Genomic DNA, 57,671 nt, shown 5'->3' on the forward strand with positions numbered 1-57,671 from the left:
ACTGCGTCTCCGGTGAGGGGGCTTCTACGGTTAGTAACGAACCGCCGCAAGCACCTTTTTACAAAAACTTCGCATTTTTCCCGAAAAATTCGGAATCGATCAAAATATGGTATGTCCGCCCTATGATTGATCAAGACGACCGGTGTCACATGACGCCAAAGCACCAAAAGAGGTCCCCAATGTTGCGTATCATACTGCTGTTTTGCACGCTTTCTGCCCTGGTCAGCTGCACCGGCACCGGGGCGCCGCTGTCCCCGCCCCCGCCCGGCGCGCTGCGGATCGCGTCGCACAACGCCCATTACATTGTCTTGGGGCGCGAAAGCGGGAAGTGGTCCGTGGGTGACTGGGCCACGCGCAGAATCGCGCTCAATCAGTCGTTCAAAGCGTTGGACGCGGACATCATAGCCTATCAGGAAATGGAAAGCTTTGGCCGGGGCGATACCGATAACGTCAACTTGGCACGCGACTGGGTGCTGGCCAACAACCCGGACTACGCAGTGGGGGCCAACGGTGATTCTGCTGTCTTCCCGTCAACCCAACCGATCTTTTACCGGACCGACCGGCTGGAACTGCTGGATCAGGGCTGGTTCTTCTTTTCCGATACACCCGATGTCATCTATTCACGCACCTTCGACGGCAGCTTTCCGGCCTTTGCCAGTTGGGTCCAGTTACGCGACCTGCAGGATGGGCGCAGCTTCTACGTCTATAACGTGCATTTCGAATATCGCTCCGGGTCAAACCGACTCAAATCTGCGGCGCTGACCGTTGAACGCATGCAGCCCTTGCTGGCCCGCGCTGAACCCATCGTTCTGGTCGGTGACCTGAATGCGTTGAAGGGATCGCGGACCGCTCAGATCTTCAAGGACGCGGGATTCAGCTTTGCCGATGTGCGCGGATCGACTTACCATCTGGATCGGGGGCTGAACCTGTTCGGCGCCATCGACCAAATCGCAACCGCGGGGCCAATCCGTCAGGCCGGGACACCACAGGTCCTGCGGCGAAAGTTTGAAGACCGTTGGCCGTCTGACCATTACCCCGTTATCAGCGACGTCTTTCTGGAATAGGGGTCATGCAACGTCAGACGTGACATTGTGCCCGGCCGCGATACCTTTGCTTTAACGCATCGCAGGGGATTGACGGAATGACGACATTTACAGTGAACGGACAGGAACGCACGGTCGACGTGCCGGGTGACACCCCGTTGCTTTGGGTCCTGCGGGATGAACTGAAACTGACCGGCACAAAGTTTGGGTGCGGCGTCGCACAATGCGGCGCCTGCACTGTGATGCTGGATGGTACGACCCGGCGGTCGTGTGTGACACCCATATCCACACTTGAAGGTGCGAACATCACCACGATCGAAGGCTTGGACACCCCCGAAGCACATGCCGTTCAGGCCGCATGGAAGGCGCTTGACGTGCCACAATGCGGGTGGTGCCAATCCGGTCAGGTCGTCAGCGCCTCTGCCCTTCTGTACGAAATCCCGAACCCCACGGACGCAGATATCGACAGTGCCATGGTGGGCAACATTTGCCGCTGCGCAACCTACGTGCGGATTCGCCAAGGCATCAAGGACGCCGCCAAGGCGTTGGAGGCATGAGCATGACACAACAAACGCGCCGCCAGTTCCTCGGCTCTGCCGCGGGAATCGCAATCGCAGTCACGTTGCCGATGAAAGGCCGCGCGCAATCGGGGGCCGCACAGGCGTTTGACAGCGACGGCAGCGCGGGCAGCTTTGCCCCCAACGCATTTGTGCGGATCGCGCCCGACGACACGGTCACGGTCATGATCAAGCACATCGAGATGGGACAGGGACCCTACACCGGGTTGTCCACCCTTGTGGCAGAGGAACTGGATGCGGACTGGTCGCAGATGCGCGCGGAATCCGCGCCGTTGGATCAGGCGAAATACAAAAACCTGTTCTTTGGTCTGCAGGGCACCGGCGGATCAACCGCCATGGCCAACAGCTATACCCAAATGCGCAAGGCAGGCGCTGCGGCCCGCGCCCTGCTGGTGCAGGCCGCAGCCGAAGACTGGGGCGTCCCCGCGTCCGAAATCAGAATCGACAAGGGGATCGTGTCGCACGGTGACAAGACGTCTCCTTTTGGACCACTGGCCGCCAAGGCATCTGGGCTGACCCCGCCGGACGAGCCCGCACTGAAAGACCCTGCCGACTTTGTCTACATCGGCACCGACATGCCAAAGCTGGATAGCCCCGCCAAATCCAACGGGACCGCCGAATTCACGATGGACATCTATTTAGACGGCATGGAAACGGTCGTCGTGCGCCATTCCCCCATGCTGGGCGGCACGGTCGCAAGCTATGACGACAGCGCGGCGCTGGCCGTGCCGGGTGTGACTGCTGTGCGCCAGATTCCGCAGGGCGTCGCCGTCTATGCGACATCGACCGCCGCCGCGTTAAAAGGGCGCGCCGCATTGACCGTGGACTGGGACACCTCGCAGGCCGAAACACGCACCTCATTGCAGATGATGGACGATTTTGCAGCCCTAGCAGGCAACGACACAGCAAAGGCCGCAGAAACGGCAGGCGACGTGGAAACGGCTTTGGCGAATGCGGCCCAGACGATCGAGATGGAATTCCGATTCCCCTATCTGGCCCATGCGCCCATGGAACCGCTTGATGCCGTGGTCGAGGTCAAGGACGGCAGCGCCACCGCTTGGGGCGGCTGGCAATTCCCCGGCTTTGACAATCAGGCCATCGCGGGTGCGCTGGGTCTGGACCCGGCCAACGTCACCATGCAGACGATGCTGGCAGGCGGATCGTTCGGCCGACGCGCGCAACCCAGCGCCCACATCGGTGCGGAAATCGGTGCCATTGCCGCCGTCGCCGGGCGGGACGGGTCATGGAAACTGGTCTGGACCCGCGAAGACGATTTGCACGGCGGATATTATCGCCCGCTGACCATTCACCGGATGCGCGGCGGCATTGATGCCGATGGCAATATCGCAGGCTGGCACGACGTTGTCGTAAACCAATCGATCATGGCAGGCACCCCGATGGAAGCGATGATGCAGGATGGGCTTGATCCGACATCCTACGAAGGCGCGGTCAAGATGCCCTACGATCTGCCCGATCTTCGGGTCGATTGGGTCCGCGCCGACAGCCCCGTGCCAGTCCTGTGGTGGCGGTCTGTCGGCCATACCCACACCGCCTATGCAACCGAAGTATTTTTGGATCACCTGCTGGAACAGGCAGGCAAGGACCCTGTGCAAGGTCGTCTGGACCTGCTGCGCGACGACATGGGCCGTGACCGGGCCGTGCTGGAACGCGTGGCACAGATGGCAGGCTGGGACGGCCAGAAGGTGAAGAACGGCAAAGGCTACGGGGTCGCGTTGCACGAATCATTCAACACCTATGTCGCGCAGATCGTCGCGGTCGAAGACCGCAACGGACAGCCGCATGTCACCGACGTCTGGTGCGCGGTCGATCCCGGTGTCGCGGTCAACCCGAATGTGATCCGCGCCCAGATGGAAGGCGGGATCGGCTTTGGTCTAAGCGCTGCCTTGTTCGATGAAATCACGCTTGGCGAAGGTGGTATCGTGCAGCAAGACAACTTTGACACTTATCGGTTGCTTCGCATCAACGAAATGCCCGCCGTGCATGTCGAAATCATAGCCTCTGACGCCGATCCAACGGGTGTTGGGGAACCGGGTACACCGCCTGTCGGACCGGCGCTTGCAAACGCGTGGCGCGCATTGACCGGTGCAAACGTGACAACCCTGCCCTTTTCCACAACAGCCGGAGCGTAGCGATGATCAAGATTTTCTGCCGCCTTGGCCTGATGGTGGCGCTTGCGTGGGCAATCCCGGTCAGCGCCGAAACCGTCAACGGATTGCGGACCGTAGACGAATTTAACGACATTCCCAACGATACCAAACGATCCGTCGCCTTGTTCAATGAGCTGATGGTCGTGATCGAACATCCACGCTGCATGAATTGCCACCCTGTCGGTGATGTGCCGCTGCAGGGCATGGATATGCAACTGCACCAGCCCCCCGTCGTGCGCGGCGATGGCGGAATGGGCGCACCCGGCATGCGGTGTTCGACCTGCCATGGCGCGGAAAACGTCGCCTATGCCACAGGCGATGGATCAATCCCCGGCCATCAGCCTTGGCACCTTGCACCCATAGAAATGGGGTGGGTCGGCAAAACCGCAGCGGAAATCTGCGCGCAGCTGAAAGACCCGGATCGCAACGGCAACCGCACATTGGCCGAACTGCACGAACATAACGCCAAAGACGGGCTTGTCGGTTGGGGCTGGAATCCCGGCGCTGGCCGCGAACCCGCACCCGGATCGCAAGACGTGTTTGGCCAGTTGACCCAAGCCTGGATCGACACCGGTGCCATCTGCCCGGAAGCCTGACAAATCCCCGGCGCGCTCAGGGCGCGCCGGGGATTTAGACCGGGTGCGACAGCGCGAATACGCTATCCGACGCAAGCGACGGCTGCGCCGTCACCTGACCGGCATCCACCAGTTCAATCAGTTGGGCAAAAACGTTGCGCGCCGCGATTGGCCAGACGGACTGCGGCACATCGCTGTAAACCGTGGCCGTAATCGCGGCGATGTCACGCGGACCCGCGGTCAGGGCGGCCAGCACCTCTGCCCGGCGTTCCATGCGGTGTGCGATCAGCCAGTCGATGCGCGCGGCCGGATCGGTCACCGGCGCGCCATGCCCGGAATACAGGATCGACGCGCCCGCAGCGCGCAGCTTGCGACAGGACGCGATAAAATCACGCACATCCCCATCAGGCGGGGAAACAAGCGACGTCGCCCAGTCCATCACCAGATCACCCGAAAACGCAACGTCGCGCCATGTCAGACAGATGTGGTTGCCCATATGCCCCGGCGTATGCAGCACCCCCAAATCGCCGGCAGGCGTGGCGATCAGCGCGCCATCCGCCACGCAGCGATCCGGCACAAAGCCGCTGTCGACACCTTCGCCACCGCCCGCGTATCCATCCGCGATCAGCCGCCGCATCACGGCACTGCGCCCCGCCTGACTGTCGCCAAACGCCAGCACCGGCGCACCGGTAAGCCGCGATAGCGGTGCTGCGAGAGGCGAATGATCCAGATGAGAATGCGTGACCACGATATGGCTGACGCGCGCGCCACCAATCGCCTGCTGCAAGGCCGCCATATGCGCGGGCATATCCGGGCCGGGGTCAATCACCACCAGATCATCGCACCCCAGCAGATAGGTATTCGTACCGCGATCGGTCATCGGTGACGGATTCGGGGCCAAGACCCGGCGCAGCCCGTCAGCCATCTGTTCCGCCGCGCCCGGTACCGGATCGTACGCCATCACCGCTTTCCCCTGCCTTGCCACGTCGCTAGTCTTATCGACATGTTGTTTCGCTGGCTCAAACCCTATTTGCCGCGCGGGCTTTATACGCGGGCGTTCCTGATCCTGATCCTGCCGATTTTATCGTTGCAGCTTTTGGTATCGGTCGTCTTCATCAATCGTCATTTTCAGGGTGTGACAGAGCAGATGACAAATGCGGTCAGTATCGACCTGCAATTCCTGTTCGACACGGCCAACGACGCGTCCAATCGCGATGCAGCACAAGCCGCCGTTGCCCGAATAGCGGGCCCGTTGCAACTGGATGTGAACTGGCCCACCCAGATCCCCGACACGCCCCGCGAACAGACGTGGACCGATTTCACCGCAAACGAGGTGTCCGACTGGCTGCAGTTTCGCCTGCCGCAGATCGAAGAGATCTCGATGATCGACAAGGATTTCGTGCGTGTCTGGATGGCCACGGCACACGGCCCGATGCAGGTCGAATTTTCGCGCAAGCGGGTGTCAGCGTCCAATCCGCACCAGTTGCTTGTCATCATGGTGGTGCTGGGCGTCATTCTGACGGCCATTTCCTTTGTCTTTCTGCGCAACCAACTGCGCCCAATCCAGCGGATGGCCGTCGCCGCCACCGATTATGGCAAGGGGCGAATAACCTATTATCACCCCTCTGGCGCGACAGAGGTCCGCGCGGCAGGCATGGCGTTTCTGGACATGCGCAACCGGCTGGAACGGCAGATCCAGTCGCGCACCATGATGTTGTCTGGCGTCAGCCACGATCTGCGCACACCACTGACGCGACTGCGGCTGGGGTTATCTTTGTTGGATGACGACGATGCAGCACCATTACTGGGCGATGTCGACGAAATGCAGCGCCAGCTTGATGCGTTTCTGGATTTCGCCCGGTCTGATGCCGGCGATGCGCTTGTCACCGTGTCACCGTTCCAGATCGCGCGCGATTTGCAGGCCGATTACGCGCGTGCCGGGTCTGCGCTGTCACTGGAAACGCTGTCAGGCCCCAACGATTCCGTTCCCCTGCGACAGGTTGCCATCCGCCGTGCGCTGGACAATCTGTGCAACAATGCGCTGCGCTACGGGCAAAAGGCGCGATTGTCGGTCTATGTCACCGAACGCGCCGTTCGTTTCGTGGTAGAAGACGATGGCCCCGGCATCCAGCCTGCCGACAGGGAAGAGGCCATGCGCCCTTTCACCCGGCTTGACCCCGCACGCAACCAAGATGCGGGGTCCGGTGTCGGGCTGGGTCTGGCGATCGTCGCGGACATTGCGCGCAGTCATGGTGGCGTCCTGCGTCTGACCGATTCCGACACGCTGGGCGGATTGCGCGCCGAACTTGTTCTGGCACGATAAGGGGCCGCATATGTCGATCAACACCATATCGATTTCGACGGGACAGGCGCTGGATGCGCTGCGTGCCGGTCATGCGGCCCAGATGGCGGGCAGCCTGACAGCGTCCTGGATGCTGCACGGGCGTCCGGGTATCGGGAAAACCGACATCGTGACGCAGCTTGCGACCGAAACCGGCAGCCAGTTATTCGACCTGCGCCTGACCACCATAGAACCAGCCGACCTGCGTGGCCTTCCGTTCTATGACCACGATACACAGCGCACCGTCTGGTACCCGCCAGAGGATCTGCCCCACGATCCTGACCGTCCGGCAATCTTGTTTCTTGACGAGCTGACCGCCGCCGCCCCCGCCCTGCAACCCACCGTCTATGGTCTGCTGCAGGAACGCCGGGTCGGCCAGCATCGTCTGCCGGACAGCACATTCATCGTGGCAGCAGGCAACGCGGTCGAGGATGGGGCCATCGCATATGACATGGGCACCGCGCTTTCTGATCGTTTGATCCATCTGTCCTTACGGGCCGAAGCGAATGACTGGATCACGCACTACGCTATGCCCCACGGCCTGCATGAAAGCGTCATTGCGTTTATCCGCACACGCCCCGATCTGCTTGACACGACAGAGGATGTGCTGCGGCGCGGCGCGATGATCGCAGCCACCCCGCGCAGTTGGGCGCGTGTCAGCGCGATCCTGCGGTCCATCCCCGATGCAGCACTGCGTGACACGCTGATTGCAGGCACCGTCGGCGACGCGGTCGGCGCCGAATTCGCGCTGATCGCCCGCGATATCGCAAGCACCGTTCAGGCACGCACCATGATCGACGCGCCCGCCGCCGAACGTCCCGACCTTTACCCGCGCAGCCTGCACGGGCTGACCGCCCTGACCTATGCCCTGATCGCGCTGGCGGATCGGGACACGCTTCCGCGCGTGATCGACGTGATGGCGGGACTGACCGATCTGCGCGACCATGACCGCCGCTTTGCTGCACTGCCGACGCAGGAACTGGCGACCTACGGGTTCGAATTGCTGATCGACCGGGCATTGGCACAGGGTTGGCAAGAGGCGTTTCGCGAATCCGCGTCCTACAGCCGCTACCTGTCGCACAAGGATTCAGCGTGACAATCCATTCTGTCCGCGCAACGACTGCGTTGACCGCCCTTGCGGAAACCGATCCCGCGCTCGCGGCCTTGTCGCTGTGGTGCGACCACCGTGATGGCGACGCGACCCAAACCCGCGATACAACCATTACCTATGGACCGGAATTTGTGGACCTGACCCGTCCCGAACAGATCGGGCTGGCAGCGCATCACATCCTGCATGTGGCATTGCGCCATTCGGCGCGGATGGCCGGTCTGCAATACCGACTGGGCGCTGGATTCGATGCGGCGCTCTGGCAGCTTTGCGCGGATGCCATTGTCAATCAGGCGCTTCTGCTGGCCGATCATGCCCTGCCCCGTCCTGCGGTCACGCTTACAGGTCTGCTGGACAGTCTCGGCGACCCTGCTGGTTCCGCCGAAACGGCATTGGCCGACTGGGACAGTGACCGTCTTTATTTCCGGCTGACCGCCAGCGGAAACGGCAAGGCAGAGGCAGAGGCCGCCCGCGCCTATGCCCGCCAACAGGCGCTTGCCGACGACATCACACCATCTAACGGAACCAATGGGACAGAACCGGATCAGAACAGCGCCGTCGCGTGGTCGCAGCATCTGTCGCGCGCGATGCAAACGGGACGTCAAGCAGGGCGCGGGCTGGGTCTGATCGGGCATATCATTGCCGACATTCCCGCCCCCCGCACCCCGTGGGAACTGATCCTGCGCCGCCTGCTGGCCAGTGCCGTCATGATCGGCCCGCAAACAGCCCCGCATCGCCCATCCCGCCGTTGGATTGCAACGGCGGCACAGGCACAGCGTCAGGGTGCGCGGCTACCGGGTTTTCAACCGGGGCAGCGCCCCTTGACCGATGTACCCCGCATTGCCGTCGCCATCGACGCATCTGGCAGCATCGACGACGCCCGCCTGTCGTTGTTCTGGACAGAGGTTCTGGGCATTGCACGTCGCCTGCGCGCAGAACTGCACGTGCTGGTCTTTGACGACGATATCCGATCCGCGCAGCGGGTCGATCCATCGGCGATGACCGTGACCTTGCCCGATATGCCACGCGGCGGCGGCACCGATTTTCAGCCCGTCATACGCGCCGCACTGGCCCTGAACGCTGCAGCGCTGGTGGTGCTGACCGATTTGGATGGCCCCACAGGCCCACCGCCAAAGCGTCTGTCGGTGATCTGGGCGGTGCCGCAAGCGGCGGACCAGATGCCACCCTTTGGCCGATTGATCGACCTGTCAGCCTAACGCCGCCGCCAGCCGCGCATGGGCTGAAACACCGCGCGCGTCAAAGCTGATATCGCGCAGAAACACATTCTGGCTTTGGTTGATGCGCTGCAAGCGGCGTTCGCTGAGCCCGTCGCGGAACAGCCCATCCTGCAGGATCTGAATTTCAGTTGCATCAAGGTCCAGCACCTGCGGACCATCTTCGGACTGGACTGTGACGTAGGTCAGGGGCGGTGCGGTCCACAGGTCGGATTGTTCGACGACCAGATGCAGCGCCCCCTGCCGCATGCCGCGATGGGCTGCGATGCGGGTCAGCACCGCGCGGGATTGCGCGCGCAGCGCATCCAGCCCGCGATCCGCCGCCGCGGCGTCGATCAAACGCGGTTTGCGTGACGCCGCGACCCGCAGCACGCGGGTTTCCAGCCACCAGATCAATATCAACATCAGCACCGGGGCCTGCGACAACGGCAAGGCTGCACCGTTCCAGATCAGGGCGACGATGACCAATGGCGTCAATGTCAGAAAATACCGCAAGATCTGAAATTCCAAAAGGATGCGCGCGAACAGCCCGAACGTCAGCGCACGCGGCCAGACAGTTGCCCGCCCAAAGAATTTGCGCGGCAGTTGGCGGACCTTCAGAATGGCAGGATTGCGCACCGTCGCATGGGTCACGATCAGCACGGCACGTCCAGATATTTACGACTCTTCCACAACTTAAAGCACCCCTGTCACGACAGCCAGATTGGACGCAGCCCCCGTCGCTAGGCAACAGGCACAGTTGACACGGTGCCACGTAGCCCGCACCGATATGACATGAACAACATCATTCATCCAATGCCGCTGAACGCCGCAGATTTCGCGCCCTTTGGCGATGTACTGGACACGCACGGCGCACCGGACAAGATCATCAATGCCGGACTGTGCGGTCGTTATCACGACCGCGCCGCGCTGGATTTCAACGATGGCCGCGCCGGGATCAGCCTGTTCGATGCCCAGCCGCGCGCCCTGCCCTATGACTTCGATCTGGTCGAACGGCACCCGGACGGGTCGCAGGCATTCCTGCCAATGCACCAGAACCCGTGGCTGGTGATCGTCGCACGCGACCGCAACGGGGCGCCGGGCGATCCGCTGGCGTTTCTGGTGGCCCCCGGTCAGGGCGTCAATTTCCATCGCGGCACGTGGCACGGTGTTTTGACACCGCTGCACGCGCCGGGCCTGTTTGCGGTGATCGACCGGATTGGGGATGGCCCCAATTTGCAGGAATTCCGCTATCCGACCGCGTGGCAAGTCGCCCAGCCACAGGTCTGACAACGCAAAACGCCGCCGGGATGAACCGGCGGCGTTTGTTTTCAGCTTCGCCAGATCAGACGTCGAAACGGTCCAGATCCATGACCTTTGCGAATGCTTTTGCAAAGGTTTTCACGAACCGCTTGTTGTTGCTGGCATAGGTTTCAGCCAAAGCGCGCAACTGGCTGTTCGACCCGAACAAGAGATCGACCTGCGTGCCGGTCCATTTGACCTGACCCGTTTTGCGGTCGCGCCCTTCGAACGTGCCTTCGTATTCGTCCAGTGCCTTCCATTCGTTCGACATGGACAGCAGGTTGACGAAAAAGTCGTTCGACAGCGTCCCCGGACGATGGGTGAACACACCATGTTCGGACCCGCCGTGGTTGGCGCCCAGCACCCGCAGGCCACCGACAAGCACCGTCATTTCCGGCGCAGTCAGCGTCATCAACTGGGCATGATCGATCAGCAACTCGCCCGGCGTCGCGGTAAAGTCTTTTTGCAGATAGTTGCGGAATCCGTCGGCCTGCAGTTCCAGCACGTCGACCGATTCCACATCGGTCTGGTCCTGAGTCGCATCCATGCGGCCCGGTGTGAACGGCACGGTCACTTCGACATCACCATCACGGGCCGCTTTTTCGACAGCGGCAGTACCGCCCAGCACGATCAGGTCGGCCAACGACACGCGCTTGCCACCGGATTGCGCGTCGTTGAACGCGGTCTGCACGGCTTCCAGCTTTTCCAGCACCGACGACAGTTCGTCCGGCTGGTTCACGTCCCATCCGTTCATCGGCGCCAGACGGATACGCGCACCATTGGCGCCACCCCGGCGGTCCGATCCGCGGAAGGTTGACGCGCTGGCCCAAGCGGTCGTGACCAGTTGCGCCGTCGTCAGGCCGCTGTCCAGCAGCTTGGTTTTCAGATCAGCGATATCGGCGTCGTCGATCAGGTCGTGATCGCGGGCCGGGATCGGGTCCTGCCACAGCAGCGTTTCGGACGGCACCCAAGGACCAAGATACGTGTCTTTTGGCCCCATGTCGCGGTGCGTCAGCTTGAACCACGCACGGGCAAAAGCGTCAGCGAACTGGTCGGGGTTCTTGTGGAACCGTTCCGAAATCTCGCGGTAGGCTGGGTCGACTTTCAACGCCAGATCGGATGTCGCCATCATCGGGGCGTGACGCAGTGCCGGATCATGGGCATCCGGCACGGTGCCGGCCAATGCACCGTCTTTCGGTGTCCACTGCTTTGCCCCGGCGGGGGACGTGGTCAGTTCCCATTCGTGGTTCATCAGCGTGTCGAAATAGCTCATGTCCCACTGGATCGGTGTCGGGGTCCACGCGCCTTCCAGACCGGACGAAATCGTGTGCACGCCCTTGCCGGAATTGAAACCGCTTGCCCAACCGAAACCCTGGGATGCAATGCCCGCACCTTCGGGTTCTTCCGAAATCAGCGCAGGATCGCCCGCGCCGTGGCATTTGCCAAAGGTGTGACCGCCAGCGACCAGCGCCACGGTTTCTTCGTCATTCATGGCCATCCGGCCGAACGTGTCACGGATGTCATGCGCGGACGCAGCGGGATCAGGGTTGCCGTCGGGCCCTTCGGGATTGACGTAGATCAGACCCATCTGCACGGCAGCCAGCGGGTTTTCCAGCTCACGCTCGCCGGAATAGCGGCTTTTGGGATTGTTGGACGGGGCCAGCCATTCGTCTTCCTGACCCCAATAGATATCTTCTTCGGGTTCCCAGATGTCTTCGCGGCCACCGGCAAAACCAAACGTTTTGAAACCCATGGTTTCCAGTGCCACGTTGCCGGTCAGGATCATCAGGTCGGCCCAGCTGATCGCATCACCGTATTTCTGCTTGATCGGCCACAGCAGGCGACGTGCCTTGTCCAGGTTCACGTTGTCGGGCCAGCTGTTCAGTGGCGCAAAACGTTGGCTGCCGGACGTCGACCCACCACGACCGTCGGCGGTGCGATAGGTGCCTGCGCTGTGCCATGCCATGCGGATAAAGAACGGGCCGTAGTGGCCGTAATCCGCAGGCCACCAGTCTTGGCTGTCGGTCATCAGCGCGACCAGATCATCCCACAGTGCATCAAGATCAAGACCGTTGAATGCCTCTGCATAATCGAAATCGGCGTCCAGCGGGCTGACCGCCGGCTGGTTCTGCGACAGAATTTTCAGGTTCAGCTGGTTTGGCCACCAGTCGCGGTTCCCGCGAGAGCTGTTGCGCGCATGCGGCCGGGCATGGCCTGCAACGGGGCAGTTTCTGATATCACCTTTTGGGTTGCCGTCCATGATGAGGTCCTTTGATGTAGATGGATTTGGAATGGTTCTAGACTTTCACAGCCATTAGATGAAGTTGTATTTTCTAATAGGCGTGATAATACTTTCTGATGAACAACCTTACTTTTCGCCAACTCCGATATTTCGAGGCTCTGGCCTCACAGCGGCATTTTGGACGTGCCGCAGCGGTGGTTTCGATCAGCCAACCTGCCTTGTCCATGCAGATCAAGGAACTGGAAGACACGCTTGGCACGCCGCTGTTCGAACGCGCGGCACGGCAGGTGCGCCTGACCCCCTTTGGAGAAGTCTTTGCGCCCCGCGCCCGCGACATCCTGCGCGCTGTCGATGAACTGTCGGATATGGCCCGGCTGGCGCAGGACGGTGCGCTGACGCGGCTTCGGCTGGGGATCATCCCGACAATTGCGCCCTACCTTTTGCCGCGCATCATCAAATCCTTGGGCCGCGCCTATCCCGGTCTGGACCTGAGCCTGCGGGAATCGCTGACCCAAACCCTGCTCAATGACATCACCGCAGGGCGACTGGACGCCGCGATCGTGGCATTGCCGGTGTCGGAACCCACGCTGACCGAAACACCGCTGCTGGTCGAAGATTTCGTGCTTGTGCGGCCGGCGGCGGATGCCAACCTTCCTGTGCCGTCACGCGATGCCCTGCGCGAAATGCGTCTGCTGCTGCTGGAAGAAGGCCATTGTTTCCGCGATCAGGCCCTGTCGTTTTGCGAAATCCCCGATACCCGCCCAAAAGAGGTTCTGGACGGGTCCACCTTGTCCACGCTTGTGCAGATGGTCGGTGCCGGGATCGGCGTAACACTGATCCCCGACATGGCGGTCGCCGTCGAAACCGCATCGGCCCCCGTCAGCATCGCCCGTTTTCATGGCGCACAGCCGCAACGGACCATCGGCATGATCTGGCGGCGCACCTCGCCGCTGGCGACGGCGCTGACGGGCGTGTCGCAGATCCTGCGCGTTGCCGCGCATGGTTGATTGCGGCACCCGGTCATCTATGGTCAACCGGACATTATCAGGATGCAACGCATGACCCCGCATGGACAAGACCGCCACACTGACATTCGGGACGCGGTGCGCGCACTCTGTGCCGAATTTCCCGCAAGCTATCACCGCGATATCGACGAGGCCCGCGCCTATCCACAGGCTTTCGTCGAGGCCCTGACCAAAGCCGGATGGCTGGCCGCCCTGATCCCCGAAGAATACGGTGGGTCGGGGCTGGGCCTGACAGAAGCATCGGTGATCCTGGAAGAGATCAACCGCGCGGGCGGTAATTCCGGCGCGTGTCACGGTCAGATGTACAATATGAACACCCTTGTGCAGCACGGGTCCGAAGAACAGCGTCAACGCTATCTGCCCAAAATCGCCACCGGGGAACTGCGCCTGCAATCCATGGCAGTCACTGAACCCACGACGGGCACGGATACGACGCAACTCAAAACGACGGCAGAACGGCGCGGCGACCGCTACGTGATCAACGGGCAAAAGGTCTGGATCAGTCGTGTGCAGCACTCTGATCTGATGATCCTGCTGGCCCGCACCACCCCGCTAAAGGACGTGGCGAAGAAATCCGAAGGCCTGTCGATCTTTCTGGTCGACGTGGCGGATGCCATGGCCAAGGGCATGCAGGTCAATCCAATCCGCAACATGGTCAATCACGAAACCAACGAACTGTTTTTCGACAACCTTGAAATTCCCGCCGAAAACCTGATCGGCGAAGAAGGCCAAGGGTTCAAATACATCCTGACCGGCCTGAATGCCGAACGCGCCCTGATCGCTGCGGAATGTATCGGTGACGGCTACTGGTTCACCGACACTGTGACAGCCTATGTCAAGGACAGGCATGTCTTTGGCCGTCCGATCGGGCAAAATCAGGGGGTGCAGTTTCCCATTGCCGAAGCCTTTATCGAAATAGAAGCCGCGGACCTGATGCGCTACGAAGCGTGTCGCCTGTTTGACGCGGGCGAACCCTGCGGCGCACAGGCGAACATGGCAAAATACCTTGCCGCCAAGGCCAGCTGGGAAGCGGCGAACGCCTGCATACAGTTCCACGGCGGGTTCGGGTTCGCCGCCGAATACGATGTGGAACGCAAATTCCGCGAAACCCGGCTTTACCAAGTGGCCCCGATCAGCACCAACCTGATCCTGTCCTACGTCGCCGAACACATGCTTGGCCTGCCGAGGTCGTTTTGACCGGCGCGCTGGATGGTTTGCGCATTGTCGCGCTTGAACAGGCGGTTGCAGCGCCCTTTGCCACGGCGCGACTGGCCGATGCGGGCGCACTGGTGGAAAAATTCGAACGCCCCGGCGGTGATTTTGCGCGCGGCTACGATGCCGCCGCAGCTGGGCAAAGCAGTTATTTTGTCTGGCTGAACCGGGGTAAGGTCAGCATCGTCGCGGACCTGATGACAGCAGACGGCATGGCCCGGCTGAAGCAGTCACTCGCGCAGGCAGACGTGCTGGTTTGCAACCTGAAACCGGGTGCATTGGGCCGGATGGGCCTGGGGGCTGACGTTTTGCGTGCGGACTATCCCCGCCTGATCGTCTGTTCCATCACCGGTTACGGCGAAACCGGGCCGCTGGCACAGCGCAAGGCCTATGACCTGCTGGTTCAGGCGGAATCAGGGCTGTCGTCCATCACTGGCGGCCCGGACGGCCCCGCCCGTGTCGGCACATCCGTCGTCGATATTGCCACAGGGGCCACCGCACATGCCGCAATTCTGGAAGCACTGATCGCGCGCGGCATCAGCGGAACCGCCCGGCACATCGCGGTGTCGCTGTTCGATGTGATGGCCGAATGGCTGACCGTGCCGCTGCTGAACCACGAAGCAGGTCAAACCCCGCAGCGCAACGGCCTGCGGCATCCGTCCATCGCACCCTATGGCGTGTTTGATTGTGCCGACGGCGGGCAGGTGCTGATTTCGATCCAGTCGGACCGGGAATGGGCGGTGCTGTGCGACCGGGTGTTGGGTGCGCCGGACCTTGCCCAGGACAGCCAGCTTGCGACGAATGTCGCACGGGTGCGCAACCGGGACCGCACCGATGCGCTTGTGGGCGCAGCACTGGGCGCCATGACAGCTGCGGATGCGGTCACGGCATTGGATGCAGCCCAGATCGCATTCGCCCGCGTCAATGACATGCAATCCCTATCACAACATCCCCATCTGCGCCGGATCACGCTGGATACGCCGAACGGTTCTGTCGCCCTGCCCGCCCCCGGTGCAATGGTCGCAGGCGACAGCCCCGTTTACGGACCTGTGCCAGCGCTGCCTACCACGGAATAAGGATCAATGTGATCACTGGGAACGCAGCCAGCACGACCACCCGCACAAGGTCGGACGCCACGAAAAACATCACAGCACGATAGGTGTCGCCCATCGGCGTTTCGCGGTCCATCGCGTTGATGATGAACAGGTTCATGCCGACGGGTGGCGTGATCAGACCAACCTCGACCACGATCAGGACAAGAATACCGAACCAGATCGCGACCTGTTCAGTATTGATGCGGTTCAGCGCACCTTCGTTCACGCCGCGGATACCCAGTTCGCGCAATTGGTCGCGCGTCAGTTCAACCCCTTGGGCCAGACTGGCCTGCGCGTCTGACAGCAAGGCGGGTGCGATCTCTGCCCCGGATGCGATCAGATCGCCCAGACGTGCGGTCTGCAGATCCAGCATCGAGACAAAGCCGAAATCCAGCCCCTGCATCACCGGCCAGAAGATCGGGATCGTCAAAAGGATCATCGACAGGCTGTCCATCAGGCAGCCCAGCAGCAGATAAAAGACGAGAACAAAGGCCAGCACCATCCAAGGCGACAGACCTTGTCCCACGACCCAACCCGCAATTTCCTGCGGCACCTGCGTCAGTGCCAGAAAGCCATTGTAGAACGCCGCCCCCAGCACGATGAAAAAGATCATCGCGGTGGATTTCGCCGTCACGCTGAACGATTCTCCCAGCGTGTGCCACGTGAGCCCCCCGTTCACAAAGGCGATCAATCCCGTGCCCAGCGCGCCGACAGCGGCACCTTCGGTCGGGGTGAACCAACCGGCATAGATGCCACCGACCACCAGACCAAAGACCAGAAGCACCGGCCAGACCGCGATCAGCGCGCGCATCCGGTCGCCATAGGGCATGCGTGGCCGCGTGCCTGCCGATTCCGGAAACAGCCGAACGTAGATAGAGATCACGGCGACATAGCCAAAGGCTGCCAGAATGCCGGGGATGAACGCGGCAAGAAAAAGCTTGGCGATGTTCTGTTCGGTCAGGATGGCATAGATCACCAGCACGACCGACGGTGGGATCAGGATACCCAGCGTGCCACCCGCCGCCAGCGTCGCGGTCGAAAAACCGCCCGCATAACCATAGCGTTTCATTTCCGGCAGGGCGACGCGACTCATGGTGGCGGCGGTGGCCAGTGACGACCCGCAGATCGCGCCGAACCCGGCGCAGGCACCCACAGCGGCCATGGCGACACCGCCCTTGCGGTGGCCCAGAAACCCCTCTGCTGCCTTGAACAGTGCTTGGCTCATCCCGCCCAGCGTGGCGAAATGGCCCATCAGCAGGAACATCGGGATGATGGACAGCGAATAGCTGGCAAAAGTGGTATAGGTTTCAGATTTCAGCCGGGCAAAGGGGATCGTCGTATCCCCGGTCACAAGGATCAGGCCAAACAGGCCGGCCAGGAACATTGCCAGGCCGATCGGCACACGCAAAAAGATCAATCCCAGCAACGCCGGGAACGACAAAATTCCAATCAGTGTGTCGCTCAATGTTCTGCCCCCAGATCGGTCGGCAGGATCGTGCGGCCTGTCGCCATTTCGACCCAGCGGGTCAGCGCGATCCAGACCGACACAGCCGCCGCAATCCCAGCCCCCAAAAGGCTAAGCGCGTAGCCCCACCAGACCGGAAACTGCAAAAGGAACGTGGTCTGTCCCGATCCCAGCTTACTGATCATCCCGGCATAAAGCTGCACCGCGATCAGGACCATGACGGCGCCGAACACCGCATCCGTCAGCGCGCGCAAGATCCGGTTCGCACGGTCAGGCAGCTTTTGTGTAAAGATATCGACCGTCGCATGCCCCCCGGTGATCTGACACAGCGGCAGGAACGCAAAGATGGCAAAGGCCACCAGTGCCTCTGTCAATTCGAAATCCCCGTTGACCGGCCCGATACCGGTGTCCAGCAACCCATTCGCCAACCCCGGCATGAATGCCTGCGCGGCATCGCCGTGCAGCCATCCATTGGCTGTCCGCCCCACAACCGACACGCAGATCAGCAGCACGATCCCAACGAGCACAAAGCCACCGATCCACGCCATGATCTGCGATAACCGCAAGAAAAATCGATACATTGCCCGTGTCCCCGCCCAAGAAAAAGGCGACCGCCAATGCCGCGGTCGCCCGGTTTTTGCTGAAAGCCCCTTAGTTGGCGGCTTTGTATTCGTCCATCAGCGCACGGGCGCGTGCGATCAGCGCCTGACCGTCGTACCCTTTGCTGTCCATGTCGGCGGCCCAGCTGTCATAGATCGGCTGAACAATCGGCATCCAATCGGATTCGACCGTGGCGGCATCAATGGTCACGATGTCATTGCCCATGTCCTGCGCGATGGCCAGACCGGCAGCATCGCCCGCCAGCATCACGTCGGCACCCATGTCCGAAAACGCCAGACCAGAGTTGTCGTCGATCACCTGCTTCAGATCGTCGGGCAGGTTGTCGTAAACGTCCTGATTCATCGCCACGATAAAGGCGAGCGTATAAAGTCCCGCACCCTCAAAGAAGGTATGATTGCTGACCAGTTCGGACGTCTTGACGGCGGTGGTGACTTCCCACGGCAGCGTGGTGCCGTCGATCACACCCTTTGACAGCGCTTCTGATACACCGGGTACAGGCATGCCGACTGGGGTTGCGCCAACGGCTTCCAGCATCTGGTTCACCAGACGTGAACCGCCGCGGATTTTCATGCCCTGCAGATCATCTGGCGTTTCCACCGGATCCATCGTGTGGAACAGGCCCGGCCCATGCACGAAGGTGGCAAGCATCTTCATGTTCGGGAAATCGGTTTCCGCCATGCTCTCTTCGTACATCTTCCAGAACGCATAGCTTGCGGCGTTCGCGTCATCGACGAAGAACGGCAGTTCGAACACTTCGGTCGCTGGGAAACGTCCGGGCGTGTAGCCGACAACGGTCCAGATCACATCCGCAATGCCGTCCTGCACCTGATCGACCAGTTCGGGCGGCACGCCGCCAAGTTGCATCGCCGGATAATGGTCGACTTCGATGCGGCCATTGCTTTCTTCTTCGACCTTCGCCGCCCAGACGTCCAACATATTGGCGGGAATGGCTGCCTGCGCCGGAAGCATCTGATGCATCTTCAGCGTGACATCCTGTGCAGACGCGCCGGTCGCAGAAAATACGCCCAGCGCAACCGCGCCTGCCGCCGACAACAGGTTTCTACGTGTGGTTTTCATAGTCAGGACCTCCCAATCCTCCCGTAACATCGCCACAAAAGACGGCAATGCACATTAATAAACGCCACTCTTTCCGGAACATAACACAAGATCAACGCCAAACTGGTTGGTCAGATGGCCCCTATCGCCCTATCATCCGTCAAGCATCCGGGTCTTGACCATCGCATGCAACGCGGTGCGATCCAGTTGTCTGATAAACACAAAGGGGCCGAGCATGTTGTCAGGTTTCAGCGCAGAAATCTTAGCGCGGGTGCAATTTGCGTTCACCGTGTCGTTCCACATCATCTTTCCAGCTTTTTCGATCGGATTGGCAAGCTTTCTGGCGGTGCTGAACGCGCTTTGGCTTTGGACCGACAATCAAGTTTACCGCATCCTGTTTGATTTCTGGAAAAAAATCTTTGCCATCGCATTCGGCATGGGCGTCGTATCGGGCATCGTGATGTCGTATCAATTCGGCACCAACTGGTCCGTCTTTTCGGATCTTGCCGGCCCCGTAATCGGCCCGTTGATGGCATACGAGGTGCTGTCGGCATTCTTTCTGGAAGCCGGATTCCTTGGCGTGATGCTGTTTGGCCGCGAACGCGTCGGCAATGGCCTGCACATGTTCGCAACCGGTCTGGTCGCATTCGGGACGTTGATATCCGCCACGTGGATTCTTAGCGTCAACAGCTGGATGCACACGCCCGCAGGCTACAGCATCAACGAACTGGGCCAATTCATTCCAGAGGACTGGTGGGCCATCGTGTTCAACCCGTCCTTTCCCTATCGTCTGTTGCACATGGTGCTTGCCGCCTATCTGACGACTGCGTTTGTCGTGGCCGGTGTCGGCGCGTGGCACCTGCTGCACAACAAAGCCGATGCAGCGGGGCGCAAGATGTTTTCCATGGCCATGTGGATGGCATTGCTGGTGACACCGCTGCAAATCGCAGCAGGCGATTTCCACGGCATCAACACGCTGGAACATCAGCCGCAAAAGATCATGGCAATGGAAGGTCATTACGACAGCCATCCCGAAGGTGCGCCGCTTATCCTGTTTGGCATACCGAATCCGGACGAAAAACGCATCGACTACGCCATCGAGATTCCAAAGCTGTCATCGCTGATCCTGAAACACGATCTTAACGCGCCGCTCGCAGGGCTGGATACAATCCCGGATGAAGACGAACCACCTGTCGCAATCGTCTTTTTCAGCTTCCGCATCATGGTCGCCATTGGATTTGCAATGCTGGGTGTTGGCATCTGGGGTGGCGTGCAGCGATATCGCAAGCGTTTGTATGATTCGACTTGGCTGCATCGCACGGCGGTACTGATGGCGCCCGCCGGGTTTGTCGCCGTGCTGGCAGGCTGGATCACAACCGAAGTCGGTCGCCAGCCATTTACCGTTTACGGGATGTTGCGCACGTCAGAAAGCCTGTCACCCATCGCGGCACCTGCGGTCGCAACGTCGCTGATCGCATTCATCATCGTCTATTTCTTCGTTTTTGGCGCAGGCACGTTCTATATCGTGCGGCTGATGATCAAGACGCCACAAGCGCCCGACGATCTGGAAGAAAACGGCCCGACACGCACCGCCGGTATCACCCCTGTCCAGCAACTGGACGATTCCCACCTCGCACCCGGAGAATGACACATGCCTGACGTCTTCTTTGAACTGTCGTTCATCTGGGCCGGGCTGATTGCCTTTGCCGTCCTGACCTATGTGGTGCTGGATGGCTTCGATCTGGGGATCGGCATCCTGTTTCCCTTCGCCCACACCCACAAGGACCGGGACGTGATGATGAATTCGGTCGCCCCCGTCTGGGACGGCAACGAAACGTGGCTGGTGCTGGGCGGGGGCGGATTGTTCGCGGTGTTTCCACTGGCCTATGCCATCGTCATGCCCGCACTTTACATGCCGATCATCCTGATGCTGCTGGCACTGGTATTTCGTGGCGTCGCCTTTGAATACCGCTGGAAAACCGTGCGCTGGCGCGGCGTCTGGGATACCGCATTCTTCGGCGGGTCCACGGTCGCAGCATTGTGTCAGGGCATTGCATTGGGCGCGCTGGTGCAGGGGATCGACGTGGATGGCCGGGCCTACGGTGGCGGCTGGTGGGACTGGTTGACGCCGTTTTCGATCACGACCGGAATAGCTGTGGTCGTCGGCTACGCGCTGCTGGGGTCGACATGGCTTGTGATGAAAACCAGCGGCGCGGTCAGCCACCACATGCGCGACATCGCAAAACCACTGGCCATCGTCACGCTGGTGTTCATCGCCGTCGTGAGTCTGTGGACACCGTTCCAGAACGCCGAATACTTTGGTCGCTGGTTCAACTGGCCCGGCACACTTTACACCTCTCCCGTGCCGATTGCCTTGGTCGTGGCCGTATTCTTGCTGTTCCAGGGTCTGGCGACTGGTAAGGAAACCACGCCGTTTCTTGCGGCAGAGGCGATTTTCGTGCTTGCGTTCATCGGGATCGGGATCAGCTTTTACCCGCATATCGTGCCGCCCAGCCTGACAATTGTCGAAGCGGCAGCGCCTGATTCCAGCCTGCTGTTCACGCTGGTCGGCACGCTGGTGCTGGTGCCGCTGATCCTGATTTATACAACCTATGCGTATTGGGTGTTTCGCGGAAAGATCGACCCTGACGAAGGCTATCATTGATGGCCAGCCGTCCCCTGTGGAAACGGATCAGTTGGTTCGTGCTGATCTGGCTGGCATCGGTTGCAGTTCTGCTGGTGGTCGCCTACGTCATCCGCCTAGCGATCCTGTGACCCCCTTGCCAATCGTAGCCAGCGGGCGCAATCGTGATTGTGACCCCGCTGCGAAAGGACCGCATGATGTTTGAAAATCACCTGCCCACCGCCGAATTGCAGGCATTGGACGCGGCCCATCATATGCATCCGTTCACCGACGGTGCGGGTCTGAACAAAAAGGGCGCGCGCGTCATCACCGGGGCCAGCGGTGTCTGGCTGACCGATAGCGACGGAAACCGTATTCTGGATGCCATGGCGGGCCTTTGGTGCGTCAACATCGGCTATGGCCGACCCGAAATGGCCGACGCCGCAGCGCGCCAAATCAATCAGCTGTCGTTTTACAATACGTTCTTCCAGACGACCCATGTTCCTGCTGTCACACTTGCCGCCAAATTGGCTGAACTTGCCCCATACGACCTGAACCACGCGTTCTTTGCCAATTCCGGGTCCGAAGCGAACGACACCAACCTGCGGCTGGTACGGCACTATTGGAAAGCAAAGGGCAAACCCACAAAGCGGATCGTGATCGGACGCTGGAACGGCTACCACGGGTCAACCATGGGATCGGCCAGTCTGGGCGGTATGAAATTCATGCACGAACAAGGCGGCCTGCCGATCCCCGATGTGGCGCATATCGATCAGCCCGACTGGTGGATGCAGGGTGGCGACAGCGCGCCCGATGATTTCGGCCTTGCGCGCGCACGCCAATTGGAAGCCAAGATCATCGCGCTCGGGGCTGACAACGTGGCCGCATTCATCGCGGAACCGATCCAGGGGTCCGGCGGCGTGATCGTGCCGCCTGCAACCTATTGGCCGGAAATCCAGCGCATTTGCCGCGAACACAACATCCTGCTGATCGCGGACGAAGTCATCACGGGGTTCGGCCGCACCGGGCGCTGGTTCGGCTCTGAAACACTGGATATCCGGCCCGACATCATGACCATCGCCAAAGGCATGTCGTCCGGCTATGCGCCCATCGGTGCGTCGCTTTTGTCCGATGACGTCGCCGACACGATCAATGATGCGGGTGAATTCAACCACGGCTACACCTATGCCGCCCACCCGCTGAGCGCGGCGCTGGCACTGGAAAATATCCGCATCCTTGAAGACGACGACATTGTGGATCACGTAGCCAACGTCGCTGGACCCTACCTGAAAGAAAAGTGGGAAGCACTGATCGACCATCCACTGGTCGGTGACGCCAGTATTCTGGGCATGATGGGGTCGATCCGGATGACGCCGGACAAAGCCAGCCGCGCCAAGTTCAAAGCCGATGAAGGCACCGCAGGCTATATCTGCCGCGAACGCTGTTTTGCCAATAATCTGGTGATGCGCCATGTCGGTGACCGCATGGTCATTTCGCCGCCTCTGGTGATCACAACCGATGAAATCGACATGTTCATCGCCCGCGCGATCACGTCTTTGGACGAAACCCACGCAAAGCTGAAAGCCGATGGCTTGATGGAGGCCGCCCCGGCAGGCTAAAGTCCTGCCGAATCGTGTGGGAGAACCGGATCATCCGGTGCCGAAGGCGCAACCGCCCCGGAAACGCTCAGGCCAAAGGACCGCACGGGACGAAAACTCTGGAGAGTGGCGCATTGCGTCCGCCGAAGGGATAGCGATCTCAGGCACACGGACAGAGGGGGCATCGGGCCGCGGCGTGCGCGGCGATGGATGCCCGTGGTGTGCCACGGTGAAAGGATGCCGTGACGGAACCGCTGAAAACACCGCTTCATGACATGCATATCGCCTTGGGCGGCAAGATGGTCACTTTCGCAGGATACAGCCTGCCGGTGCAATATCAGGGCGTCATGCCCGAACATCTGCACACACGCGCCGCAGCGGGGCTGTTCGATGTCAGCCATATGGGGCAGGTCCTGATTGACGGGCCGGACTGGGACAGCGTCGCAAATTGGCTGGAAACACTGATCCCCGTCGATGTGCTGGACCTTGCAGCCGGGCGCCAGCGCTATGGCCTGCTGACCAATGACGCGGGCGGCATCCGTGATGATCTGATGCTGGCACGGCGCGGCGATGCCGCCTTTCTGGTGGTCAACGCCGCCTGCAAGGCCGATGATATCGCACATATGCGGGCCACTTTGCCCGCGGAACTGACACTGACGGAACTGACTGATCGTGCGCTGCTTGCATTGCAGGGTCCGGCGGCGGAAACCGCACTCGCAGCATATGCACCGCAGTTAAAGACGTTGCGTTTCATGGACGTGGCCGACGTCACCCTGAATGGGGTGCCGTGCTGGGTCAGCCGGTCCGGTTATACGGGCGAGGACGGGTTTGAAATTTCTGTGCCGAACGACAGCGCGGTCGCACTGGCGCAGGCGTTGCTGGATCAACCCGGTGTTGCCCCCATCGGTCTGGGCGCGCGCGACAGCCTGCGTCTGGAAGCAGGGTTGTGCCTGTATGGACATGATATCGACGCCACCACGACTCCGGTTGCCGCAGGGTTGTCGTGGGCCATCCAGAAGGTGCGCCGCCCCGCCGGCGCGCGGGCTGGCGGCTATCCCGGCGCGGACATTATCGGCCCGCAACTGATAAACGCCCCCGATACCGCACGGGTCGGTTTGCTGCCCGACGGCCGCGCGCCGATGCGCGAAGGTGTCGCCATCTTTGCCGATGCGGATGCACAGACGCCCATTGGTCATGTGACCTCTGGCGGGTTCGGGCCGACGCTGGAACGCCCCGTCGCGATGGCGACGATCGACCGTGCCTTGGCCGCGCCCGGCACTATGCTGTGGGGAGAGGTGCGGGGCAAACGTCTGCCCGCCACCGTGACGCCCCTGCCCTTTACCCCTGCCCGTTTCAAACGCTGAAAGGACCTGATCATGAAATTCACCGAAGAACACGAATGGCTGCGGATCGAGGACGATCTTGTCGTCGTTGGCATCACCGAACACGCCGCCGAACAATTGGGCGACATTGTTTTTGTCGAACTGCCGGACGAAGGCAAGGTGGTGGTCAAGGACGACGAAGCCGTCGTGATCGAAAGCGTCAAGGCCGCGTCCGATATTCTGGCCCCCCTGTCTGGCGAAATCGTCGAAGTGAACACCGCATTGCAAGACAACCCCGGTCTGGTCAACGACGACCCGCTGGGGGACGGTTGGTTCTTCAAGATGTCAGTCGAGGATATGTCCCAGATGGACGAATACCTTGACGAAGCCGATTACAAAAAGCTGGTGGGATAAATCATGACCTTCACCCCGACCGACTACTTGCCATACGACTTTGCGAACCGGCGTCACATCGGCCCGTCGCCGGACGAAATCGCGGCGATGCTTGAAACGGTCGGGGCTGACAGTCTGGATGCGCTGATCGACGACACAGTGCCGCCAGCGATCCGGCAGGCCACGCCGCTGGATTTCGGCAAACCCAAATCCGAAAGCGAACTGTTGTGGCACATGAAACAGGTCGCGCAGGAAAACCGCGTCCTGACATCGCTGATCGGTCAGGGATATTACGGCACGGTGACGCCCCCCGCGATCCAGCGGAACATCTTTGAAAACCCCGCATGGTACACCGCATATACACCCTATCAGCCTGAAATCTCCCAAGGTCGGCTGGAAGCCCTGCTAAATTACCAGACGATGGTCAGCGATCTGACGGGGCTGGACATCGCCAACGCATCCCTGCTGGACGAAGCCACCGCCTGTGCAGAAGCGATGACGATGGCGCAACGCGTCGCCAAATCAAAGGCGCGGGCGTTTTTCGTCGATGAAAACTGCCATCCGCAAAACATCAATGTGATCCGCACCCGCGCCGAACCGTTGGGAATCACGGTCATCGTCGGCGCACCCGAAACGATGGATGCCGACGCCGTTTTCGGGGCGCTGTTTCAATATCCCGGCACCCACGGCCATGTCCGCGATTTCACCGACCAGATGGCGGCGCTGCACGCAGCGCAGGCCATCGGCGTCGTGGCCGCCGACCCTATGGCACTGTGCCTGCTGAAAGAACCCGGTGCCATGGGCGCCGACATTGCCGTTGGAAGCACGCAACGGTTCGGTGTGCCAATGGGATACGGCGGGCCGCATGCGGCCTATATGGCGACGAAACAGGCCTATGCGCGCAACATGCCGGGCCGCATTGTCGGCGTGTCCCGCGATGCACATGGCAACCGCGCATACCGGCTGTCGCTGCAGACCCGCGAACAGCATATCCGCCGTGAAAAAGCGACATCGAACGTCTGCACGGCACAAGCGCTACTGGCGGTCATGGCCGGGTTCTATGCGGTCTTTCACGGTCCCGAAGGGCTAAAGGCGATTGCCCAGCGTATTCACCGCAAAACTGTGCGGCTGGCGCGCGGGCTGGAAGACGCAGGATTCCCTGTCGAACCGGATAACTTTTTCGACACGATCACGGTCGAGGTCGGGGCGCTTCAGCGCGGTGTCATGCAAGCCGCAGTCAATGAAGGCGTAAACCTGCGCCGTGTGGGCCGCACCAAGGTCGGCATTTCGTTGGACGAACGCTGCCGTCCTGCCACGATCCGTCAGGTCTGGCGCGCCTTTGGCATTCAGGACCGCGATACCGATCTGGGGGCGGAATACCGGATGCCCGACGCGCTGTTGCGGCGGTCGGATTACCTGACCCATCCGGTGTTCCACATGAACCGGGCCGAAACCGAAATGATGCGCTATATGCGCAGGCTGGCGGACCGCGATCTCGCGCTGGATCGTGCGATGATCCCGCTGGGGTCCTGCACCATGAAACTGAACGCCGCCGCTGAAATGATGCCCGTATCATGGCCGGAATTCGCGCTGCTGCACCCCTATGTGCCGCGCGACCAAGCGGCGGGTTACACCCGGATGATCGACGATCTTAGCGCGAAGCTGTGCGAGATTACCGGCTATGCCGCAATTTCGATGCAGCCGAATTCCGGCGCGCAGGGCGAATATGCGGGGCTGCTGGCGATCGCAGGCTATCACCGCGCGCAGGGACAGGGTCAGCGCGACGTCTGCCTGATCCCGATGTCTGCGCATGGCACCAACCCCGCCAGCGCACAGATGGTGGGCTGGACGGTCGTGACCGTCAAATCGGCTGCCAACGGTGATATCGACCTTGCTGATTTCCGCGCCAAGGCCGACCAATACGCCGACCGGCTGGCGGGTTGCATGATCACCTATCCCAGCACGCACGGCGTATTCGAAGAAACCGTGCGCGATGTATGCGACATTACCCACGCCCACGGCGGGCAGGTCTATATCGACGGGGCGAACATGAACGCGATGGTTGGTCTGTCGCGTCCCGGCGATCTGGGCGGCGATGTCAGCCACCTGAACCTGCACAAGACATTCTGCATCCCGCACGGCGGCGGCGGTCCCGGCATGGGGCCGATCGGGGTCAAGGATCACCTGATCCCGCATCTGCCTGCCGATCCCAACGGGGCATCGGGTGCGGTCTCGGCGGCGGCTTTTGGTTCGCCGTCGCTGTTGCCGATTTCCTGGGCCTATTGTCTGATGATGGGCGGCGCGGGGCTGACGCAGGCAACCCGCATCGCGATCCTGAACGCAAACTACATCGCGGACCGTCTGTCGGGCGCGTTTGACGTGCTGTATCGCGGCAGCAAGGGCCGTGTGGCGCATGAATGCATCATCGACACCCGGCCCTTTGCCGATCACGGAATCACTGTGGACGACATCGCCAAACGCCTTGTCGATTGTGGTTTTCACGCCCCCACGATGAGCTGGCCAGTCGCAGGCACATTGATGATCGAGCCGACGGAATCCGAAACAAAGGCCGAACTCGACCGGTTTTGCGATGCGATGCTGGCGATCCGGGCAGAAATCGACGACATCGCCGCAGGTCGGATCGATGCCGCGAATAACCCGCTGAAAAACGCACCCCACACGGTCGAAGATCTGATCGGTGAATGGGACCGACCCTACAGCCGCGAACAGGGTTGTTTTCCGCCGGGGGCATTTCGGGTGGACAAATATTGGCCACCGGTCAACCGGGTCGACAACGTATTCGGGGACCGCAACCTGCTATGTACCTGCCCCCCGATGGAAGATTACGCAGAGGCGGCTGAATAAGCCGCCCTGCGCAACAGGCTTCAGATCTTGGCGCTTTGGGCCTTTGCCTGCGCCTTCATCCGCGCGCCAAGGGTCTGGATTTCGTCCGGATCCGTTGCGCGCGGCACGATGCGGTAAGCCGCGTTCACAGCGCAAAACAGGGCAAAACACAGCAACCCGATGCACAATAAAGCGACCAGTATCCGACCGTAAGCCTGCCCTGACAGCCAATCGAAAACGTCGCCCAGACCACCAGCACTGTCGGGGGAATATTGCCATGCGGCATAGGTGATGAACACACCGATGACCGATACGACAAATCCCTGACTGGCCACACCTGCGCGCAACAGCGGATCATAGTTGCGCGTGAATGTGTTGCCGACCAGCGTGCTGCGATAGGCACGGTCGTATGCTTTTTTCAGGTAATAAATGCCGGCGCCAATCGTGACCAGACCCGCCGCACCAAGAATGATGCGACCACCCGGCTGCTGCATGACCCAGCCCGCCGCCTTGGAAATCGAGCTTTCGCCACCACCGCCTTGTGCTGTGACAGCGATCAGCAGCGCACCGACACCGATCGCCGCGTGAATAAGCCCGGTGACGCACATTCCCAGTCTTGCGATGATCCCCTTGGCATCGGTGCCATGGCATTCCATGTCCCAAGCCGCGTCGATCAACCGCCAGACGGCATAACAGACCATGCCGACGAAAATCGCCAGCAATACAACCGTGCCCCATGCCGCACCTTCGATCGCGGCAAAGGCCGATGACGTGCTTTCACCGTTGCCCCCCCGAAACAGCGACCAAGCCGAAATGCCCGCCACCACAAGATAAACCAGCGCCCGGCCCGCATAGCCCAGACGCATCACGGGGATCGCCCAATCAAGATTGCTGTTGTCCGCCATTGTAAAGTCCGCCCTTGTCCAGTCTGCGAAGACAACGGCACGGACCGCCAATCGTTCCCGATAAACTTCACGCAGGCTTTATCGCGCGTGACGTCACATCGTCGGAACAAAAAGGGCCACCCCATCGGGCGGCCCTTTTGTTGTTGTTCAGGCCGTCGCTTTGCCACCGATCAGCGCTTCTTCGGGTTCAGCGGCCCCGGTCATGTACGCCACGGCATCCGACATCGAATGGTTTTTGGGATCGATCACGCACAGCCGTTTGCCCAGACGGTGGACGTGGACGCGGTCCGCGACCTCGAACACGTGGGGCATGTTGTGGCTGATCAGAATGATCGGAATACCACGCGATTTGACGTCCTTTATCAGGTCCAGCACCCGGCGGCTTTCTTTCACGCCCAGCGCGGCGGTCGGTTCGTCCAGAATGATCACACGGCTACCGAATGCAGCGGCCCGCGCGACCGCGACGCCCTGACGTTGCCCACCCGACAGTGTTTCCACCGCCTGATTGATGTTCTGGATCGTCATCAGACCCAGTTCCGACAGCTTTTCACGGGCGAATTTCGCCATCGCGGGTTTATCAAGCTGGCGAAACACCTTGCCCATGATACCGGGCTTGCGCAATTCACGCCCCATGAACAGGTTGTCCGTGATCGACAGGGCGGGCGACATCGCAAGCGTCTGATAGACCGTTTCGATACCCGCCTCACGTGCGTCGATCGGCGAAGCAAAGTTAACGCGCTTGTTGTCCAGCCAGACCTCGCCCTCGTCGGGGATAACGGCACCTGACAGGGCTTTGATCAGGGTCGATTTACCCGCACCGTTGTCACCGATCACGGCAAGAATTTCGCCGGGATACAGTTCGAAATCACAGTGATCCAGTGCGGTGACACGGCCATAGCGTTTGACAAGGTTACGGCCTGAAAGAATGGGATCGGTCATGCTGATACCTTTCTGATCCATTGGTCGATTGCGACGGCACCGATGATCAAGACGCCAATCAGCAGATAGGTCCATTGCGCGTCGGCCCCGGCCATACGCAGACCCATTTCAAAGACACCGACGATCAGCGCCCCCAGGAACATCCCCACGATACTGCCGCGACCACCGAACAGGGATATGCCCCCGATCACAACGGCCGTGATGGACTGGATGTTACCCAGCACCCCGGTCGATGCCGACGGCGTAATCGACCCGAAACGGCCAATCATCACCCAGGCCGCAATGGCGCAAAACAAACCGGCCAAGGCATAGACCTGTATCAGAATCGTGTCGGTCTTGACGCCTGCCAGCTTGGCCGCTTCGGCATCGTCCCCCACGGCATAGACATGGCGCCCCCAGGCCGTCGCCCGCAGCACGTAGGCCATAATCGCAACCAGCACGATCAGCAGCACCACCGCATAGGTGACGCGGGCATCGAACAGGGAAAAGCTGTTGCCCCAAAACTGCATGATTCCGGCCTGTTCTTCGATGTCGCGGGACCGGATCGTTTCGTTGCGCGAAAAGATGTAGTTGGTCGCAAGGAAAATCTGCCATGTGCCCAGCGTCGTGATGAAGGGCGGGATTTTCATCTTGGCCACCAGAAAGCCGTTCAGCGCGCCCATCAGGGTGCCCGCCGTCATGGCAATGATCACAGACAATTCCGCCGGGACACCGTAACGAAAGCTAAGCTGCCCCATCAGCACTGTGATCAGAACCGCCATCGCACCGACCGACAGGTCGATACCGGCAGTCAGGATAACCAGCGTCTGCGCGATCCCCAGAACACCCACAATGCCGATCTGCTGAAAGATCGTCGACAGGGTGCTGACGCGCAGGAAATTCGAATTCAGGTAGCCGAACACAAAGATTGCCACCACCAACACCACAAGCGGTACAAGCGCCGGGGTCTGGTGCAGCATATGTTGCAATTGACCCAGCGCACTGCGCTTCGGGGCTTCGAACTGAGCCAGCGCGTCCGCCTTGCCGCCGCGGGTCTTGCTTTCGTAATTGTCTGATTGTGCCATTTTGTGCCCTCCCCCGTTTGAATTGAAAACGGGCGACGCTTGGCCGCCCGTTTTGTCTATTCTGCTGTCAGGATCTTAGCCCCAGCAGCGGTCCGTCCCTTCGGCTACGTCAATGCTGGCGACACCATCGACCGGCTGGTCGGTGACAAGGTTCACACCGGTATCGAAGAAATCCTTGCCTTCTGTCGGCTCGGGCACGGTGCCGTCTTTGGCAAAGGCTGCAATCGCTTCAATACCCAGCGACGCCATGTCCAGCGGGTACTGCTGAGCGGTCGCGCCGATCACGCCTTCGGCGACGTTCTGCACGCCGGGGCAACCGCCGTCGACGGACACAATCAGAACGTCGTTTTCACGACCCATCGCGCGCAGCGCTTCATAGGCACCTGCGGCTGCCGGTTCGTTGATGGTGTAGACCACGTTGATTTCGGGATCCTGCGCCAGCAGGTTTTCCATCGCGCGGCGACCGCCTTCTTCGTTGCCCTGCGTGACGTCATTGCCGACGATGCGGGGGTCTTCTTCGTCGCCCCACTGGTTCGGATCACCCAGTTCGATGCCAAAACCCTGCAAGAAACCCTGGTCGCGCAGAACGCCGACGGTCGGCTGGCTGACGTCAAGGTCCAGCATCGCAATCTTGGCGTTGGCAGCTTCTTCGCCCAGCGTGGCGGCGGCCCACTGGCCGATCAGTTCACCGGCAAGAAAGTTGTCGGTTGCAAACGTGGCATGGGCCGCGTCGGCAGGCTCCAGCGGTGTGTCCAGCGCGATGACCAGAATGCCGGCTTCTTTCGCCTGCTCCAGTACCGGCACGATGGCTGCGGTGTTGGACGCGGTGATCAGGATACCGGCCGCGCCGTCGGCGATGCAGGTTTCGACAGCAGCGACCTGCGTTTCGTTGTCGCCGTCGACCTTGCCGGCAAAGGTCATCAGGTTGATGCCCAGCTCTTCGGCTTTCGCGGTCGCACCTTCGCGCATTTTGACGAAGAACGGGTTGGTGTCCGTTTTGGTAATCAGGCACGCCGTCGTTTCGGCATGCGCCGCTGCAAATGCGATGCTGGTTGTCGACAACAGCGCAAGTGTGGTTCCGGTCAGCAGTTTTTTCATGTTCCCCTCCCAAGGAATGAGGCGTGATCGCCAAGGCCCTGATCCGTTTGGACCAGGCAAGTGGTAACATTTGAAACCTATCATAGACGATTCGTCAACGATAATTAATAAACTTGATTTACTTATTTAAGCATCTGATAATGCCTAAAGGGGGAGCGGCGATGAACCATGAAGATGTGCGAAGTCAGCCCACAGGGCGCAATCAAAGCGCGCTGCGTGATCACAACGAAAGGTTGATACTGACAACCCTGTCCCGACAGGGTCCTATGCCGGGCAGCGACATATCGCGGTTGACGGCCCTTTCGCCGCAAACCGTATCGGTGATCCTGCGCGAGCTGGAACAGGACGGCATGTTATCACGGGGGTCGCCACAGCGCGGCCGTGTCGGTAAACCGTCGATCCCGATGGCCCTGTCCAAAACAGGCGCGTATTCAGTCGGGGTCAAGATCGGACGACGCAGTGCCACGCTGGTGCTGACCAATATACTGGGCGACACGTTGCTGGACCGGGTCAAACGCTATGATTACCCGCGCCCTGCCCCAATCATGGATTTCCTGCGGCAGGCACTGGATGATATCCGTGTCCATCTGGGGCCGCGCGGCTGGGATAGAATTGCCGGGATCGGCATCGCGAAACCCTTTGAGATATGGGCATGGCACGACACGATCGGCGCACCGCAAAGCGACCTCGACGCATGGCGAGAGTTCGATTTCAGCGTGGCCCTTGCCGCGATCTGCGATCTGGATGTCTACGTCGAAAATGACGCGACAGCAGCCAGTCAGGCCGAACATATCTATGGTGTTGGGCATGCGTGGTCGCATTACGCCTATTTCTTTGTGGGAACATTTATCGGCGGCGGCGTTATTTTGAACGACGCCGTGTTCGATGGACCTTTCACCAACGCGGGGGCATTTGGGTCGCTGCCCGTGCGCACACAGGCCGGGCAAATCCGCCAATTGATCGACACTGCGTCCCTGCACCTGCTGGAAAGCAAAATTCGGCAGGCCGGGCGCGATCCATCGGCTATCTGGCAGGATTTGACAGATTGGTCCAACTTTGGCGTGCTGGTGGACGATTGGATCAGCATGGCCGGCAGCCAGCTTGCGACCGCTGCCCTGACGGTCTGTTCCGTCATCGATTTCGAAGCGATCGTGATCGACGGATCAATGCCAGCCGACGTCAGGACGCGGTTGGTCGCACAAACCCGGGCAGAACTGACATCATTGGACCACCGTGGCCTGCATGTCCCGCAGATCGTCGAAGGTCGCATCGGTCCGGCCGCGCGCGAACGAGGTGCGGCGGCAATTCCCATTCACGCAAAGCATTTTCTGGCCCCACACGCCCGCGCAAAGACCTGATCAAGGGTTAATGGCCATCCGCCTTTAACACGGCCGTTTCACTGACACTCAGCATGCGCCGGGCGGTCCCACCATACAGTGACGTATCCACCCGCATGTCGGGCAAGCGGTCGAACAATCGGTCGCGGTCGTCATCGTCCAACGCACCCATCGGCGTATTGTCGGGATGAAAGCTTTCGGTTGCGACGCCGTTCGCAAAGACGATTTCGTGATGTGGCAACAGCATATGGATATACTGTACACTGCGATGCCCCCGTTCGCGCAGGATACTGCAGTCGTTCACCAGATCGCGGGCCGCGACCAGCACCTCATCACAGTTGAATAACGCCCGCGCCTGCACACCGCGCAGCACCAACCGATGATCCGGCGATACAAGCAATCCTTCGTCAGGGACATCGCGGTCCAACGCACCGGCCCGCAGACGCACAGGCGCCAGATCGGGCAAAGCCATGATCCGGGCACCACTGACACGGCGCGACCCCATCCACAAAATCTCTGCCGGGCCGTTGTCCTGCGTTTGGACCACATCGCCTTCGGCCAGGGAAGCTACGTCGCGGGGACCAAATGGCGTCATGATCATCGTGCCGGGTGTAAAGCAGATCACACCACGCGGCACACGTTCGGTTTCGGCCCGCATCTGCATGTCGACGCTGTGGCGCACGATCCAAAGTTCGGTCCGGCGCGGCGGGATATCATCGACGAACATCACCAGCGGTTTTCGCCCCGCACCACGCGGCACAAGTGTCACGTCCCACGTCTTGAACCCATCCGTCACAGTCAGTGATTTGTCGAACAAGGGATCCTGCAGGATCGGGATACTGTCCAAAGGTGGCACATTGGCCGCGTCCAAAAGCCGCCGCACCGTGGGTGCGGCCCGTTTGCGCATGCTTGCCTCTTCCTCTGATCGCCCCAATGGAAGAACGGCACTTGGGCCGTCCACGCGCACCGGATCGCCGGTCCATGACCAGCACACCCCGACACGGATGTGATCGACAGGCGGCGACATCAGCCCGTCCAGTTCCACTTGGGACCAGGGAATGACAAACGTGCCACGAAAGCCCGTTTTCATACCTGTTACTCTGCCTCATCGGCCGCGTCGTTGATCGCGCGGTCCTTGACGACAAACGTTAACGCCACCCCCTGAACCGATCAAGTGGCGCGACACGTGCTGTTGCAAAAGAGTATCAGAAGCTGAAGTTCAGCCTGACCGATCCGACGACCTGCCCTTCGGGCTGGGTTTCAAATTCCCTGGACAGATAGGTCGCGCCATAAAACAGCGACAAACCGGGGTGCGGCTGCCAATTGACCCCTGCACGCGCACGCGACCGGGTCGGGCTGGCATCATATCCTTCAGACGCGGGCAAAAGCTGGGTGTCGCTGACACTTGCAATATCGCCGCCCAGAACGAAACCAACGCCTGAACCACTGCCGATTGCACCGGGATACAATTGGCCCGTTACGACGTCGCGCACCAACAGATCGTCTTGCCCCACACGTCCGACGATCAGATCGGCCCCAACGCGCGCAATGTCTTCGGTACCCAGTCGACCTGCCAGAAATGGCCGCAGCGTCGCCGTATCGCCCAAAGCATAAGTCTGACGCACCTCGCCGCTGACATCCAGAAACACGGTATCGTTCAGTTGCGGGCTATCCAAAGGCTGCTGCAAACCAAATGTATCGTGATAGAATTCCTGAAAATCGTTCAGCCCTGTCTGTGGCCCGACCACAACCAGATCCGCGCCGACGCGCGCATCGGCAGATCCAAGCCCGAAATGCGTATGGGCCCCTGCAGACAGCAACCCTGCATAGGGGCGGCCCTGCGTCCGGCTGTCCGGTGCGATGATTTCCGCGCGAAAGCGATATTCAATCACGTCGCCGAATTCATCCAGCGCCCCGTCAAATGGCTGCGGCGCCCGAAGGTGGCTGAACGCGTACGAACCAGTCCGCCAGCGATCATGACCGTCAGCCAGCGCATCATTTGTAAACAGACGACCGTTGCCGATAGCCTGTCGGTCGGCGAACAACGTCTGCCCCTGTAGCGCCGTTGCGCAAATCAAAAGGCAAAAAGACAGCGCAGCGCATTTCATGTCGGTCGGTTCAAGTCCAAGGTCAGGGCAGGGTCGGCGTTCGTAGGTCAATAAAAGGCGGGATCGAGTCGCACTAGCAATCGTTTTACATCGTTTCGGTTTATGGCGGCACAGCAACACACCTGTGGCCATGACAAATTACCTTTGCCTTGCAGTTTTTGGGCCCACATCATTACTGAAACGTAAAAATTCGTCCATATTTTGACGCGAAAGCATTAAATGGGGGAAAATTCATACACTTGCGGAGACACTTTATGCCCGACATCAAGACCCCATCGGCTGCGGCGCTGGTCGATTACAACGCCGCCCGCAAAATCGTCAGGGGCCAGTGTCGGCAACCGTTCGAGGCCTTGGGTCCGCAGTCCCGCGACGATGGCACCTTGCTTAGCGTGTTTGTGCCCGGTGCGGAAACAGTGGTTTGCGTGACGCCGACGGTACGGATCGCAATGGAACCGCTTGCCGACCACGACGGATTATTCATCACGGCGTTCGACACAGTGCCCGTCGGCTATACCTTGGAAGCGATGGCAGATGGATACAGCTGGTCGTTTCATGATCCTTACAGCTTTGGCCGCGTCCTGAGCGACGCGGATATCTATTATATCAGCGAAGGCAGCTTTCAGCGGGTCTGGAATGCCCTTGGTGCCCATGTGATGACCCACGAAGGGGTCGATGGGACACATTTCGCGGTCTGGGCGCCGAATGCGCAGCGCGTGTCCGTCGTTGGCAATTTCAACATGTGGGATGGCCGTCGCCTACCGATGCGGTTGCTGGGGCAATCGGGCGTCTGGGAAATCTTTGTGCCCGGCGTCACGGTGGGCGAGGTTTACAAATACGAAATCATCGGTGCCAACGGCGAACACCTCCCCCTCAAGGCAGACCCCTTTGGCTACGGGTCAGAACATCCGCCCGCGACCGGATCTATCGTGCGCGACCTGCGCGATCCCACGTGGTCGGACGCCGATTGGATGACGACACGGGCCGAGCTGCAAACCACAGATGCTGCCATTTCAATCTATGAGGTCAATCTGGCAAGCTGGAAACGCGCACCGGGAAACCGCCCCCTGTCCTATCTGGAACTGGCCGACGATCTGGTGGATTACGTCGCGTGGATGGGGTTCACGCATATTGAACTGATGCCGATCAGCGAACATCCCTTTGACGGCAGTTGGGGGTATCAGCCCGTCGGGCTTTATGCCCCCACGATCCGCCACGGCACACCGCAGGAATTCCGCGCGCTGGTCGATGCCGCCCACAAAAAGGGGCTGGGTGTCTTGCTCGACTGGGTGCCCGGACACTTTCCAGCGGACGCGCACGGTCTGGGCAATTTCGACGGCAACCAGCTGTATGAACATGCCGATCCGCGCGAAGGGTTCCATCAGGACTGGAACACCCTGATTCCGAACTTTGGCCGGAGCGAAGTCGCAAATCATTACCGGTCCAACGCGCTTTACTGGCTAGAGGAATATCATCTGGATGGCATCCGCGTCGATGCGGTCGCGTCCATGCTGTATCGGGATTACAGCCGCGCGCATGACGCATGGGTCCCGAACAAGGACGGCGGGCGCGAAAATTACGAAGCGATTGCGCTGCTTCAGAACATGAATTCGCTGGTCTATGGAGAAGCCGCCGGCATCATGACCGTGGCCGAAGAAAGCACGGCATTTCCGGGCGTGTCGCGTCCGGTTGATCACGGCGGACTGGGGTTTGGGTTCAAATGGAACATGGGCTGGATGAACGACAGCTTGCGCTACATGGCCAATGACCCGATCCACCGCAAACACCATCACCACGAAATGACGTTCAGCCTGCATTATGCCTTTGGCGAGAATTATGTTTTGCCAATCAGCCATGACGAGGTCGTGCATGGCAAGGGATCAATGCTGGACAAGATGCCGGGTAATCCGTGGGAAAAGTTTGCAAATCTGCGCGCGTTCTATGGCTATATGTGGACCCACCCCGGCAAGAAGCTATTGTTCATGGGACAGGAGTTCGCACAGTCAAAGGAATGGAACCACAACCAAAGCCTTGATTGGCATGAATGCGACGATGGCCGTCACAAGGGTGTGCAGATGTGGATACGCGATCTGAACGGGTTTTACCGCGACACGCCCGCGCTGCATGTCAACGACTGCCGCCCGTCCGGATTTCAATGGTTAGAGGCGAACGACGCGGACCGGTCGATTTTTGCTTATTTGCGGATCGGCGGTCCGGATGACCCCAAGGTTGTGATCGTGATGAATATGACCCCCGTTGCACGCACAGGCTACCGCATCGGATTTCCAGATGCTGGACGCTGGCGCGAGGCACTGAATTCGGACGCAGAAAGCTATGGCGGCAGCGGACGCGGCAATCTGGGAGGCATTGACGCAGAACGCCGGGACTGGATGGGGCAGGACCATTCCGCAGAAATCACGATACCGCCGCTGTCCACACTGATTTTCGTGCAGGACAGTTAACAGAACACGAGGGAGAGAGACATGAAACCGACGGCGAATACACGACTATCGAACAAGGCGCTGGCGTTCGTTCTGGCCGGCGGGCGCGGTAGCAGGCTGAAAGAACTGACAGACAACCGGGCCAAACCGGCGGTCTATTTCGGCGGCAAGACCCGCATCGTGGATTTCGCCCTGTCCAACGCGCTGAATTCCGGCATCCGCAAAATGGCGATTGCGACCCAATACAAGGCGCATAGCCTGATCCGCCATTGCCAACGCGGCTGGAACTTTTTGCGGGCGGAACGGAACGAATTTCTGGATATCCTGCCTGCATCGCAGCGGATGGACGAAACGAAATGGTATGTCGGCACCGCCGACGCGGTGACACAGAACATCGACATCATCGACAGCTACAATATCGAATACATCGTTATTCTGGCCGGCGATCACATCTACAAAATGGACTACGAGGTGATGCTGCAACAGCATGTCGATACCGGCGCTGACGTCACGATCGGCTGCCTGACCGTGCCCCGCATGGAAGCGACGGCGCTGGGCGTCATGCATGTGAACGCGCAGATGCAGGTCACGGATTTTCTGGAAAAGCCCGCAGATCCGCCCGCCATCCCCGGCGATCCCGACCACGCGCTGGGGTCGATGGGGATTTATATTTTCGACTGGAAATTCCTGCGCGAGCTTTTGATCGAGGATATGGACAAGGCCGACAGCAGCCATGATTTCGGCCACGATATTATCCCGCATATCGTCAAGCATGGCAAAGCCATGGCGCACCGGTTTCAGGACAGCTGCATCATGTCGGGTCTGGAAACCGAACCTTACTGGCGCGACGTCGGCACGGTCGATGCGTTCTGGCAGGCCAATATCGACCTGACGCACTTTACGCCGCCGCTGGATCTGTATGACAACGCCTGGCCGATCTGGACCTATGCCGAAAGCGTGCCACCTGCCAAATTCATCCACAACGAAGAAGGCCGTCGTGGATCAGCGGTATCTTCCATGGTGTCGGGCAACTGCATCATTTCAGGAACAGAGGTCAGCGAATCCCTGCTGTTTACCGGGGTGCGGACCCATTCGTACGCATCGCTGCACCGCGTCGTCGCTTTGCCGGACGTTGTGGTCGGTCGCCGGGCAGAGCTGCAGAACTGCATCATCGACCGTGGCGTTGATATTCCCGAAGGATGCGTAATCGGCTTTGATCCCGCCGACGACAAAAAGAACGGCTTTCGCGTGACTGATGCCGGTGTGGTGCTGGTCACGAAAGCCATGATCGACAGCTACATGGCAAAGGCATGATCATATGAATCGTCGTGTTCTGTCTGTCACTTCGGAATACGTTCCCTTGGTGAAAACCGGGGGGCTGGCGGATGTCGCGGGCGCCCTGCCATCTGCGTTGGCAGAACACGACTGGGACATGCGGACATTGCTGCCCGCCTACCCCGGTCTGATCGCCAGACTGGGCGACGTGACACAGGTCTGGGCCGACGACGCATTGTTCGGCGGTCAGGCGCGTGTGCTGATGGGACGCTTGGATGCGGCAACCGTGCTGCTGCTGAACGCACCGCACCTGTATGACCGCGACGGTGGCCCCTATGGCAATCCGCATGATTTTGCCGACAATCCACAGCGGTTCGCGGCCCTGTCATGGGTTGCGGCACAGATCGCGCAATCTGGCACGTCGGACGGCTGGACGCCCGAAATCGTGCATTGCCATGATTGGCAGGCAGGTTTCGCCCCGGCCTACATGGCGCTGTGCCTGCCGTCTGCGGCGCGATCGGTCATCACGATCCATAACATCGCGTTCAAGGGCGAAGCCCCCGCCGCCATGCTGGGGTCCCTGCGCCTGCCAATCGAAGCGTTCAACAGCGACAGCCTTGAATACTGGGGCAATCTGTCCAGCCTCAAGGCAGGTCTGGTCCATGCAGACGCGATCACGACTGTCAGCCCGACCTATGCAGAAGAACTGATGCGTCCCCAATACGGCTTTGGGCTGGAAGGCTTGCTGAAACACCGCGCTGCGGATTTCCACGGCATCCTGAACGGTGTCGATGAAACCCAATGGAACCCAGAAACCGATCCGCATATCGCGCGGCATTTCAACAAGTCGACGCTGGCGCACAAGCAACACAACCGCACCGCCCTGATGGCTGAATTCGGGCTGGTGGCTTGCGACGGGCCATGCGCCATCGTTGTCAGCCGCCTGACCGACCAAAAGGGAATGGACCTGCTGGTCGAAGCGATCCCTGATTTTCTGCAAGCGGGCGGATGCCTTGCGGTGCTGGGGTCTGGCGACCCGCACATCGAACAGGACCTAAAGTCGCTGGCGCAATCCAATCCCGGCCGGGTCGGCCTGCGGATCGGCTATGACGAGGCGCTTTCGCACCGCATGTTTGCGGGCGGTGACCTGGTATTGGTGCCGTCGCGGTTTGAACCGTGCGGCCTGACCCAGCTTTACGGGCTGCGCTATGGCTGCGTGCCGGTCGTTGCCTTGACCGGCGGGCTTGCCGATACGGTCATCAACGCCACGCCGATGGCGTTGCAGGATAAATCCGCCACCGGCATCCAGTTTCATCCGGTCGACGCATTGGCCTTTGGGCAGGCGCTACGGCGCGCCGTCTCCTTGCACCAGAACAAGAAAACATGGACAGCCGTCCAGAAAAAGGGCATGTCACAGGTCCTTGGTTGGGGTGCATCCGCTGCATCCTATGCCGACCTGTACGAAAGCCTGATTGTGTGAATGCCCATCTAAGTCATTCTATTCCAACCAAATTACGTGACCACCCCCTGTCAGCCGGAAAACCCTATCCGCTGGGGGCATCCTTTGACGGGGCCGGCGTCAATTTCGCGGTCTTTTCCGAACACGCCGAACGGGTCGACCTGTGTCTGTTCAGCGACGACGGCCGCAAGGAACGCGCCCGGATGCCATTGCTGGAACGCGATGGCGATATCTGGCACGTGCATGTCGGCGGCCTGACGCCGGGTGCGAAATACGGCTTTCGCGTCCACGGCCCCTATGACCCGGAAAACGGTCATCGGTTCAATTACAACAAGCTGTTGGTCGATCCCTATGCCAAGCGGATATTCGGCAAGCTGAAATGGTCTGATGCGCTGATGGGTTACCGCGTCGGCAGCCCACGCGCGGACCTTAGCTTCGATGCGCGCGACAGCGCCTTTGCCGCACAGCGCGGCGTTGTGGTCGATCCGTCGTTCAACTGGGCAAATGACCTGTCCCCCGATATCGCCGCATCCGATACCGTCCTGTACGAAGCCCACGTCAAAGGCATGACCGCCCGTATGCCCGGCGTGGCATCCCCGATGCGTGGCAAATTTCTGGGCATGTCGTCCGAACCCGTGCTGGACCACCTGAACGCCATCGGCGTGACAACAGTGCAGCTGATGCCGTCACAAGCCTTTGTCGATGATCATTTTCTGGTGCGGCAAGGTCTGCGAAACTACTGGGGCTACAACACCATCGGCTTTTTCGCACCCGAACCGCGCTACATGACCGAAGAAGGCGTGTGGGAATTCCAGACGATGATCCGCCGGTTCCATAACGCCGGAATCGAAGTGATCATGGACGTCGTCTATAACCACACCGCCGAAGGCAACGAAATGGGGCCGACCCTGTCGTTTCGCGGCTTTGACAACAAATCATACTACCGCCTGACAGACGGCGGGCGCGGCTATGTCAACGACACGGGCGTTGGAAATACCCTGCGGACCGAACATCCCATGGTGCTGCGGATGATCATGGATTCCATGCGCTACTGGGTCGAGGTGATGCACGTCGACGGTTTCCGCTTTGACCTTGGCACCTCTTTGGCGCGCGAACATGACGGGTTCGACCGCGAAGGCGGGTTTCTGGACGCGCTGCGCCAAGACCCGGTGCTGGGCCGGGTCAAGCTGATCACCGAACCCTGGGATCTGGGTCCGGGGGGGTATCAGTTGGGCGCGTTTCCGCATCCCTTTATGGAATTCAATGATATTTTCCGCGATGATGTGCGCAAATTCTGGCGCGGCGACACCGGTAAGACAGCCCTGCTGGCAAAACGTCTGGCTGGCAGCGCGATGCAGTTTGACCATTCCGGCCGCAAGGCGACCGCGTCGATCAATTTTGTCACCGTCCACGACGGCATGGTGCTGGAAGACCTGGTTTCATACAACGTCAAACACAATGCCGCCAACGGCGAGGACAACCGCGACGGCAAGGACGACAATTATTCCGACAACATGGGCGTCGAAGGCCCGACCGATAATCCACAGATCCGTGCCGCACGCGCCCAGCGTAAACGCAACATGCTGGCCACCGTTTTTCTGTCGCAGGGCACGCCTTTTTTGTTGGCAGGGGATGAATTCGGCAACAGCCAGTGGGGCAACAACAACACCTTTGCCCAGGACAACGACACCGGCTGGCTGAACTGGGACCGGCGGGACGACAAGCTGATGGCTTTCGTGGCAAAGCTGACAACCCTGCGCCGGCAACATCCCGTGCTGCGGCAAACGCGCTTTCTGCATGCCCGCGCCCGGCGCAAGGACGGTATCGCCGATCTGTTCTGGCGCAAACCCGATGGCAGTCAGCCGACAGAAGCGGACTGGGCCGACCCGCAATGGCGGGCATTGTCGGTCGAAATGCGCACAGCGTCCGATACGCCGAACTATGCCGCATCCGACGATGTGGTATTTTTGACGTTCAACGCAGGTGACGCAATCGACATCACCCTGCCCGATTGCGAACCCAGATGCCCCTGGGAACTGATCCTGGATACGGCCAATCCCGACGATGGCCCGCAGTGCATCACCGGAACCACGGTGCGCGTGGCAGCGCAATCGGTATGCGTCTTTGCCCGAACGCAGGATTGATCTAGCTTCCTATTCAACAGGAGGAAGCCATGACAACCGTTTCAACAACCCCGATCGACGGCCAGAAGCCCGGTACATCCGGCCTGCGCAAGAAGACCCGCGTTTTCATGCAGCCGCATTATCTGGAAAACTTTGTTCAAAGCATATTTGACGGTATCGGTGGCGCACAGGGCAAGACGTTTGTTCTGGGCGGGGACGGCCGATATTTCAACACGCAAGCCGCACAGGTCATCATCCGTATGGCAGCTGCCAACGGTGCCGCGCATGTAATTGTGGGCCGTGACGGCCTGCTGTCGACCCCTGCCGCATCGCATTTGATCCGCCTGAACAAGACCGATGGCGGGATCATCATGTCCGCATCCCACAACCCCGGCGGAGAGGAAGAGGATTTCGGCGTGAAATTCAACATGTCTAACGGTGGGCCAGCGCCCGAATCCGTGACCAATGCCATGTTCGAACGGACCACGACGATCACCGCCTATCACATTGAAGAAGCGCAGGATGTGGACCTGCATCGCGTCGCGGAATCCGAACTGGCAGGGATGAAGATCACCGTCGTCGATCCCGTCGCTGATTATGCCGCACTGATGGAAACCCTGTTCGATTTCGACGCGATCCGCGCCATGTTCGCAAATGGATTCCGCATCCGGTTCGATGCCATGTGCGCCATTACGGGCCCTTATGGTCAGGAAATTTTGGAAAACCGTCTGGGTGCTGCTGCGGGCAGCGTCGTGAACGGAACACCGCTTCCGGATTTTGGTGGCATGCATCCCGACCCCAATCCGACGTGGGCGCATGATTTGATGGACGTGATGAACGGCGATGACGCGCCCGATTTCGGCGCGGCAAGTGACGGTGACGGTGACCGCAACATGGTCGTCGGACCCAATATCTATATCAGCCCGTCGGACAGTCTTGCCGTGCTGGCCGCCAACGCGCATTTGGCAAAAGGTTACACCAAGGGATTGAAAGGCGTGGCACGGTCCATGCCCACCTCTGCTGCGGTGGACCGGGTCGCCGAAAAGCTGGGGCTGGATTGTTTTGAAACACCAACCGGCTGGAAATTCTTCGGCAACCTGATGGACGACGGCCGGGTGTCGCTGTGTGGCGAAGAATCGTTCGGCACCGGGTCCGACCATATCCGCGAAAAAGACGGGTTATGGGCCGTTCTGATGTGGCTGAACATTCTTGCAAAACGCGAGATGAGCGTGGCCGAGGTCATGCACGACCACTGGCAAAGCTTTGGGCGAAATTTCTATTCGCGCCACGATTACGAAGCGGTGGACAGTGACACCGCCAACGCGATGATTGCCGATCTGAGGGGCAAACTGGGCGATCTGCCCGGCCAGACCGTGCAAGGTCATCGCATCGCAATGGCCGATGATTACACCTATCACGACCCGGTTGATGGGTCGGTCAGCAAGCATCAGGGCGTGCGCGTCATGTTTGACGGGGGTGCACGCTTTGTCATCCGACTGTCTGGCACGGGCACGACGGGGGCCACGATCCGCCTGTATCTGGAAGCACTGGAAACCGACCCCGCGGCATTCGATCAAGACCCACAGGTAGCGCTCGACTGGGTGATCCGCGCGGCAGAAGATATTGCAGGCATCCGCACCCGCACCGGTAAATCCGGACCCGATGTCACCACCTGACCGCGTGGCCCGTGGCAAAGGTCGGGATCAACCCGCGAACCGCTTGCGGTAATCACGTGGACTGCACGCCAACCCCTTGCGAAAGACGCGGGCAAAATAGGTCGGATCGGAAAACCCCAGGTCATAGGCAATTGTTGTGATCGGCTGGCGCGTGTAGGCCAGTCGCTTGCAAGCTTCCCCCAGACGGTGGGTGTTGACTGCATCCATCACGGACGTCTGTGCGCGTGCGCGCACGATGCGGTTCAGTTGGGACGGCGATGCGCCGACCGCGCGTGCGTAATCGGCAACGCCCCAGTTCAGGGTGACCGTATCCTGCAAGCAGGCTTCGAACCGGGCATAGATATCAGGTCCAGCAGCACCGCCAGCGCTGGCCACCGCAGGGTCTGTGCAATCGCTTGCCAATGCGACCGCCAACCCACGCAACGCCACGGCGCGCGCGCCCCGCACATCCGCGTGCCGATCCGATAATGCCGCAACCAGATGTTCGATCCGGTCGGACGAGGGCCGCACATGGACACGCCGCAACGACGCATCCCCCAAATCCGACAACAGGGTCACAGGGATCGAGACCACAGTGCCAACAGTGTCCGCAGCAAAGGTAAAACCATGGTTCAAACCCGGCGGCACCGTCACCACCACTGGCGGGGTCAGGGCGCGGTTTTCATGATCAAGATGCAATGTGACGCTGCCGCAGGACACAAGAAGGATCTGCAACAAATCAGGATGTCTGTGCCGTGAAATCCGCCAACCGTGCCGGGATGCCCGGACGGTGATGGGTTCGGCATGCAGCACATCGGGAAAGATGCGGCCTTCACGGTAAAGCGCATAGGCGGGCGTCGCGGCCGGATTGTCCATGTTTTCGCCCCGATACTGCCTGATCTGTCCCGATGGTGCAGGTATTCTGCAAGATTATGACAGGGGGGTCTATCATGCGCACACAGGTTTGTATCATCGGCGGGGGGCCGTCCGGTCTGCTGTTGTCGCAACTGCTGGACAGGGCGGGTATTGAAACCGTGGTACTGGAACGCCGCAGCCGGGATTATGTGCTGTCGCGCATCCGCGCGGGCGTGCTGGAATTCGGCACCGTTGGCATGCTGGAAAAGGCCGGGGTCGCGGACCGGGCCCATGCACAGGGCCTGCCCCATACCGGAACCTATCTGGCGGTGCAGAACGCCGGGTTCCGCATTGATTTCGACGATCTGATCGGCAAGCGCGTGTTGGTCTACGGCCAGACGGAAGTGACCCGCGACCTGTATGATGCCCGCGAAAAGGCCGGCGGCATCGTGATCCACGACCTTGACGATGTGGAACTGCACGATCTGGACAGTGGTGCGCCCTATGTGACCTATCGCAAGGACGGCACGGAACACCGGATCGATTGCGACTGGATCGCGGGCTGTGATGGCTTTCACGGCCCGTCCCGCAAGGCGATCCCGCGCGATGTGCTGACCGAATACGAACGGGTGTATCCCTTTGGCTGGTTGGGTGTGATGGCAGACCTGCCGCCTGTGGATCACGAACTGATCTATGCCAACCACCCGCGCGGCTTTGCATTGGCGTCGATGCGCAGCCCGACACGTAGCCGGTACTACATTCAGGCACCGGTCGATGATCCGCTGAAAAAATGGACCGACGACGCATTCTGGGATGAGCTGCGCCGCCGCCTGCCCCATGATGCCGCCGAACGCCTGATCACCGGGCCGACCATCGAAAAATCGATCGCGCCGTTGCGGTCCTTTGTCGCTGATCCGATGAAATGGGGCCGTCTGTTCCTGGTCGGGGACGCGGCCCACATCGTGCCGCCCACGGGTGCAAAGGGTCTAAACCTGGCGGTGTCGGATGTGCATTACCTGTTCGAAGCACTGAAGTCACACTATCACGATGCCGATGACCACGCGATCGATACCTATTCCGCGACGGCCCTGAAACGGGTCTGGAACGCGATCCGGTTCAGTTGGTGGTTCACGACGACGATGCACCGATTCCCCGATCAGGACCCATTCGATCAGGCGATACAGGACAGCGAGCTGCGGCAGCTTCAATCATCGCGTGCCGCACAGACGAATTTCGCCGAAAACTACGTTGGCCTTCCATACTAAGGCAAATTTCTGCCCGACCGACATCATAGTCCTGCCGCAGTCGCAGGTCACGGTATCCTTAACGAAGTTTGAAAAGAGGACGATAGGGATGACTCAATCAATGTCGGACAGCGTCTACAAGGGCCGGATGCAGCAGCGGTTCATTCGCAATTACTACGCCCGGCACGATGCGCTGGAAATCCTGTTTGAAGCACGCGGATACCGGGATGCGCTGGCGATCCTGTCGGATGTGTATGGATCGGCCAACAGCCTTGGCCTGACCGCACTGGGACAGGCTGCCGATGCCGTTCACCGTTTCATGACGCAGGAATTGGCATCGGATGCACCGTCTGAACGGGCCATGCATGCAGCATTGAACGCCTATCTGGATGTATCAATGGAATTCTGCAATCCAACCGAACGATATCTGGCAGCGGGTTAAGCGATCCGGCTGCTGTCGCTACAGATAACCCAGTTGCAGGTTGCCCGCGATAACGATCAACACCAGTCCGCCCGCCCAGGACAGCGCCGTTCTGACACGGTGCTGCCGGTTGACGACCTGCGACATGGTGCCCCCCATCCAAGCGACCAAAAGATCGGATGGGATGGCCGTCAACGGCACCAGAATCCCCAAGATAAGCAGTTGCGACTGAACGCTGCCAGACACGCTTGCATCGACAAATGGCGGCAGGAACAGCGCAAAGAACAGGACCGTTTTCGGGTTCAGCAATTCAACACCGACGCCCTGCCAGACAATCGTCAGAAACGACCGTTTTTCGACGCTGTGCACATCGATGGGCATCGTGGCACTGACCCGTGCCTCGCGGATCATGCCGATCCCCAGCCAGACCAGATAAACCGACCCGGCCCAGCGCAGGCCCGTCACGATCCATTCAAAGCGCGCGAACAGCGTGGCCAGACCCATCGCCGTCGCCACCGCCAGAATGATCCCCCCCAGACAAAGCCCGATGGCGGACGCAAGACCCGCAGCGCGACTTTGGCCGACGCTGCGTGACAGCACATATAACATCGACGGTCCGGGTGTGGCGCTGAGGAATAATCCGGCGATGGCGACGCTGAACAGCGCCTCTATACTGGGCATGACGGGCTACTTTTGCTTTAGGCGGCGTTCAAACGGGTTTTCAGTTGTCCGCAGGGCATTGTCCGATCGCCGCTGCGCAAGAGATTTGAAATAGGGGAAGTCTCGCACCAGCATACGTTCAAGATGCTGACCGGCGCAGAAGGGTTCATAGCGAGAGCCCCGCTTTTTGCTGACCAGTTGCGGAAATGGCGCGATCACCGTGTCGTAATTTGCTGCCACAAAATACGGCAGGGAAAAACGTTCCGGGCTGAGGTTCAGGACACGGTGCGGCGTGGATCGGAACAATCCGTTTGACCAGGCTTCCAGCATGTCACCGATGTTGACCACCAGCACCGCTGGATCGGGCGGAACATCGATCCACGTGTCGTCCTGCGTCATGACTTGCAATCCCCTGTTGCGAGTATGCAGCAGCGTCAGACACTCATAATCGGTATGTGCGCCCATGTTCACCGATTTGGCATCCGTCGTGGCTGCATTGCGGACGTAGTGCAACAACCGCAACTGCGAGATCGGTTTGGTCATATGGTTCGTCATCGCACCCACTGGCAGGTTCAGGTGCATTTCAAGTGCCGAACAGATCATCAAGCCCAGCGCGGACACACGGTTATAATAGGTCGACACATCCTTGCGGAATTCCGGCATATCCGGCCAGACATTGGGGCCAAGTATCCGGTTACCGGCTAAGAAATCAGGGTCGTCCTGTGGCAGATCCAGCCCCAGATCAAACGCTTCGTAGCTGCGGTTCACCTCGTCGGGGTAGTCGCCTTTTTCGGTGAACGGCACATAGCCACGGTGGTTCGGGCTGTCGCCGATATAATATCGCCGCTTTTCACTATCGGGCCGGGCAAAGAACCGTTCTGCCGCAGCGTAGGTGCGTTCGATGATGGCCAGGTCAATTCCGTGATCACGGATGCGAAAGAACCCGTATTCACGTGCAGCACGTCCCATCTGATCGGCAACAGCGCGCACGCGCGCAGGATCACCCGACCAAAGATCAGCGACGCTGACCAGTGGCAGGCCCGGTGTCGCAAGCGCGTGTTCTTTCAGTGTCGCAGTCATGATTTCCCCCTATCTGACGCAACGGATCGTCACCCGCTCATGGTTAACAAATCATTTCCACGCATTATGCCTCTTTGCTGGCGACTGGGAAAAACAGCGTGACGGTCGTGCCATGCGGCGTGTTACGTGACACCGCAACATCACCGCCCGATTGCTTCATGAATCCCGACACCATCGACAACCCCAGCCCATTGCCGGCACCGACAGGTTTCGTTGTATAAAACGGGTCGAATATCTGTGTGACCTTGGCGTCCGGGATTCCGTCACCTTCGTCTGTGACGCTCAACTTGACGTAGCGCCCCGGCAACAGGTCGCGCCCTGGCCGTCCGCCATCAATATAACCATGACGCGTGTTTTCCGTGGATATCCGGATTGTACCGCCCTGGGGCATGGCATCATCTGCGTTCGCCAACAGGTTTCGCAACGCCATTTCCGTCCCTGCGGAATCCACATTGACCGACCAGATCCCATCCATCAGATCCAGCACGACATCGCTGGGTTCCATGCCGCCGCTGGTCGCCAGAACATTGCGCACCAACGCATTCAAGTCAGTGACGACAGGGTCAAGGTGGGTCTTTTGCGAAAACGCCAGCATGTCCCGGATAAGTTTTGCACCCCGCATTGCGGCAGCCTGCGCGTCCTGCACGCATTCATCAAACGCGGCTCCGTCCGCGCCACCGGCGATAAGTTCAAGGTTCCCTGAAATGACCGTCAGCAGATTGTTGAAATCATGTGCAAATCGCCCTGTCAGCCGTCCAACGGCTTCAAGCTTGCGCGCGTTGAACAGTTCGGTTTCCAATGCCTTGCGGGCGCTGATCGCGTCGCTCAGGTGCGCATGCGATTGCACCAGTTCCCGGTAGCGGCGATCGGATCGGTCCACTTCTGCTAGCAGTTGCAGTTTTGCCGATGTCAGCGCCGCGACGGTCGTCAGAATCTCCAGCTCAGCGTCACCGAACGCGCCGATGTCGTGATGTTCGCTGTCGATCACCCCCATGACGCGACCATCCAGCATGAGCGGCACACAGATTTCCGACCGGGCGGGTTCGGTGTCAGGAATGTAGTTTTGGTCTTTCAGCAGGTCATCGACGATGATCGGTTGCCCGGTCTGCGCAACCTGTCCTGTAATGCCCTGACCAAAGGGAATCCGTAACGGGTTGATAATGACGCGATCAAACGGGTTCTTGTCCCCCAGCGCCGCAACCTGAATCAGTTCGGTCTGTTCATCGTTGGCTTGATAGATCACGCAGTCGATAAAATTCATCCGACCGACGACATTGCGGGCCACATACCAAAACAGGTCTTCGACACTTGGAATTTTAATGACGTCCACGGCAAAGGCGCTGAGCGTGCGAAGTGTCAGCGCCTCGTCCATGGGTCGCCGGCCCCTTCTGGAACCGGGCGCATTCTTTTCCACAATCGAACCCTTCCTATCTGGACCCGTGTCATTCTGCGCTGGCACCGACACCGTACAACGTGAAAATCCTGCAATGTGCGCCGGACATTTCCCAACGGCAGCTATGACAGTGTTGAACGACCGCCCAGATGATGCAAGACCAAGTCTTGGTTTCAACCTTCCCCGAAACATCGCGTTCGAATAGGTCACGATATCTTGATTTACATCAACTTTCCTGCGGAAAATTCAGTACGTTTTTTGGGCATCCGACTGGCCCAATCGTGGTGCCCCCGGCCAGCATCTAAGCCCTATATCTTGATGCACCACCGCGACCGCGCACCCCTTGTTTTTAAAGCTTTTAAAGTCACGCGCTGTATCAAGCCACTTCACAATGCCCCACGGCATACCATATATTGAGGGGGACACAGAGGGGGACTGAAAAATGCGCCTTGCGACGAATCGGCTTACCGCATCCGGCATCAAGTCCGCCCCTGTCGGCAAACATGCGGACGGCGCGGGCCTGTGGCTGCACAAACGCGACGACGGCGGCGCACAGTGGGTCTTGCGTGTCACAACGCACGGGCGGCGTCGAGAGATGGGCCTAGGGGCCTTCCCTGCCGTGTCACTGAAAGCAGCGCGCGAATCGGCAGAGGCTGCGCGGGCCGTCGCGCGGCAGGGTCTGGACCCAATTAAGGAACGCGAACGCCAGCGGCGGGCGGCGGCGCGCAATATCCACATGCTGTCCGATATCGCGCTGGACGCCTTCGAAAGCCGCAAGGCCGAACTGAAAGGCGACGGCACGGCAGGCCGCTGGTTCTCACCGCTTGCACTGCACGTCCTGCCAAAGCTGGGCCGCGTTCCGGTCGCTGATATCGACCAGACGGATATCCGCGACACGCTTGCCCCTATCTGGCACACGAAAGCCGAAACGGCCCGCAAGGCAATGAACCGTCTGGGCATCGTCCTGCGTCACGCGGCAGCGCTGGGCCTCGATGTGGACTTGCAAGCGACCGACAAGGCCAAGGCCCTATTGGGCAAGCAACGCCATACGGTCACTAACGTCCCCGCGATGAACTGGCGCGACGTGCCAGCCTTCTATCAATCGTTGGGCGGCAGCATCACCGAACTGGCCCTGCGGTTGCTTATCCTGACAGCGGTGCGGTCCGGCCCGCTGCGCATGATGCACGTTGACCAGATCGACGGCGATATCTGGACCATCCCCGCAGCAGCCATGAAAGGCCGTCTGGGGGCCACGTCCGACTTTCGGGTGCCGCTGTCGGCAGAAGCCCAGCGCGTGATAGCAGAGGCCCGCAAATTCGCCCGTGACGGGTTCCTGTTTCCGGGGGCCAAGCGCGGCGTCATATCCGACATGACCATGACGGCGCTGATGGATCGGCGCGGCCTGTCCGAACGTCCCCACGGGTTCCGGTCGTCATTCCGCGACTGGACGGCAGAGGCGACACAGACGCCGCACGACGTTGCCGAAACCTGTCTGGGCCATACCACGGGCGGCACGGTCGAACGCGCCTACCGCCGTACGGACTTTCTGGAGCAACGGCGGGCGCTGATGGAGCGGTGGGGACAGCTGAATTGCTACCGAAATAATGAAAACGTGCAAACGCTATCAATATGCAAAATGGGTGATTAATTTGATACGAGCAGAGCTAATTAACGACCCTGTCACTGGCTGTATTGAACTTCTTGAGGGCATGACGCCCATTGGAACTTCCAATTATTCTGCAATAAAAGGTTTAGTATCGACTAAACTTTTTCTGAATAAATTTCGGGGAATAGAATTAGTCGCTGACAACAACACATCAGTAGGGAGCTATATTTCCATATCGGACGAAGCTGCGGAAATTCTCATAGATTACTCAGAAAAATCAAGGGTAATGACAGAATTTACTACGGTCATTGTCGCCATAAACATATCTGGAGGTCGACCACTACCAAAACAGTTACGCGAATGGGCTTCGAAAAGAATAGTTTATTGGTTTACTGGCATGAAAAAGCCACCATCAATAAAGTCTTTTCCAAAGGATTTCTACCGTCGATATACCATCTACTTAGCGATACATGTAGTTGCAGATATCTACTCTTTACCTATTTCGCGTAACGATGGGTCTCCAGAGCATAGTGCCTGCGATGTTGTTTCAGATGCGCTTGATAAGATGGGGTTACAGTACTCATATTCGAGACTCCGCGACTGGTGCACACACTCGGATCACAAACTTTTTCGAGATTATTGTAGCGATATGATTGACTTTGTGGCTGAAGGCGACCCTGACGCACTAAAGACATTCCGGAGCCTGTAGCGTTCGGGGTGTTGAAAACATCATCCCGTTCGCGCAATGAGTTTCGATGGGGTACCTTGGCGCATAGAAGTTGACCAAGGAACATACCGTGCGATTACTTTCTTTCCCCGATCTACAAGCCAAACTTGGCGGACGAAGCCGCAGCTCGCTTTATCGCGACATCGCAATAGGGCGATTGCCCCAGCCTATCAAATTTGGATCGCGCCTCTACTGGAACGAAGCCGATATCGACGCGGCAATTCAGAGCATCGCGGGGTAAGACCCGCCCCGCTGTGCAGGCGCACGGGCGGGGTCGGGAATAATCCGTGGAAAGATTACCGACACCATACGCCCAGCGCCTTTCGTAAACAATCCGAAAGGACATCCAATGGCTAGATGCCAATGGGGCGATGCCCCTTACACTATCGTCAACCCCGATGGGGCCGTTTCATACATCACCGTCAAAGGCCGCGACCGTTGGGCGCTGGGCTACTTGCGCGATGCAGGCGCGAGGGGATGCACGCCAATCGACAACCCCGCCCCGCGTTGGTCGGCTTACGTGTTCAACCTGCGTGGCATGGGTGTGCAGATCGACACCATCCACGAACCGCACGGCGGCGATTTTAGCGGATTGCACGGGCGCTATGTCCTGCGGTCGCGCGTCCTGTGCGGACACGTGGTGGCCGCGCAATGACCGCCGCCAGCATCCGCCGCCTGTGCCGCCGCTATGGCCTGACGCCTTCACAAGCCCGCCTTGTCGCGGCCCTGCACTATGGGGGCGAACATGACTGACCTTCACACGCGCCTTATCCGGCATAATGGAACGTGGCACATCATGGCCCGCAAGGTCGCACACGGCACCGCACAGGCCGCGTGGATCGACCTGGGGGGCTGCGGTTGCCCTGTGATTGCCCTGCGACTTTTGGTCGGCACAGCCTGTGGGGACAAACGCTGATGGCAGGCAAGCGATACAAATACAACAAAAGGGGGGTTGGGCGTTTCGTCCAGCTTCCCGAATGGGTGCAGGCGACACAGGCATGGGCCACCCTGCCCCCCGGCCCGCGCGCGCTTTACATCGAATTGAAACGCCGCTTCAACGGCACGAACAACGGCAGCATCTACCTAAGCCACCGGGACGCGGCTACGGCGCTGGCGGTGCACCGCAACACCGTAGGGCCGTGGTTTAGAATACTTGAGGAACGCGGGTTCATTTACCTGACCCAAGCCCCCCATCTTGGCCCGTCGGGCATCGGCAAGGCATCGGTCTGGGCCTTGGCAGAGGAACCGACACCGGACGGCAAGCCCGCCAGAAAAACATTCATCAAATTCAAAAGCCCCGCACAAAATCCGTGCATGGCCGTCACAGTGAGTGTGACGGATGTTAACAAATGTTAACCTTTGAAGGTGCAACCGTCCTGTATTTTGTGACGCCGCGCCCCGTTTTGTGGAAAGCGGCGGCACAGAAAACAGGACATATCTACATCAAGCCATAGGCACACGGTTTGACAGAGGTAGCGGGTTCGGTGTCCTGACCATGCATTACGGCATAGGGGGGGATCGAAAGTTGCCCGATATCCCAACGCCAAACCGTTCATCCCGCACGGCGCGAACGCTAACACAGTTTTTGGCTGGGAATGTGACCGGACACGCGCGCGCGTGCGAGGGGATGAAAACAAACAGTTAGCAGATCCAGCGACGGCGCGACGGAGTAAAGGCCGAGGGGTCGACAGCCTATCGCAAACCTCACCCTTGTTTCGTTTGCAGCCTGATTTGAATACGAACGCGGTGCGGGTGCCAAATCATTCTAAGCGAAAATTGAATGGCGCTCGAAGCCGAAGCTGAGGAAACCCTAGGACGGTCTGTAAGGTCACTTTCCCGCCACTATGTCGCCCATCTGTTTGAATAACCATAAGTTGTGCTGAGGCAGCTTAGCCGGTTATCAAACCTAAGGAATTCTGAACCATGTCCAATCTTTTTTCCGTCGCGGCTCTCGCGGTTTCGGCCTTAACGCTAGTCGCATGCGCCCAAACCGATATTCAGCCTTTGTCAGCAAGCTCATTCAAAGTCGCAACAACTGCTGCGCCTGCATGCGGAAGAAGTGGGGCAAGAAAAGTGGCGAACCAAGCGGCGGCGGTCGAGGTAATTAACCGTGGAGGCGACAAGTTCATCATTGTTGGTGACCAGACAGGTAGCCGGGTCACTGGCATGGGATACAATCAATATACTGGATTCCAACCTTACAATTCGAACGAACAAGACTTGGTTGTGCAGATGATGGCGCCCGGCCAACCCGGCTTCGACCAAGCTCTTTCCGCACGGTCATTGTTGGGCAGTGATTGGCAAAACGTAGTCGCTTCCGGCACGCCTGCAACTTGCACGTAGTAAACCCGCTGTATGATTTGGCGACGACCCTGCGGCTTGACGGGTTGTCGCCATGTTGTATCCACCCACCACGGTTGAAAAAAGATTTACCACTAAGCCGAAATCCCTGAACTGTGGATGCGGCTTTTTCGGGTCTGGTATCGGTCCCGAACAGATCGGCGGCAGAGTTTCAAACCGCCCCCCGCAAGGCGCTTTAAGGGGCCGCCCGTTTGCCGCCACCCTTGCCCATCATGCGTTTGCGATGAACTTGAGGCGCAGGCGCTGGGCCCGACGATGAAATGGCTGCGGATGTTCAAATAAAATAACCGCAGAAAACGCAGCCACCAAACGCCGCGAGGGGGACGAAAAGGGGGATTGAAAACAACCCAGCTCTATTATGTTATTGATTTCAAGGCATAAAAAGATTTTAAGTGGTGCCCCCGGCCGGATTCGAACCGGCACGATCCAAAGATCAGGAGATTTTAAGTCTCCGGTGTCTACCATTCCACCACGGGGGCCCGGCACCTTGGTAAGTGTGCAGGGCGGCGTCTTCAAGACTCTGATGTCGCTGTCTTGCAGAGTATCTGGCAGGCTGCATTTAATCCGCCACGGATTTTGCGTTGACGCAGCGCGTCAGCCTGTGGGGCGGTTTCAACCTTGTGGCGGAACCGGTGATACGCCCTCTTCCTTGACGGCCTGCATCGCCACATAGGTCGATGTACCCGACACGTTCGGCAGGGTTGAAATGAACGACGCCAGCACAGCACGGTAATCGGTCATGCCGTAGGTCCGGACCTTCAGCAGATAGTCATAGGCGCCTGCGATCATATGGCATTGTTCGATCTGTGGCACAGCCAGAACCGCCTCGTTAAAGTCACGCAAAGCGGACTCGCGGGTGTCGGACAGCTTTACCTCGACAAACGAAACATGATCCCGGCCCAGCGCAATAGGATCGAACAGCGCGCGATAGCCCCGGATCACGCCATCACTTTCAAGCTTTCGCAAACGCGCCTGCGTGGGTGATTTGGACAACCCGATCCGTTCAGCAAGCGCAGTCACACTGATCCGGCCGTCAACAGCCAAAACATCCAAAATCTTTGCGTCGAAGCGATCCAGAATCCCAGTCGATTGCACTTGATTCAATCCTGATTTGAAGTGCGTTTGGTCTATCAGACCAATAATAGCGGGCGGATCGTCTTGTCGCAAGGTGTTATAAAACGGTTACACCCTTTTCGGAGATTACCATGCCCCGTGATATCCAGGACACACTCCGCTCGCACATTGAAAGCGGGCTGTATGCAGACGAACGTGCTGTTGTTGCCGATCTTGTCAAGCAGTCGGATTTGTCCGACGCGGATCGTGCCCGGATCACGGCGAATGGCGCCGATCTGGTCCGTCAGATCCGCGCCAGTTCCGAACCCGGCCTGATGGAGGTCTTTCTGGCCGAATACGGCCTGTCCACCGACGAAGGTATTGCGCTGATGTGTCTGGCAGAAGCGCTTTTGCGCGTGCCGGACAGCATCACCATCGACGCGCTGATCGAAGATAAGATCGCACCATCTGACTGGGGCAAGCATCTGGGCCATTCCGCATCCAGCCTTGTGAACGCATCCACTTGGGCGTTGATGTTGACCGGGCGTGTTCTGGACGACGAAAAGCCGGGCATCACGCGCCATCTGCGCGGTGCGGTCAAGCGACTGGGCGAACCGGTCATCCGCACCGCCGTTGGACGTGCAATGCGTGAAATGGGTCGTCAGTTCGTGCTGGGCGAAACCATTGAAAAGGCCATGTCGCGCGCCGAAGGCATGCAGAAAAAGGGATTTACCTATTCCTATGACATGCTGGGCGAAGCAGCACGCACCGACAAGGACGCCCGCACCTATCAACTGGCGTATTCGCGGGCGATTTCGGCCATCGCGAAACATTGCACGCATGATTCCGTCGCCGAAAACCCGGGCATTTCCGTCAAGCTGTCCGCCCTGCACCCCCGCTATGAAGAAGCGCACCGCGAACGCGTCATGTCCGAACTGGTGCCGCGCGTCACCTCGCTTGCGATCCTCGCAAAAGCCGCCGGGATGGGGTTCAACATCGACGCCGAAGAAGCCGACCGCCTGTCCCTGTCACTGGATGTGATCGAAGAAGTGCTGTCCGAACCTGCCCTGGCGGGCTGGGACGGATTTGGCATCGTGGTGCAGGCATACGGGCTGCGCGCGCACATGGTCATCGATTATCTTCACGACATGGCCGTACGGCTGGACCGCAAGATCATGATCCGGCTCGTCAAAGGTGCCTATTGGGACGCCGAAATCAAGCGCGCACAGGTCATGGGGATCGACGGCTTTCCCGTCTTTACCGCAAAGGCGCATACCGACGTCAGCTATATGGTCAACGCGCGCAAGCTGCTGGGTTTGACGGACCGCATCTACCCGCAGTTTGCCACGCACAACGCCCATACTGTCGCCGCCATCCTTGATCTGGCCGATACCATGGGTCGCACGCCGGACGATTACGAATTCCAGCGGCTGCACGGCATGGGCGAAACGCTGCATACAATCGTGATCAAGGAACGCGGCACGCGCTGCCGCATCTACGCCCCCGTCGGCGCACACGAAGACCTGCTTGCCTATTTGGTCCGCCGACTTTTGGAAAACGGCGCAAACTCTTCGTTTGTGAACCAGATCGTTGACGAAACCGTCCCGCCAGAGGTGGTGGCCGCCGATCCATTTGCGCAAATCAACAAGATGCCGGACCTGCACGCCGGACCGGACCTGTTCCAGCCAGAACGCATGAATTCCAAAGGGTTCGACCTGACGCATATCCCGACGTTGCACCAGATTTTCGACGTCCGCGATCGGCATCAATCAAAGGTCTGGAAAGTCGCACCGATCCTTGCGGGCGAAAGCGATCCCGACCGTGACACGCACGACCGGTTCAATCCCGCGCGTCCAGGCGATCTGGTCGGACGGGTTGCCCATGCCACGCCGGACGATGTGGCGGTCGCACTGGACGCCGCAGCCCCGTGGGACGTGCCAACACAGGAACGCGCGCGCATCCTGAACGATGTGGCCGATGCGTTCGAAGACGCCTATGGCGAACTGTTCGCCTGTCTGGCCCGCGAAGCTGGCAAGGCCTTGACCG

General features: G+C 59.7%; 51 protein-coding genes, 1 tRNA gene and 2 riboswitches (1 of these 54 running past the window's edge). Of the genes, 34 read left to right on the forward strand and 18 right to left on the reverse strand.

The genetic code is table 11. From position 1 onward, the window contains the following. Window positions 1-179 precede the first annotated feature (179 nt). The 4 genes from GZH79_RS00005 to GZH79_RS00020 all read left to right on the forward strand — a co-directional run bounded on the left by GZH79_RS00005 (window position 180) and on the right by GZH79_RS00020 (window position 4,385). Window positions 180-1,064 carry an endonuclease/exonuclease/phosphatase family protein gene (locus GZH79_RS00005; RefSeq protein ID WP_211641103.1) on the forward strand — a complete coding sequence of 295 codons (885 nt, stop codon included), beginning with the start codon at window positions 180-182 and terminating at the stop codon, window positions 1,062-1,064. A gap of 77 nt (window positions 1,065-1,141) precedes the next feature. Next, on the forward strand, window positions 1,142-1,600 hold the full coding sequence (locus GZH79_RS00010; RefSeq protein ID WP_211641104.1) for a (2Fe-2S)-binding protein: 459 nt from the start codon (window positions 1,142-1,144) through the stop codon (window positions 1,598-1,600). Between the two features lie 2 nt (window positions 1,601-1,602). Further along, window positions 1,603-3,771, forward strand: coding sequence for a xanthine dehydrogenase family protein molybdopterin-binding subunit (locus GZH79_RS00015; protein ID WP_211641105.1), 2,169 nt, complete (start codon window positions 1,603-1,605; stop codon window positions 3,769-3,771). A gap of 32 nt (window positions 3,772-3,803) precedes the next feature. Then, on the forward strand, window positions 3,804-4,385 hold the full coding sequence (locus GZH79_RS00020; protein ID WP_211641543.1) for an Isoquinoline 1-oxidoreductase subunit: 582 nt from the start codon (window positions 3,804-3,806) through the stop codon (window positions 4,383-4,385). 34 nt (window positions 4,386-4,419) lie between these two features. Here the strand turns inward: GZH79_RS00020 and GZH79_RS00025 are convergent, their stop codons facing one another. Then, window positions 4,420-5,325 (reverse strand): MBL fold metallo-hydrolase, encoded by a 906-nt coding sequence (locus tag GZH79_RS00025; RefSeq protein WP_211641106.1) that lies wholly within the window; start codon window positions 5,323-5,325, stop codon window positions 4,420-4,422. A gap of 42 nt (window positions 5,326-5,367) precedes the next feature. Between GZH79_RS00025 and GZH79_RS00030 the strand changes: the two genes are divergently transcribed. Genes GZH79_RS00030 through GZH79_RS00040 form a run of 3 tightly spaced genes read left to right on the forward strand, consistent with a single transcriptional unit; the run spans window position 5,368 to window position 9,030 of the window. Further along, on the forward strand, window positions 5,368-6,687 hold the full coding sequence (locus GZH79_RS00030; RefSeq protein ID WP_211641107.1) for an ATP-binding protein: 1,320 nt from the start codon (window positions 5,368-5,370) through the stop codon (window positions 6,685-6,687). 10 nt (window positions 6,688-6,697) lie between these two features. Continuing rightward, entirely contained in the window at window positions 6,698-7,801 is a 1,104-nt protein-coding gene (locus GZH79_RS00035; RefSeq protein ID WP_211641108.1) for an AAA family ATPase, read from the forward strand. Beyond that, on the forward strand, window positions 7,798-9,030 hold the full coding sequence (locus GZH79_RS00040) for a VWA-like domain-containing protein (RefSeq protein ID WP_211641109.1): 1,233 nt from the start codon (window positions 7,798-7,800) through the stop codon (window positions 9,028-9,030). Before GZH79_RS00035 ends, GZH79_RS00040 begins: the two co-directional genes overlap by 4 nt. On the opposite strand, the gene GZH79_RS00045 is transcribed toward GZH79_RS00040, so the two are convergent. Beyond that, window positions 9,022-9,690, reverse strand: coding sequence for a hypothetical protein (locus GZH79_RS00045; protein WP_211641110.1), 669 nt, complete (start codon window positions 9,688-9,690; stop codon window positions 9,022-9,024). The two genes, GZH79_RS00040 and GZH79_RS00045, sit on opposite strands and share 9 nt — an antisense overlap. A gap of 132 nt (window positions 9,691-9,822) precedes the next feature. Here GZH79_RS00045 and GZH79_RS00050 point away from each other — a divergent pair, with 132 nt between their 5' ends. Continuing rightward, window positions 9,823-10,317 carry an ureidoglycolate lyase gene (locus tag GZH79_RS00050; protein ID WP_211641111.1) on the forward strand — a complete coding sequence of 165 codons (495 nt, stop codon included), beginning with the start codon at window positions 9,823-9,825 and terminating at the stop codon, window positions 10,315-10,317. Between the two features lie 55 nt (window positions 10,318-10,372). Here the strand turns inward: GZH79_RS00050 and katG are convergent, their stop codons facing one another. Next, a complete protein-coding gene (gene katG / locus GZH79_RS00055; RefSeq protein WP_211641112.1) occupies window positions 10,373-12,589 on the reverse strand; it encodes a catalase/peroxidase HPI in 2,217 nt (738 codons plus the stop codon). Window positions 12,590-12,687: 98 nt separating this feature from the next. On the opposite strand from katG, the gene GZH79_RS00060 reads away from it, so the two are divergent. The 3 genes from GZH79_RS00060 to GZH79_RS00070 are packed head-to-tail and all read left to right on the forward strand — an operon-like array spanning window position 12,688 to window position 15,884. Next, entirely contained in the window at window positions 12,688-13,578 is an 891-nt protein-coding gene (locus GZH79_RS00060) for a hydrogen peroxide-inducible genes activator (RefSeq protein WP_211641113.1), read from the forward strand. A 51-nt stretch (window positions 13,579-13,629) separates the two neighbouring features. After that, window positions 13,630-14,793, forward strand: coding sequence for an acyl-CoA dehydrogenase family protein (locus tag GZH79_RS00065; protein WP_211641114.1), 1,164 nt, complete (start codon window positions 13,630-13,632; stop codon window positions 14,791-14,793). Next, window positions 14,790-15,884, forward strand: a complete 1,095-nt coding sequence (locus tag GZH79_RS00070) for a CaiB/BaiF CoA-transferase family protein (protein ID WP_249218893.1) — start codon at window positions 14,790-14,792, stop codon at window positions 15,882-15,884. The genes GZH79_RS00065 and GZH79_RS00070 overlap by 4 nt, the downstream gene beginning before the upstream one ends. Here the strand turns inward: GZH79_RS00070 and GZH79_RS00075 are convergent. The 3 genes from GZH79_RS00075 to GZH79_RS00085 form a co-directional block, all read right to left on the reverse strand. Next, the gene (locus GZH79_RS00075; RefSeq protein ID WP_211641115.1) at window positions 15,871-17,367 is read right to left on the reverse strand and encodes a TRAP transporter large permease; all 1,497 of its coding nucleotides are present in this window, start codon (window positions 17,365-17,367) and stop codon (window positions 15,871-15,873) included. The two genes, GZH79_RS00070 and GZH79_RS00075, sit on opposite strands and share 14 nt — an antisense overlap. After that, on the reverse strand, window positions 17,364-17,948 hold the full coding sequence (locus GZH79_RS00080; protein ID WP_211641116.1) for a TRAP transporter small permease: 585 nt from the start codon (window positions 17,946-17,948) through the stop codon (window positions 17,364-17,366). The genes GZH79_RS00075 and GZH79_RS00080 overlap by 4 nt, the downstream gene beginning before the upstream one ends. Window positions 17,949-18,018: 70 nt before the next feature. Then, entirely contained in the window at window positions 18,019-19,065 is a 1,047-nt protein-coding gene (locus GZH79_RS00085) for a TRAP transporter substrate-binding protein (RefSeq protein ID WP_211641117.1), read from the reverse strand. A gap of 214 nt (window positions 19,066-19,279) precedes the next feature. On the opposite strand from GZH79_RS00085, the gene GZH79_RS00090 reads away from it, so the two are divergent. The 7 genes from GZH79_RS00090 to gcvP all read left to right on the forward strand — a co-directional run bounded on the left by GZH79_RS00090 (window position 19,280) and on the right by gcvP (window position 27,845). Continuing rightward, complete coding sequence (locus GZH79_RS00090; RefSeq protein ID WP_211641118.1) at window positions 19,280-20,692, forward strand: cytochrome ubiquinol oxidase subunit I; 1,413 nt, start codon at window positions 19,280-19,282, stop codon at window positions 20,690-20,692. 3 nt (window positions 20,693-20,695) lie between these two features. Beyond that, window positions 20,696-21,709: a cytochrome d ubiquinol oxidase subunit II gene (cydB, locus tag GZH79_RS00095; RefSeq protein ID WP_211641119.1), complete on the forward strand. Its 1,014-nt coding sequence runs from the start codon at window positions 20,696-20,698 to the stop codon at window positions 21,707-21,709. After that, complete coding sequence (locus GZH79_RS00100) at window positions 21,709-21,819, forward strand: DUF2474 family protein (RefSeq protein WP_211641120.1); 111 nt, start codon at window positions 21,709-21,711, stop codon at window positions 21,817-21,819. Before cydB ends, GZH79_RS00100 begins: the two co-directional genes overlap by 1 nt. Window positions 21,820-21,885: 66 nt before the next feature. Beyond that, on the forward strand, window positions 21,886-23,286 hold the full coding sequence (locus GZH79_RS00105) for an aspartate aminotransferase family protein (protein WP_211641121.1): 1,401 nt from the start codon (window positions 21,886-21,888) through the stop codon (window positions 23,284-23,286). A 7-nt stretch (window positions 23,287-23,293) separates the two neighbouring features. After that, a riboswitch (glycine riboswitch) is annotated at window positions 23,294-23,379 on the forward strand. 3 nt (window positions 23,380-23,382) lie between these two features. Beyond that, a riboswitch (glycine riboswitch) is annotated at window positions 23,383-23,443 on the forward strand. A 64-nt stretch (window positions 23,444-23,507) separates the two neighbouring features. Beyond that, window positions 23,508-24,629: a glycine cleavage system aminomethyltransferase GcvT gene (gcvT, locus tag GZH79_RS00110; RefSeq protein WP_211641122.1), complete on the forward strand. Its 1,122-nt coding sequence runs from the start codon at window positions 23,508-23,510 to the stop codon at window positions 24,627-24,629. Window positions 24,630-24,641: 12 nt separating this feature from the next. Beyond that, window positions 24,642-25,001, forward strand: coding sequence for a glycine cleavage system protein GcvH (gene gcvH / locus GZH79_RS00115; protein WP_211641123.1), 360 nt, complete (start codon window positions 24,642-24,644; stop codon window positions 24,999-25,001). Window positions 25,002-25,004: 3 nt separating this feature from the next. Next, window positions 25,005-27,845 carry an aminomethyl-transferring glycine dehydrogenase gene (gene gcvP, locus GZH79_RS00120; RefSeq protein ID WP_211641124.1) on the forward strand — a complete coding sequence of 947 codons (2,841 nt, stop codon included), beginning with the start codon at window positions 25,005-25,007 and terminating at the stop codon, window positions 27,843-27,845. A 20-nt stretch (window positions 27,846-27,865) separates the two neighbouring features. Here the strand turns inward: gcvP and GZH79_RS00125 are convergent, their stop codons facing one another. The 4 genes from GZH79_RS00125 to GZH79_RS00140 form a co-directional block, all read right to left on the reverse strand. Next, window positions 27,866-28,729 carry a DUF1206 domain-containing protein gene (locus GZH79_RS00125; protein WP_211641125.1) on the reverse strand — a complete coding sequence of 288 codons (864 nt, stop codon included), beginning with the start codon at window positions 28,727-28,729 and terminating at the stop codon, window positions 27,866-27,868. Between the two features lie 147 nt (window positions 28,730-28,876). Further along, entirely contained in the window at window positions 28,877-29,668 is a 792-nt protein-coding gene (locus GZH79_RS00130; RefSeq protein WP_211641126.1) for an ATP-binding cassette domain-containing protein, read from the reverse strand. Then, on the reverse strand, window positions 29,665-30,732 hold the full coding sequence (locus GZH79_RS00135; RefSeq protein WP_211641127.1) for an ABC transporter permease: 1,068 nt from the start codon (window positions 30,730-30,732) through the stop codon (window positions 29,665-29,667). The genes GZH79_RS00130 and GZH79_RS00135 overlap by 4 nt, the downstream gene beginning before the upstream one ends. A gap of 75 nt (window positions 30,733-30,807) precedes the next feature. Beyond that, window positions 30,808-31,830, reverse strand: a complete 1,023-nt coding sequence (locus GZH79_RS00140; RefSeq protein ID WP_211641128.1) for a sugar ABC transporter substrate-binding protein — start codon at window positions 31,828-31,830, stop codon at window positions 30,808-30,810. A gap of 161 nt (window positions 31,831-31,991) precedes the next feature. Here GZH79_RS00140 and GZH79_RS00145 point away from each other — a divergent pair, with 161 nt between their 5' ends. Beyond that, a complete protein-coding gene (locus GZH79_RS00145; protein ID WP_211641129.1) occupies window positions 31,992-33,188 on the forward strand; it encodes an ROK family transcriptional regulator in 1,197 nt (398 codons plus the stop codon). 7 nt (window positions 33,189-33,195) lie between these two features. Here GZH79_RS00145 and GZH79_RS00150 read toward each other — a convergent pair whose 3' ends face one another. Together GZH79_RS00150 and GZH79_RS00155 are read right to left on the reverse strand one after the other, a co-directional pair. Next, on the reverse strand, window positions 33,196-34,257 hold the full coding sequence (locus GZH79_RS00150; RefSeq protein WP_211641130.1) for a Hint domain-containing protein: 1,062 nt from the start codon (window positions 34,255-34,257) through the stop codon (window positions 33,196-33,198). 115 nt (window positions 34,258-34,372) lie between these two features. Beyond that, window positions 34,373-35,407, reverse strand: a complete 1,035-nt coding sequence (locus GZH79_RS00155) for a lipid A-modifier LpxR family protein (protein WP_349291139.1) — start codon at window positions 35,405-35,407, stop codon at window positions 34,373-34,375. A 122-nt stretch (window positions 35,408-35,529) separates the two neighbouring features. Between GZH79_RS00155 and glgB the strand changes: the two genes are divergently transcribed. Genes glgB through GZH79_RS00180 form a run of 5 tightly spaced genes read left to right on the forward strand, consistent with a single transcriptional unit; the run spans window position 35,530 to window position 44,246 of the window. Further along, complete coding sequence (gene glgB / locus GZH79_RS00160; protein WP_211641132.1) at window positions 35,530-37,734, forward strand: 1,4-alpha-glucan branching protein GlgB; 2,205 nt, start codon at window positions 35,530-35,532, stop codon at window positions 37,732-37,734. Window positions 37,735-37,755: 21 nt separating this feature from the next. Next, window positions 37,756-39,027 (forward strand): glucose-1-phosphate adenylyltransferase, encoded by a 1,272-nt coding sequence (glgC, locus tag GZH79_RS00165; protein WP_211641133.1) that lies wholly within the window; start codon window positions 37,756-37,758, stop codon window positions 39,025-39,027. 4 nt (window positions 39,028-39,031) lie between these two features. Further along, window positions 39,032-40,468: a glycogen synthase GlgA gene (gene glgA, locus GZH79_RS00170; RefSeq protein ID WP_211641134.1), complete on the forward strand. Its 1,437-nt coding sequence runs from the start codon at window positions 39,032-39,034 to the stop codon at window positions 40,466-40,468. Continuing rightward, window positions 40,465-42,591, forward strand: coding sequence for a glycogen debranching protein GlgX (glgX, locus tag GZH79_RS00175; RefSeq protein WP_349291140.1), 2,127 nt, complete (start codon window positions 40,465-40,467; stop codon window positions 42,589-42,591). The genes glgA and glgX overlap by 4 nt, the downstream gene beginning before the upstream one ends. A 29-nt stretch (window positions 42,592-42,620) precedes the next feature. Then, the gene (locus GZH79_RS00180) at window positions 42,621-44,246 is read left to right on the forward strand and encodes an alpha-D-glucose phosphate-specific phosphoglucomutase (protein ID WP_211641136.1); all 1,626 of its coding nucleotides are present in this window, start codon (window positions 42,621-42,623) and stop codon (window positions 44,244-44,246) included. 27 nt (window positions 44,247-44,273) lie between these two features. Here the strand turns inward: GZH79_RS00180 and GZH79_RS00185 are convergent, their stop codons facing one another. Next, window positions 44,274-45,101: an AraC family transcriptional regulator gene (locus GZH79_RS00185; RefSeq protein WP_211641137.1), complete on the reverse strand. Its 828-nt coding sequence runs from the start codon at window positions 45,099-45,101 to the stop codon at window positions 44,274-44,276. 74 nt (window positions 45,102-45,175) lie between these two features. On the opposite strand from GZH79_RS00185, the gene pobA reads away from it, so the two are divergent. After that, the gene (gene pobA, locus GZH79_RS00190) at window positions 45,176-46,345 is read left to right on the forward strand and encodes a 4-hydroxybenzoate 3-monooxygenase (protein ID WP_211641138.1); all 1,170 of its coding nucleotides are present in this window, start codon (window positions 45,176-45,178) and stop codon (window positions 46,343-46,345) included. A gap of 88 nt (window positions 46,346-46,433) precedes the next feature. Then, window positions 46,434-46,766, forward strand: a complete 333-nt coding sequence (locus tag GZH79_RS00195) for a hypothetical protein (protein WP_211641139.1) — start codon at window positions 46,434-46,436, stop codon at window positions 46,764-46,766. A gap of 18 nt (window positions 46,767-46,784) precedes the next feature. On the opposite strand, the gene GZH79_RS00200 is transcribed toward GZH79_RS00195, so the two are convergent. The 3 genes from GZH79_RS00200 to GZH79_RS00210 form a co-directional block, all read right to left on the reverse strand. Then, window positions 46,785-47,426 (reverse strand): LysE family translocator, encoded by a 642-nt coding sequence (locus tag GZH79_RS00200; protein ID WP_211641140.1) that lies wholly within the window; start codon window positions 47,424-47,426, stop codon window positions 46,785-46,787. Between the two features lie 6 nt (window positions 47,427-47,432). Beyond that, entirely contained in the window at window positions 47,433-48,485 is a 1,053-nt protein-coding gene (locus GZH79_RS00205; protein ID WP_211641141.1) for an isopenicillin N synthase family oxygenase, read from the reverse strand. Window positions 48,486-48,549: 64 nt separating this feature from the next. Continuing rightward, window positions 48,550-49,857 carry an ATP-binding protein gene (locus GZH79_RS00210; RefSeq protein WP_211641142.1) on the reverse strand — a complete coding sequence of 436 codons (1,308 nt, stop codon included), beginning with the start codon at window positions 49,855-49,857 and terminating at the stop codon, window positions 48,550-48,552. 463 nt (window positions 49,858-50,320) lie between these two features. Here GZH79_RS00210 and GZH79_RS00215 point away from each other — a divergent pair, with 463 nt between their 5' ends. The 7 genes from GZH79_RS00215 (at window position 50,321) to GZH79_RS00245 (ending at window position 54,554) form a co-directional block, all read left to right on the forward strand. Next, the gene (locus GZH79_RS00215; protein ID WP_211641143.1) at window positions 50,321-51,526 is read left to right on the forward strand and encodes a site-specific integrase; all 1,206 of its coding nucleotides are present in this window, start codon (window positions 50,321-50,323) and stop codon (window positions 51,524-51,526) included. Next, entirely contained in the window at window positions 51,483-52,193 is a 711-nt protein-coding gene (locus GZH79_RS00220) for a hypothetical protein (RefSeq protein ID WP_211641144.1), read from the forward strand. Before GZH79_RS00215 ends, GZH79_RS00220 begins: the two co-directional genes overlap by 44 nt. Window positions 52,194-52,281: 88 nt before the next feature. After that, entirely contained in the window at window positions 52,282-52,452 is a 171-nt protein-coding gene (locus tag GZH79_RS00225) for an AlpA family phage regulatory protein (RefSeq protein ID WP_211641145.1), read from the forward strand. Window positions 52,453-52,560: 108 nt separating this feature from the next. Further along, window positions 52,561-52,866 (forward strand): hypothetical protein, encoded by a 306-nt coding sequence (locus GZH79_RS00230; RefSeq protein ID WP_211641146.1) that lies wholly within the window; start codon window positions 52,561-52,563, stop codon window positions 52,864-52,866. A 90-nt stretch (window positions 52,867-52,956) separates the two neighbouring features. Then, a complete protein-coding gene (locus tag GZH79_RS00235) occupies window positions 52,957-53,127 on the forward strand; it encodes a hypothetical protein (protein ID WP_211641147.1) in 171 nt (56 codons plus the stop codon). Beyond that, a complete protein-coding gene (locus GZH79_RS00240; RefSeq protein ID WP_211641148.1) occupies window positions 53,127-53,567 on the forward strand; it encodes a hypothetical protein in 441 nt (146 codons plus the stop codon). The genes GZH79_RS00235 and GZH79_RS00240 overlap by 1 nt, the downstream gene beginning before the upstream one ends. Before the next feature lie 567 nt (window positions 53,568-54,134). After that, a complete protein-coding gene (locus tag GZH79_RS00245) occupies window positions 54,135-54,554 on the forward strand; it encodes a hypothetical protein (protein WP_249218895.1) in 420 nt (139 codons plus the stop codon). A gap of 411 nt (window positions 54,555-54,965) precedes the next feature. On the opposite strand, the gene GZH79_RS00250 is transcribed toward GZH79_RS00245, so the two are convergent. Both GZH79_RS00250 and GZH79_RS00255 read right to left on the reverse strand, forming a co-directional pair. Next, a tRNA-Leu gene (locus GZH79_RS00250) sits at window positions 54,966-55,051 on the reverse strand. 133 nt (window positions 55,052-55,184) lie between these two features. After that, window positions 55,185-55,667, reverse strand: a complete 483-nt coding sequence (locus GZH79_RS00255; protein ID WP_349291141.1) for an Lrp/AsnC family transcriptional regulator — start codon at window positions 55,665-55,667, stop codon at window positions 55,185-55,187. Between the two features lie 110 nt (window positions 55,668-55,777). On the opposite strand from GZH79_RS00255, the gene putA reads away from it, so the two are divergent. Continuing rightward, window positions 55,778-57,671, forward strand: partial view of a bifunctional proline dehydrogenase/L-glutamate gamma-semialdehyde dehydrogenase PutA gene (putA, locus tag GZH79_RS00260; protein ID WP_211641149.1) — the 5' portion only. It continues 1,565 nt past the right edge of the window; only the first 1,894 of its 3,459 coding nucleotides appear in the window; it begins with the start codon at window positions 55,778-55,780; its stop codon lies off the right edge, out of view.

Origin of the sequence: Loktanella sp. SALINAS62, from assembly GCF_018263905.1 — a bacterium.
GTDB lineage: Bacteria > Pseudomonadota > Alphaproteobacteria > Rhodobacterales > Rhodobacteraceae > Loktanella.

Coding starts and splice junctions, on each gene's coding strand:
- GZH79_RS00005 (WP_211641103.1), top strand. CDS start 180: ATGTTGCGTATCATACTGCTGTTTTGCACGCTTTCTGCCCTGGTCAGC.
- GZH79_RS00010 (WP_211641104.1), top strand. CDS start 1,142: ATGACGACATTTACAGTGAACGGACAGGAACGCACGGTCGACGTGCCG.
- GZH79_RS00015 (WP_211641105.1), top strand. CDS start 1,603: ATGACACAACAAACGCGCCGCCAGTTCCTCGGCTCTGCCGCGGGAATC.
- GZH79_RS00020 (WP_211641543.1), top strand. CDS start 3,804: ATGGTGGCGCTTGCGTGGGCAATCCCGGTCAGCGCCGAAACCGTCAAC.
- GZH79_RS00025 (WP_211641106.1), bottom strand. CDS start 5,325: ATGGCGTACGATCCGGTACCGGGCGCGGCGGAACAGATGGCTGACGGG.
- GZH79_RS00030 (WP_211641107.1), top strand. CDS start 5,368: ATGTTGTTTCGCTGGCTCAAACCCTATTTGCCGCGCGGGCTTTATACG.
- GZH79_RS00035 (WP_211641108.1), top strand. CDS start 6,698: ATGTCGATCAACACCATATCGATTTCGACGGGACAGGCGCTGGATGCG.
- GZH79_RS00050 (WP_211641111.1), top strand. CDS start 9,823: ATGAACAACATCATTCATCCAATGCCGCTGAACGCCGCAGATTTCGCG.
- katG (WP_211641112.1), bottom strand. CDS start 12,589: ATGGACGGCAACCCAAAAGGTGATATCAGAAACTGCCCCGTTGCAGGC.
- GZH79_RS00060 (WP_211641113.1), top strand. CDS start 12,688: ATGAACAACCTTACTTTTCGCCAACTCCGATATTTCGAGGCTCTGGCC.
- GZH79_RS00065 (WP_211641114.1), top strand. CDS start 13,630: ATGACCCCGCATGGACAAGACCGCCACACTGACATTCGGGACGCGGTG.
- GZH79_RS00080 (WP_211641116.1), bottom strand. CDS start 17,948: ATGTATCGATTTTTCTTGCGGTTATCGCAGATCATGGCGTGGATCGGT.
- GZH79_RS00085 (WP_211641117.1), bottom strand. CDS start 19,065: ATGAAAACCACACGTAGAAACCTGTTGTCGGCGGCAGGCGCGGTTGCG.
- GZH79_RS00090 (WP_211641118.1), top strand. CDS start 19,280: ATGTTGTCAGGTTTCAGCGCAGAAATCTTAGCGCGGGTGCAATTTGCG.
- cydB (WP_211641119.1), top strand. CDS start 20,696: ATGCCTGACGTCTTCTTTGAACTGTCGTTCATCTGGGCCGGGCTGATT.
- GZH79_RS00100 (WP_211641120.1), top strand. CDS start 21,709: ATGGCCAGCCGTCCCCTGTGGAAACGGATCAGTTGGTTCGTGCTGATC.
- GZH79_RS00105 (WP_211641121.1), top strand. CDS start 21,886: ATGTTTGAAAATCACCTGCCCACCGCCGAATTGCAGGCATTGGACGCG.
- gcvH (WP_211641123.1), top strand. CDS start 24,642: ATGAAATTCACCGAAGAACACGAATGGCTGCGGATCGAGGACGATCTT.
- gcvP (WP_211641124.1), top strand. CDS start 25,005: ATGACCTTCACCCCGACCGACTACTTGCCATACGACTTTGCGAACCGG.
- GZH79_RS00125 (WP_211641125.1), bottom strand. CDS start 28,729: ATGGCGGACAACAGCAATCTTGATTGGGCGATCCCCGTGATGCGTCTG.
- GZH79_RS00130 (WP_211641126.1), bottom strand. CDS start 29,668: ATGACCGATCCCATTCTTTCAGGCCGTAACCTTGTCAAACGCTATGGC.
- GZH79_RS00135 (WP_211641127.1), bottom strand. CDS start 30,732: ATGGCACAATCAGACAATTACGAAAGCAAGACCCGCGGCGGCAAGGCG.
- GZH79_RS00140 (WP_211641128.1), bottom strand. CDS start 31,830: ATGAAAAAACTGCTGACCGGAACCACACTTGCGCTGTTGTCGACAACC.
- GZH79_RS00145 (WP_211641129.1), top strand. CDS start 31,992: ATGAACCATGAAGATGTGCGAAGTCAGCCCACAGGGCGCAATCAAAGC.
- GZH79_RS00150 (WP_211641130.1), bottom strand. CDS start 34,257: ATGAAAACGGGCTTTCGTGGCACGTTTGTCATTCCCTGGTCCCAAGTG.
- GZH79_RS00155 (WP_349291139.1), bottom strand. CDS start 35,407: ATGGCCACAGGTGTGTTGCTGTGCCGCCATAAACCGAAACGATGTAAA.
- glgB (WP_211641132.1), top strand. CDS start 35,530: ATGCCCGACATCAAGACCCCATCGGCTGCGGCGCTGGTCGATTACAAC.
- glgC (WP_211641133.1), top strand. CDS start 37,756: ATGAAACCGACGGCGAATACACGACTATCGAACAAGGCGCTGGCGTTC.
- glgA (WP_211641134.1), top strand. CDS start 39,032: ATGAATCGTCGTGTTCTGTCTGTCACTTCGGAATACGTTCCCTTGGTG.
- GZH79_RS00180 (WP_211641136.1), top strand. CDS start 42,621: ATGACAACCGTTTCAACAACCCCGATCGACGGCCAGAAGCCCGGTACA.
- GZH79_RS00185 (WP_211641137.1), bottom strand. CDS start 45,101: ATGGACAATCCGGCCGCGACGCCCGCCTATGCGCTTTACCGTGAAGGC.
- pobA (WP_211641138.1), top strand. CDS start 45,176: ATGCGCACACAGGTTTGTATCATCGGCGGGGGGCCGTCCGGTCTGCTG.
- GZH79_RS00195 (WP_211641139.1), top strand. CDS start 46,434: ATGACTCAATCAATGTCGGACAGCGTCTACAAGGGCCGGATGCAGCAG.
- GZH79_RS00200 (WP_211641140.1), bottom strand. CDS start 47,426: ATGCCCAGTATAGAGGCGCTGTTCAGCGTCGCCATCGCCGGATTATTC.
- GZH79_RS00205 (WP_211641141.1), bottom strand. CDS start 48,485: ATGACTGCGACACTGAAAGAACACGCGCTTGCGACACCGGGCCTGCCA.
- GZH79_RS00210 (WP_211641142.1), bottom strand. CDS start 49,857: ATGGACGAGGCGCTGACACTTCGCACGCTCAGCGCCTTTGCCGTGGAC.
- GZH79_RS00215 (WP_211641143.1), top strand. CDS start 50,321: ATGCGCCTTGCGACGAATCGGCTTACCGCATCCGGCATCAAGTCCGCC.
- GZH79_RS00220 (WP_211641144.1), top strand. CDS start 51,483: ATGAAAACGTGCAAACGCTATCAATATGCAAAATGGGTGATTAATTTG.
- GZH79_RS00230 (WP_211641146.1), top strand. CDS start 52,561: ATGGCTAGATGCCAATGGGGCGATGCCCCTTACACTATCGTCAACCCC.
- GZH79_RS00235 (WP_211641147.1), top strand. CDS start 52,957: ATGACTGACCTTCACACGCGCCTTATCCGGCATAATGGAACGTGGCAC.
- GZH79_RS00240 (WP_211641148.1), top strand. CDS start 53,127: ATGGCAGGCAAGCGATACAAATACAACAAAAGGGGGGTTGGGCGTTTC.
- GZH79_RS00245 (WP_249218895.1), top strand. CDS start 54,135: ATGTCCAATCTTTTTTCCGTCGCGGCTCTCGCGGTTTCGGCCTTAACG.